Here is a 56,781-nt window from a genome sequence, read left to right as displayed (position 1 = left end):
CTGCGCGAGCAGGGCCGCGAGCGCTTCGCCGCCGTCGGCCTGCCCACGATCCGCAACGAGAGCTGGCGCTACACCAACCTGCGCGATCTGGCCAAGCTGGCCTTCCACCCGGCCGTCACCGCCGACAGCGACGCCTGCTTCGACCTGCTGCCGACCGTCCGCCCCGAGGGTCACGGCCCGCGTCTGGTCTTCGTCGACGGCCGCTTCCGCGCCGAGCTGTCCTCGACCGAGGGGCTGCCCGACGGCGTCGAGCTGCTGAGCCTCGCCACCGCGCTGACCGATCACGGCGATCTGGTCGGCGACCACATCGGCCGCCTCGCCGCCGCCGACGACCGGCCGCTGGTGGCGCTCAACAGCGCCTATCTGGCCGACGGCCCGGTCCTGCGCATCCCGCGCGGCGTCGCGCTGGATCAGCCGGTCGAGCTGGTCTTCGTCTCGGTCGGCGCCGAGGATCGGGCGACCTCCTTCCACCCGCGCACGCTGATCGTCGCCGAGGCCGGCAGCCGCGCCGTGGTGGTCGAGCATCACGTCGGCTGCGGCACCGGCACGACGCTGGCCAACCACGTCGCCGAGATCTTCGTCGGCGAGGGCGCCACGCTGCACCACTACAAGGCCCAGCGCGAGGGAGCCTCCGCCTTCCACCTGTCGCACACGGCGGCGACGGTGGCCAAGGACGGCTGCTACGACAACTTCATCCTGACGCTGGGCGGCCGGCTGTCGCGCAACGAGGTGGTCAGCACGCTGGCCGGCACCGACGCGCGGACCCACGTCAGCGGCGGCTACATGGTGCGCGGCAACCAGCACGCCGACACCACCACCCTGATCGACCACGCCCAGCCCAACGGCACCAGCCGCGAGGTCTACAAGGGCGTCATCGACGACACCGCCCGCGCCGTCTTCCAGGGCAAGATCATCGTCCGCCCGCAAGCCCAGAAGACCGACGGGCACCAGTTGAACCGCGCCCTGCTGCTGTCCGACACGGCGGAGATCGACGCAAAGCCGGAGCTGGAGATCCACGCCGACGACGTCAAGTGCAGCCACGGCTGCACCGCCGGTGAGTTGGACGACAACGCGCTCTTCTACCTGCGCGCCCGCGGCATCGACCAGGAGACCGCGCGCGGCCTGCTGATCGGCGCCTTCCTGGCCGAAGCCATGGAGGAGATCGCCGAAGAACCCATCCGCGAGGCCTTCCAGACCCTCGTCGCCGGTTGGTTGGAGGAAAAACGCTGATGCCCGAAGCCGACGCCATCCTGAGCCCAGCCTACGACGTTGCGCGCGTCCGCGAGGATTTCCCAATCCTCGCCCGCAGCGTCCACGCCCGGAAGGGAAAGCCCGGAAAGCCGCTGGTCTATCTCGACAGCGGCGCCTCGGCCCACAAGCCGCGGCAGGTGATCCAGGCGATGACCCGCTTCCTGGAGGAGGATTACTCCAACATCCACCGGGGCGTGCATTTCCTGTCGCAGACCGCCACCGATCAGTTCGAGGCGGTGCGCACCAAGGTCGCGCGCTTCATCAACGCGCCGTCGGACCGCAACATCGTCTTCACCCGCAGCTCGACCGAAGCGATCAACCTCGTGGCCGCCAGCTACGGCCGGACCTTCCTGTCGGAGGGTGACGAAATCATCCTGTCGATCATGGAGCACCACGCCAACATCGTGCCGTGGCAGCTCCTCCAGGCCGACAAGAAGATCGTCATCAAGGTGGTGCCCTGCGACGAGGACGGCGTCCTCGACCTCGACGCCTACAAGGCCCTGCTGTCCGACCGCACCAAGCTGGTGGCGATCACCCACTGCTCCAACGTGCTGGGCACGGTGACGCCGGCCAGGACCATCGCGGCGCTGGCGCACGAGCGCGGCGTGCCCGTGCTGTTCGACGGCAGCCAGGCGGTGGTGCATGGCCGGGTCGACGTGCAGGACATCGACGCCGACTTCTACGTCTTCACCGCCCACAAGCTCTACGGCCCGACGGGGCTGGGCGTCCTCTACGGCAAGTACGATATCCTCAAGCGCATGCCCCCCTACCAGGGCGGCGGCGACATGATCGAGTCGGTCAGCTTCGAGGGCACCACCTTCAAGGCGCCGCCCGCCCGCTTCGAGGCCGGCACCCCGCCGATCACCGAGGTGATCGGCTTCGGCGCCGCGCTCGACTACATCGAGGCGCTCGGCCGCGACGCCATCGCCGCGCACGAGCACGATCTGCTGCAATACGCCACCCAGCAGCTCTCGCAGATCGAGGGGCTGCGCATCATCGGCACGGCGCCGGGCAAGGGGCCGATCGTCTCCTTCGCGCTCGACGGCGTTCACCCGCACGACGTCGGCACCATCGTCGACCAGTATGGCGTCGCCGTCCGCGTCGGGCGCCACTGCGCCGAGCCGCTGGCCGAGCGGTTCGGGGTCGGCCCGACGGTCCGCGCCTCCTTCGGCCTCTACAACACCCGCGCGGAGGCCGACGCGCTGGTGGAATCGCTCCAGGCGGTCAAGGAGTTCTTCGGAGCATGATGGACGATCTGCGCGAGCTGTATCAGGAAGTGATCCTGGACCACGGCAAGAATCCCCGCAACTTCCGCCATCCCGACGATTCCAACCGCGAGGCGAAGGGCGAGAACCCGATGTGCGGCGACCGCTTCATGGTCTATCTGACCGTGAAGGATGGGGTGGTGGCGGACGTCGCCTTCCAGGGGCGCGGCTGCGCCATCTCCACCGCCAGCGCCTCGATGATGACGGAGCTGGTGCAGGGCAAGACGGCCGAGGAGGCCGAGACCCTGTTCCACACCTTCCACGAGCTCTGCACCAAGGACGAGGACGAGCAGGACGCCCATGGCGAGGTGGACGAGGAGACCATGGAGAAGCTGATGGTCATGTCGGGCGTGCGCCAATTCCCGGTGCGGGTGAAGTGCGCGACGCTGGCGTGGCACGCCATGAACGCGGCGCTGCACGGCCAGGACTCCGCGTCCAGCGACCAGTTTTGAGAGAGGGGTGACCGCGATGACCGAAAACGCCCTGAGCCGGTTGGCCAACAACAGCGAGACGTCGGCGGAAGCGGCGGCGCCAGTGGCAGCGGAGGCGGTTCCCGAGAAGGCGAACCCGCTGGCCCCGCCCCCTGGCTACGACCCGCGCGAAGAACTCATGGACCGCGTCGTGGCGGCGATCAAGACCTGCTACGACCCCGAGATCCCGGTGGACATCTGGGAACTCGGCCTGATCTACCGCGTGGACATGGATGGCCAGCGCAACGTCGAGATTGACATGACGCTGACCAGCCCCATGTGTCCGGTGGCCGGCGAGCTTCCCGAACAGGTCCGTCAGGCCGTGCTGGGCGTGGAGGACGTGAACGAGGTCAAGATCGACCTCGTCTGGGAGCCGCCATGGCACCAGGGCATGATGTCCGAGGTCGCCCGCCTGCAACTGGATATGTTCTGAGTCTTTTCAGGAGACCACCGCCATGGCCCGTTCGCTCCCCAAGGCGCTCACCATCACCGACAGCGCCGCCAACCGCGTCAAGGCGCTGATGTCGAAGGCAACCGACGACATCGTCGGCCTGCGCATCGGCGTGAAGGCGCGCGGCTGCTCCGGCCTCAGCTACGACGTCCAGTACGCCAAGGAGAAGCTGAAGTTCGACGAGGTGGTGGAGGACAAGGGCGTCACCATCCTGATCGACCCCGCCGCCGTGATGTTCCTGATCGGCAGCGAGATGGATTACGTCGACGACAAGTTCCAGACCGGCTTCGTCTTCAAGAATCCGAACGAGAAGGGCCGCTGCGGCTGCGGCGAGAGCTTCCACGTCTGAGGTTTCTGTTTAACGGCCTCGCCCCTCCCGGACAGCGTCATGCCCGGACTTGATCCGGGCACCCACGGCCGCAATCCTGCGAAGCCGTTGGAGCGTGGATGGCCGGGACAAGCCCGGCCATGACCAAGCGGGAAAGCGGCGATCATCGGAAAAGGACGTCGGCTGTTCAGTCCGCCCGCCCCTGCTGCGGGCGGATGGCGTCCTCGATCCCGGCGGCCAGCGTGCGGGCGACGCAGTCGTAGCCGGCGTCGCTCTGATGAACCCCGTCCGGCCCGATGAGTTGGCCGACGGTCATCCGCTTGCTTTCCACCAGATCCCGCATCACCGCGAAGCGTTGGAACAGACCGACATGCTCGTCGGCCGCCACATGGGCGATCTGCGCCAGCATCGCGTCGGTGCGGCCCTTGGCGAGCATCCGCGGCGCGTATTGCAGATCCATCAGCACGACGTCGAGGCCGGCGGCCTGTGCCTGCTCCACGCCGCGCCGGACGGATTTCTCGCTCAGCGCGAAATCGCCGTCGCGCAGGACGGTGTTTGCCCCGACCTGCCAGATCAGCAGGTCGGCGTTCTGGGCCAGCACGTCGTTGCCGATCCGCTCCACCGTCTGGTCGTCGGTTTCACCGTTGATCCCCTTGTTGAGGACGCTCACCTCGACCGACCCGGCCCACTGGTGCAGGTAATGGGCAAGGCGGGCCGGGTAGGCGCGGTCCGGCGCGCTCGCCCCGGCCCCGGCCGTGGAGGAGGAGCCGAGCGCCACGATCCGCACCGGAAGCCCCGAGGCGAGGCGCTCGGCCACCCGTGGCAGATAGGCGGCGAGGCTGGTCCTCGCCCTCGGCACCTGACAGGCGCTGGCCGGCGCCGCCTCGGGCTCCGCCGCCATCACCGTCCCCAATCCCCCGAAACCCCCTCCCGAAACCCCGAAAACCACCGTCAGAACCGAAAAAAACCCCCTGCGGATCAATGCGCCGCCCTCCTGGCATGGTCGATCATGGACACGATGCTTTCGGCCAGCAGTTGACCGACGCAGCGATGCACGAACTCGTAGGCGTCCTGCTTGGCCTGCACGTCCGCCTCGCCGAAATCGACTCGGCCGGTTTCCACCCAGTGGCGCATGATGTCGTAGCGCGGAAAATGGAAGACCTCCGCGTTCTGCGACAGCCACGCCATATAGGACAGGTAAGGGGCGAAATCGATCAACTGTGCCGTGTGCATGCTGTACTGCATGTCCATGATCACAAGATCGGCGCCCTGCCGCACCACGCCGTCGATTCCCTGGTTCAGCGCCCCGCCGAAGCTTTCCGGATCGAGGTTGCGCATCGCGTCCACGGTGCCGGTCTGCCAGACCACCAGCGCCGGTTGCCGCTCTCCCACCGCCCGCAGCAGGGGCTCCAGCATGGCCGGCGCCGCCGCGCCCGGCAGGTTCATGACCTCGACCTCGATCCGGCGGCCCGGCAGGCGCCGCTTCAGTTCCCCCTTCAGCCAGACCGGGTAGCCCGATGCCGGCGGCCGGGTGCTCGGCTTGACCGAGTTCACGATCAGCACCGACAACGGCAACCCGCTGTCGATCCGCTCGCGCGCCCGCGGCAGACCGGCGTCGACGGTCGTCAGCACCGAATCCGGCACCCGGCACGCCTCATCCACCAACGATTCCGCCCATACGGATCCCGCCAAGGTCTGGCTCCCGGCGCCGGCCGACATGCCCATCAGGAGGGCGGCGGCCAGCAGAGGAAGGCGTCGCCCGGCACGTCGTCTCATGCTCTCGAATTCCTCGCAGCGGGGGCCTGCTGGCGCCTCGCCCGTTCAGCCGACTGATACCACGTCAGAAGCCGGGACAGCAGCACCATCGCGGAGATCCCGAAAATGGTAACAAGGAACTGGGCGGAGAGCGAGCCGTTGACGTGCACCAGCACGGTCTGCGCGGCGAAGGACAGCAGGACGCCGACGCAGAACACATGCAGGGACTGCCGCCCGCACTCCACGACCGGCGCGGCGAGCGGCGCCCTCAGCCAGGGCGCGTCGAACGGGGTGAGGCGCAGGACGACGTAGGCCAGCGCGCAGAAATGCGCCAGCCGCAGCGGGTCGAGATCGGTCTTGCTGATGGGGTAGAGGATGTCGGTCAGCCAGTTGGGCAGCAGCCGGTGCAGGAAGGCGAACTGCCAGGACAGGGCCAGGAACAGGCTGAGCGCCAGGAACAGGATGGCGGCGACCATCACCGGACGGCGCGGCCGCAGCAGGGCAGCCCGCAGGCCGGGCAGGCGTTGCAGCACCGCGCCGGTGACGAACAGGAACTGCCAGGCGAAGGGGTTGAAGTACCAGACGCCGCCGTCCGGGTGGGTGGGCAGGTTCCATTCGCCGGCCCGTGCCGCGAGGTAGAGGAACCCCGATCCCGCCAGCACCATCAACGGCCGGCGGCGCAGGGCCGGCAGCAGGAGCGGAAGGGCCAGCATCAGCACGATGTAGAGCGGCAGCACATCGAGATTCGCCGGCCGGAACTTCAGCAGCAGCGCCTGGGTCAGCGCCGTGACGGGATCCTGGAAATAGCTGGCGATCCCCATTTCCTCGGTGAACAGCGGACTCTCGAAGACGCGCGCGGTGTAGGCGATCTGCGCCGTGAAGGCGAAGAACAGGATGATGTAGGTGACGTACAGCGTCCAGCAGCGGTGCAGCACCTGCGCCGCCGTCATCGGGAAGCCGGCGCGCTCCAGCGTCCGCCCATACACCATCGCCGCCGTGTAGCCGGAGATGAAGACGAAGATCTCCGTGGCGTCGCTCAGCCCGAAATTCCGCGGCGTCAGCCAGGAGATCTGGTTGGCCGGGATGTGGTTGACGAAGATGAACCACAAGGCCAGCCCGCGGAAGAAGTCGAGCCGCACGTCCCGGTCACCGGCGGCGTGGCCGCCGGTGCGGGCATTGGCCATGCGGGCGGTGTGCGGAAGGCTGGGTGTGTCGGTCATGTCCGTCGATCCATGCGCAGGTGCCACGCCGGGTAAACAGTTGGCGCCGGGGGGTTGGCCCGTCGCCCGCAAGTTTTCCGGATACTCCCGACTGGCGCCCGCGGGCCGGCACCATACCCCCATCCCACACCGGCGCAAAGCCGGGTGTCACCCTCATCCCCATTCCCACAGGGGACAGCCCCGATCCGCCTTGCTACAGTTCCCCGATCGGATTCCTCGCGAACGACTGAGCAGAGACAAGGCATCATGGACAAAGGCACGCCGAAGGCCATCCGGCTCCAGGATTACCGCCCGCCGGCCCATCTGATCGACACGGTCGACCTGCACGTCGATCTGGGGGAGGAGGTCACCACCGTCCGTGCCGTGCTGGCGATCCGCCGCAACCCGGCCCGCACCGACGCCGCGGGCGAAGCGCTGACGCTCGACGGCCAGCGGCTGGAGCTTGTGTCGGTGGCGCTCGACGGCCGGACGCTCGGGGCCGACGCCTACACGCTGACCCCCGACAACCTGACGATCCCCGGCACGCCGGATCGCTTCACGCTGGAGACCGTCGTCCGCATCAAGCCGCAGGAGAACACCGCGCTGGAGGGGCTGTACAAGTCCTCCGGCAACTTCTGCACCCAGTGCGAGGCGGAGGGCTTCCGCAAGATCACCTATTTCCTCGACCGCCCCGACGTGATGGCGCGCTACAGCACCACCATCACGGCCGAGAAGGCGCGCTACCCGGTCCTGCTGTCGAACGGCAACCTCGCCGAGGCCGGCGAGCACGGCGACGGCCGCCACTGGGCGCGCTGGGAGGATCCCTTCCCCAAGCCCTGCTACCTGTTCGCGCTGGTCGCCGGCTCGCTGGTCCACGCCGAGGACCGCTTCCGCACCGCGTCGGGCCGCGACGTCACGCTCCGCATCTACGTCGAGCCGGGCAACGAGGACAAGGTCGACCACGCCATGCGCTCGCTGATCAAGTCGATGCGCTGGGACGAAGAGGTCTACGGACTGGAGTACGACCTCGACATCTTCAACATCGTCGCGGTCGGCGACTTCAACATGGGGGCGATGGAAAACAAGTCGCTCAACGTCTTCAACACCAAATACATCCTGGCGAAACCGGAGACGGCGACCGACACCGATTTCCTGAACATTGAGGCGGTCGTCGCCCACGAGTATTTCCACAACTGGACCGGCAACCGCGTCACCTGCCGCGACTGGTTCCAGCTGTCGCTGAAGGAGGGTCTGACGGTCTTCCGCGACCAGGAATTCTCCTCCGACCTGAACTCCCGCGCGGTCAAGCGCATCGCCGACGTCCAGGGGCTGCGCACCGTGCAGTTCCAGGAGGACGCCGGCGCCATGGCCCACCCGGTGCGGCCCGACAGCTACGTCGAGATCAACAACTTCTACACGCCCACCGTCTACAACAAGGGTGCGGAGGTCATCCGCATGATCCACACCCTGCTGGGACCGGAAAACTACCGCAAGGGCATCGACCTCTATTTCCAGCGCCATGACGGGCAGGCGGTGACCTGCGACGACTTCGTCGCGGCGATGGCCGACGCCAGCGGGGTCGACCTCGCCCAGTTCCAGCTCTGGTACCGGCAGGCCGGCACACCGGAACTCGACGTCTCGACCGACCACGACGCGGCGGCGAAGACCTACCGGCTGACCGTGCGCCAGACCGTGCCGGCGACGCCGGGCCAGCCGGTCAAGCAGCCGATGCACATCCCGCTGGTGGTCGGCTTGCTCGGCCCCGACGGCGCCGACCTGCCGCTGCGGCTGGCCGGCGAGGAGACGGCATCCGGGACCAGCCGCATCCTGCACGTCACCCAGGAAACGCAGGTCTTCGAGTTCCAGGACGTCGCGGCCCGCCCGGTGCCGTCGCTGCTGCGCGGCTTCTCGGCCCCGGTGAAGCTGAGGGCCGACATCCCCGACGCCGACCTCACCTTCCTGATGGCCAACGACAGCGACGCCTTCAACCGTTGGGAGGCCGGGCAGATCCTCGGCACGCGCATCCTGCTGGGCCTCGTCGCCGACCGTCAGGCCGGCCGCGACCTCGTCCTGCCGGAGAGCTACGTCGCCGCTGTCGGCAAGGTTCTGGCGGACGCCGAGCGCGATCCCGCCTTCGCCGCCCAGGCGCTGGTGCTGCCGACCGAGGCCTATCTCGGCACCCAGATGGCGGTGGTCGACCCCGACGCCATCCACGCGGTGCGCGAGTTCGCCCGCAAGCGGCTGGCCGATGAACTCCGCCCGCAATGGCTGGCGCTGTACCGCCGCAATTCCAGCCAGGAGCCCTTCTCGGTCGAGGCGGCGGCCATCGGCAAGCGGGCGCTGAAGAATCTCTGCCTCGCCTACCTGATGGCGCTGGAGGACGAGGAGGCGCTCGGCCTCTGCCTCGGCCAGTATCACGGCGCCCAGGCGATGACCGACGTGATCGCCGCGCTGCAATTCCTCTCCAACGCCAAGGCCGCCGAGCGGGAGGAGACGCTGGCCGGCTTCTACGAACGCTGGAAGGGCGACGCCCTGGTGGTGGACAAGTGGTTCAGCGTGCAGGCGATGTCCCACCGTCCCGACACGCTGGAGCGGGTGACGGCTCTCCTCGGCCATCCGGCCTTCGAGATCCGCAACCCGAACAAGGTCTATGCGCTGATCGGCGGCTTCGCCAACGGCAACCCGGTCCGCTTCCACGAGGCGGGCGGCGCCGGCTACCGCTTCCTGGCCGACCAGGTCCTGCGGCTCGACCCGATGAACCCACAGGTTGCAGCCCGGTTGATGGGTCCCTTCTCCCGTCTGCGGCGCTATGACGCGGCCCGTCAGGCGCTGATGAAGGCCGAGCTGGAGCGGATCGTCGGCACGCCGGGCCTGTCGCCCGACGTCTACGAGGTGGCGAGCAAGAGCCTGGACGCCGCCGGCTGAACCCGGCCGGGGCATGGAAAAAGGGCCGGAGGCTTTCCCCTCCGGCCCTTCGTCCAGACCCGGTCCCGTGAGGGCGGGGTGTTACTTCTGCTCGGCCAGGAAGGCGATCAGGTCGGCGCGCTTGGCGTCGTCCTTCAGACCGGCGAAGGCCATCGTGCCGCCGGGGACGATCTCCTTCGGGGCCTTGATGTAGGCGTCGAGGTTTTCCGCGGTCCAGACGTAGCCGGCAGCGCCCTTTTCCTTCATCGGAGCCGAATACTTGAAGCCGTCGATGGAGGCGGCGGTGCGGCCGACCACGCCGAACAGCGACGGACCAACCTTGTTCTTGCCCTGCTCGGTGGTGTGGCAGGCCATGCAGACCTTGAACACGTCCTTGCCGGCGGCGGCGTCGGCGGCCTGCGCGGCGCCGGCGCCCATGACGACGCCGACGACCAGGGCCGCGCCCATCAGATGCTTCTTCATTCTTCGGCTTCCCTTCCGAGTGATGGCCGGCCATGCCCGGCCGACCGAAAACGCGCGGCAGCATACACATTCCGGGGTGGGGGCCAACCCCCCAACGTGCCGCCCTCCACCTAAAGAACGAGTCCCGGAACTAATGGGCGAAGGCCAGCGCGCCAACGAGAATGACAACCACGAGTATGGCCGCCCATGGCACGTAAAACCCGCCGCCGCCCGCCGCCGCGGACCCGATCACGGGCAGCGGCAGCGGCACCTCCGGGGGTGGCGCGACCGCCTGCGGCGCGGCCACGACCGGAGCGGCGGCCGGAGCGGCCGGATTCGCGGCCACCGGAGCGGCAGGCGCGTCCCCCACCGATTCGGTGGTCGCCGCCGGCCCGACGATCTGGGTGAAGCGCGTGAAGAAGTCGTCGGCCATCTTGCGCGCGGTGGCGTCGACCAGCCGCGAGCCGATCTGCGCCAGCTTGCCGCCGACCTGGGCCCGCGCGGTGTAGGACAGCCGGGTGGCCCCCTCCTCATCGGTCAGCGCCACGGTGGCGCCCCCCTTGCCGAAGCCGGCGGCCCCGCCCGACCCTTCGCCGGTGATGGTGTAGCCGTTGGGTGGATCCAGGTCGGACAGCGTTACCTTGCCGGAGAATTTCGCGCTCACCGGCCCGACCTTGGCAACCACCTTGGCGGTCAGCTCGGTGTCCGACAGCCGCACCACCTCCTCGCAGCCGGGAATGCACTGGCGCAGCACCTCCGGGTCGTTCAAGGCGGCCCACACCCGTTCGCGCGGCGCCTCGATCCGGTGGTTTCCGCTCATGTCCATGGTTCGTCGTTCCTCCAAAACCGTCTTGGGTCCGGAAGCCCGGCGCGGAAAGACCGCTGCCTGGCGTCGGGACGCGGGGTGCGGAATGGTCAAGGCCACGCTTCAAGAATAGGGTATCGCCCGCGGACGCGACAGCCCCCAATCGGCGTAGGAGCGCCCGTCTCAGCGCGGCTGCACGCAGTTCTGGACGATCGGGGCGCAGGCCGACAGGCTGACGCCGGCCGGATAGCTCACCTGCTCGACCGCGCCGCCGCGTCCCAGCACCACCGTGGCCTCGCAGCCGCTGGTGCCGCCGCCGACCGGCACGCTGAAGCCGAGTCCCAGCCCGACTCCGCTGCCGAACCCGCCGCTGCCGGCGCCGACCCCGATGCTGCTCATCGGGCTGGCGGCATAGGCCGGGCGGGCGATGTAGGTGTAGTATTCCCGGCCCTCGGCCATCGCCTGCCGCTCCGGCACGCCGGCACAGGAGAGCAGCCGGTCCTTGGGCATGCCGACCAGCTCGGTCTGGGCGCGTTGCGCCACCTCCGCCCCCGGGCCGGTGGCGCAGGCGGCGAGACAGGCAACCGACAGGCCCAGAACAATCGCGACGCGCGCAGCCATGATGCGATCTCCTCAACAAGCAAAGGACGGCCAGTGAACGGCGGCGGACAGAGGCGCCACCCGACCGGGAACCCCGCCGGCGCCCCGCTGTTCCCGTTGGCGATGACGCCACACCGTCGATTTGGTAGGAAGGTGCCCTCTTGTCGACTGCGCCCGGAACACTTCCTGTCATGACGGCCACCTCTCCGGCTACGAAGCCACCCTCTCCGCCCGGCGCCACCGTCCATTTGGCGCTTGGCGGCAACATCGGCGACCGCGCGGCCAACCTGGCCGCCGCCATCCGGCGTCTGGGCGAGGCCGTCGCCGTCGACCGGCTCTCGGCGGTCTACGAGACGGCGCCGATGTACGTCACCGACCAGCCGGCCTTCCTCAACATGGCGGTGCGCGGCGCCACCCGCCTGGCCCCCCTGGAGCTGCTGCGCTTCGTCAAGCGGATCGAGGCGGATCTCGGCCGCATCGGCGGCGGCGAGCGGTTCGGCCCCCGCCCCATCGACATCGACATCCTGTTCTACGGCGACCTCGACGGCAACCGGACGATGGCCGGGCCGGAGCTGGAGATCCCCCACCCGCGCATCGCCGAGCGCGCCTTCGTGCTGGCGCCGCTGGCCGACATCGCCGCCGACCTTCCCCATCCCACGCTCGGGCCCCCGGTCGCCGAGCTTCTGGCCGCCACGCCCGGCCGCGACACGGTTGTGCGCGTGGCCGACGCGCTGGACGCCGGGTGATCACTCCAGACCATTTGAGAAGGACGCCGACCATGACCGATGCCGACCCGCGCAGCGAGAAGCAGAAGATGCTGGCCGGCGACCTCTACCGCGCCGGCGGGGAGGAGCTGACCGCCGACGCCGTGCGCGCCGACCGCCTGATGCGCGCCTACAACGCGACCACCGCCGAGGAGACCGAACGGCGGCGCAGCCTGCTGGCCGAAATGCTGGGCGCGGTCGGCGAGGATTCGGTGCTGCGGCCGCCATTCCATTGCGATTACGGCTCCAACATCCGGATCGGCCGCGGCTGCTTCGTGAATTTCGGCTGCGTGTTCCTCGACGTCGTGGCCATCACGCTGGGCGACCATTGCCAGATCGGCCCGTCGGTGCAGATCTACACCGCCGACCACCCGCGCGACCCCGACCTGCGGCGCGCCGGCTATGAATCCGGCATTCCGGTCCACATCGGCGCCAATGTCTGGATCGGCGGCGGCAGCATCGTCCTGCCCGGCGTCCGCATCGGCGACGACGCCATCGTCGGCGCCGGCAGCGTGGTGACGCGCGACGTTCCGGCCGGAGCGACGGTCGCCGGCAACCCCGCCCGGATCCTGAAGCGCGCGCCGACGGCATGAGCGGTGGCGGCGTGAGTGGCAACGGCCGGGGCTTCCGCCTATAGTGCGCCCGCGAGGATCGCCCTAGCAGACCGCCGGAACAAGGCCGGCCGGGAGAAGCCGTTTGTCTGAGCACAGCACGGAACGGCGCGCCATCGTCCAGCCGGACGGGGCGACGCTGACCTACACCATTCTCGTGCGCGGCTTCACCGCCACGGTCCATCTGGCCGGACGGCCGGGACGGCCGACCGCGCGGATCGACCTGACCCTGACCGTCGCCCATCCCGGCGCCGGCTTTCCCGACGACATCGCCGCCGTCATGTCCTACGAGGACATCATCGAGGATCTGCGGCGCCTGTGCGCCGACGAGACGATTCCCGATCCCGGCTATCTGGCCGGCCGCGCCGCCGACCTCTGCCTCGGCCATGCCAAAGTCCAGCGGGTCCACGCCGATGTCGAGCTGCCCTCACTGTCCGCCGAGGGAGCCGTGTCCGGTGCCAGCATCACGCGTGTGCAACAAAACAGCTCCTGAACATTCCTCAATTTGTCGCAAACTTTTGCATTACCTCCCATGGCGTGACCATAGGCCGGCCCGCGGAATACAGCTTCACGGAAGGATATAGATCCGTTTGACCAAAGGACGGGTGCCAATTCCTTTTGGTCCGCGATAGGGTTGCGCGATTGTATTTTTTGCGTACAATCGAAGATCAAGGGTTTGGTGTCGCCAGCCCAGACCCCAGCCGTTCGAAACAGCGCGCAGGGATCGGCCAACCGGATCGACTGGATCGACTGATTCAAGGGAGGGAAGCATGGACCGCAGGACGACGCCGACCCTTTCGGAACTCCTTGAAGACCCCATCGTGGTCGCCGTCATGGCGCGCGATGGCATCAGCCGGGAAACCTTTCAGCAGATGCTCGAGCGCGTTCGCCGCAACCTTCGCGCCCAGCAGGAGCGGATAGCCGCCTGATCCGCGCGTGGCATGAGCCGCCGGCCGGTTGTTTCGCCGGCCCCGTTGTCGGCTTGCCTTGCCGGTCGCCCCTGTGCCGGTCGAGTCCATGACGATCCTGGTCTGTCAGTAACCCTGGTTTGCCAGTGCCCTTGGTTTGCCCTGCCTTCCAGGCAGGGCTTTCCTTGTTGCGCCTCCCCCTCTCACCCGCCAAGCACCACCCGCACCGCCTCCAGGATCTCGGCCGGCTTGAAGGGTTTGCGCAGCGTCTTCTGCGCGCCCAGCGCCTCCGCCACCGGCAGCACGTCAAGCGAGGCGCGGGCTCCGCCGCCGGAGATCGCGATGATCCTCAGGTCGGGCCGGTTCCGCCGCAACGCCATGATCGTCGCCAGCCCCTCCTGGTTCGGCATGAAGATGTCGGTGATGACCAGATCGGCGGGATTCCGCTGGAAACGGGCGATTCCCTCCTCCCCATCGCGGGCACCGGCCGCCTCGTGGCCGTTGCGGGTCAGGATGTGCAGCAGCATGCTGCGGACGACATCGTCGTCGTCGATGACAAGCACGCTGGCCATGAGCGGGGGCCTCCTCCTTCGCCTGCCGTCATCGGCGCCATGCCGGTGGCGTCACTCCGCCGGACGCGCGACGCTTTGCGGCGCCGCGCCGGCCGGCCCATCAGCCGCCTCCCCGGCCGGGAAGGGCCTCTTCCTGGCAATATAGCTGTAAACCGTCGGCACGACGAACAGAGTCAGCAGCGTCCCCAGAGTCATGCCGCCGACGATCACGGCGCCGATGGCCTGCCGGCTCTCGGCCCCCGCCCCCTGCGCGGTGGCGAGCGGCACGGCGCCCAGCACCATGGCGCCTGTGGTCATCAGGATCGGGCGCAGGCGCATCACCGCCGCATCCTCCACCGCCTTGCGGATCTCGACTCCGCCGCGCTGGAGCTGGTTGGCGAACTCGACGATCAGGATGCCGTGCTTGGTGATGAGCCCGACCAGAGTCACCAGACCGATCTGGCTGTAGACGTTCATCGTTCCGCCGCCGATCTGCAAGGCGGCCAGCGCCCCGGTCATCGACAACGGCACCGTCAGCATGATGACGAAGGGATCGACGAAGCTTTCGAACTGCGCCGCCAGCACCAGATAGATGAAGGCCAACGCCAGCACGAAGACGAAATAGAGCCCGGTCGCCGACTCCCGGAACTCGCGGCTCTGCCCGGCATAGTCGGTCTGGGCGGTGGCCGGCAGCACCCGCCGCGCCGCGCCTTGCAGATAGGTCAGCGCCTCGCCCAGCGAGGTGCCGGGGGCCAGCGTCGCGGTGATGGTGGCCGAGCGCAGCTTGTTGAAGTGGTTCAGCTCCTTGGGCGCGACCCGTTCCTCGACCGTCACCAGATTGGCGAGCGAGATCATCGGCGCGGTCCCGCCGGCCGCCGCGGCCACCGCCGGCAGGCCGCCGCGCACATAGATCGAGGCGATGTCGTCCGGGTTGCGGCGGTCGATGTTGGCGACCTGCACGACCACGTCGTACTGCTTGCCCTCCTTCTTGAAGCGCGTGACCTGCCGGCCGCCGAGCAGCGTCTCCAGCGTCCGCCCCACCGCGTCGACCTCGACCCCGAGGTCGGCCGCCTTGTCGCGGTCCAGCACGATGCGCAGCTCCGGCTTGTTCAGCTTCAGGTCGGTGTCTAGGTTGGTCAGGCCGGGGAATTTGCGGGCCTCAGCCATCAGCCCGTCGACCATCTTCTGCAACTCCTCGAAGGGCAGCGAGGTCTGGATGACGAAGTTCACCGGCTTGTCGATCGGGCTCTGGCCCAGCGACGGCGGGTTGGTGACGAAGCCGAGGATACCGGGGATGCCGAACATCTTGGGGAAGAGCTGGGCGGTGATCGCCTGCTGCTTAACCTCGCGCTGGTCCCAGTCGACCAGACGGACGAAGGCGATGCCCTGGTTGACCACCGGGAAGCCGACGACGACGAAGAACTTCTCCAGCACCGGAATCTCGCGGAACAGCGCCTCCATCCGCTGGGCGTAGGTCATCGTGTAGTCGAGCGTCGCCCCCTCCGGCGCGATGGCGATGCCGACGATGGTGCCGCGGTCCTCGACCGGCGACAGCTCCGACTTCAGCCCGCCGAACAGGACGTAGCTCGCCGCCGCTACCCCGGCGCCGATCAGCAGGATCAACGGCCGCACCCGCAACGACAGCCGCAACAGCCGGCGATAGCCGTTGGTCATGCCTTCCAGGAAGCGCTCGATCGCCCGATAGAAGAAGCCATGCTTGGTCTCGTGCTTCAGCAGCTTGGAGCACATCATCGGCGAGAGCGTCAGCGCGACGAAGCCCGAGACGATGACGGCGCCGGCCAGCGTCAGCGCGAACTCGGTGAACAGACGCCCGGTGCGGCCGGTCATGAAGCCGATCGGCGCGTAGACCGCCGCCAGCGTGATGGTCATGGCGACCACCGCGAAGCCGATCTCCTTCGATCCCTTCAGCGCCGCCCGGAAGGGGTCCATCCCCTCCTCGACGTAGCGGAAGATGTTCTCCAGCATGACGATGGCGTCGTCGACGACCAGCCCGATGGCCAGCACCATCGACAGCAGGGTCAGCGTGTTGATCGAGAAGCCGAAGGCGTACATCAGCGCGAAGCCGCCGATCAGCGACACCGGGATGGTCACCAGCGGCACCAGCGTCGCCCGCAGCGAGCGCAGGAAGAAGAAGATCACCAGCACGACCAGGACGATGGCCTCGAAGATCGTGTGGAACACCGCGTCGATCGACTTGGCGATGAAGACCGAGCTGTCGTAGCCGACATCCACCCCCATGCCGTCCGGCAGCGCGGCGCGGATGACCGGCAGCGCGTCGTTGACCGCCTTCGACACGTCGAGCGGGTTGGCGGTGGACTGCTTGACCACGCCGATGGCGACGGCCCCGCGCCCGTTGAAGCGGGCGCTGACCCGCTCGTCGAGCGCGCCGATCTCCGCCCTTCCGACGTCGCGCAACCGCACCAGATAGCCGCTGTCGTCGCGCAGGATGATCCGCTCGAACTCCTCGGGCGTGCGCAGGTCGGTTTCCGAGACGACGGTGAACTCGCGCGACACGCTCTCGACGCGGCCGGCCGGGATCTCGACGTTCTGCCTGCGCAGCGCCGCCTCGACGTCCTGCGGGGTGACGCGGTAGGCCGCCATCCGCTGCGGGTCGAGCCACAGCCGCATGGCGAAGCGCCGCTCGCCGAAGATGCGGACCTGCGCCACGCCGGGCAGGTTCTGCAAGCGGTCCTTGACGTAGCGGTCGGCGAAGTCGGTGACGTCGAGCGGCGAATGCCGGTCGGAGGAGAAGGCCAGGTAGATGATCGGCTGGGCGTCGGCCTCGACCTTGGCGATCACCGGCTCGTCGATCTCGTCGGGCAGCACGGCGCGCACGCGGGCCACCCGGTCGCGCACGTCGCTGGCGGCGGTGTCGACGTTGCGGTCCAGGCGGAAGCGCAGCGTGATCTGCGATTTCTCGGCGCGGCTGATCGAGGACATCACGTCGATGCCCTCGATGCCGGCGAGGCTGTCCTCCAGCGTCTGGGTGACCTGACTCTCGATGATCTGGGCCGAGGCGCCCTTGTAGGTCGTCTCGACGGTGACCACCGGCTCGTCGATCTTGGGGTACTCGCGCACCGACAGGCGCTGGTACGACACGATGCCGATCAGCATCAGCGCGAGGCTCATCACCGTCGCCAGAACCGGCCGGCGGACCGAGATGTCGGAGAGGACCATCGGTTCAGCTCCCGGCCGGCTTGGCGTTGACGACCACCACCGGGGCGCCGTCGCGGATCTTGATCTGCCCCGCGGTGACCACGACGTCGCCGGGTTTCAGCCCCTGGGTGATCTCGACCTCGGCGTTGCGGCGCTCGCCCAAGCCAACCCTGGTCTGCACGGCCTTGCCCTCGGCGACCTTGAAGACGAACTGCTCCTTGCCGAAGGCGACGACCGCCTGCTCGGGGATCAGCACGGCGTCGGGCACCACGGTCAGGGTCAGCGCCACGCGGGCGAACAGGCCGGGGCGCAGGCTCCCGTCCGGGTTGGCGATTCGGGCGCGCACGACCACGGCGCGGCCGTTGACGTCGACCAGCGGGTCGATGGCGTAGACCTGCCCGTCGAAGCCGCGGCCGGCAAAGGCATCCACCGAGACCTTCAGCGTCTGGCCGACCTTCACCGCCGACAGGAACATCTCCGGCACCCGGAAATCGAGCTTGAGGGTGTCGATCGCCTCGATGTTCACGATGTCGCGGCCGGCCTGCATGTAGTCGCCGACCGACACCTTGCGCAGCCCGAGCACCCCGTCGAAGGGCGCCGTCAGCACCTGCTTGTCGAGATGCGCCCTGGCGAGCTGGACCGCCGCCTCGTCGGCCTGGAGCTTGGCCGCCGCCTGCTCGCGGTTGCGCAGGGGGCCGGTGTTCTGGCGAACGAGCTGGTCGGCGCGCGACAGCTCGGCACGGGAAAAGGCGATGCTCGCCTGCGCCTGGGCCAGCGTCGCCCGCGCGATCGAATCGTCGAGGCGGACCAGCACCGTCCCCTTGGTGACCTTCTGGCCTTCCTGGAAGGCGATCTCGCTGACGCGCCCGGCGATCTCGGGCCGGATGACCACCGATTCGTTGGACAGCAGCGAGCCGACCGCCGTCACCGTGCGGGCGACGCTGCCGATCCTCACCGGCACGGCCTCCACCGGCATCGGCGGCGCGCCGCCGGGGGCCGGGCCGCCGGACTTGGCGGCGGAGGCGCCGCCCGGCGCCGGGGCCGCCCCCGTGACCAGCGCGACCAGCCCGGCCACGGTGCCGCCCCGCGTCACGAAATGCCAGTAGGCTCCGCCGCCGAGCGCGGCCAGAACGAAAAGTGCGACGACGCGGGACGGGGTGCGCATGGAGCGGGGCCTGAACGAGGGTTCGTCATCGCCAAACCCCAACAATCAGCGGTCCGGCGAACTGAACTATATCGTTCAGTTCAAATCCGGAGTCGAGAATGTTCAACGCCGCACCCCATCAGAGGGCGCCGGGCAGCCCGGCGATGTGGCCGGCGTGCATCTCCACCACCTTGCCCCCGCACAGCGTGACGGAGAGATCGGCCGGCTGTCCGGCCCCGACATGCCCATCGGGTGCCAGGGCACGCACGGCGCCGCCGTCCAGATCCAGACCGGGCGCGCAGCAGGGCGACTCGCCTGCCGGGATCACGGCGCGGATGCGGCCATCCTCGATCCGGATGTCGGCCATCCGAAAACCGGACGACGGCGCGTTCTCCAGCGCGGCGTTCTTCAGCCAGAATTTTCCATTGGCCGGAATACGGGCGAGGCAGCAGCTCGGGGCGGTCATGCGCGGTCCCAGAAGCGGTCACGGGAACGCCATCAGCCTGCCGCAAAACGGTAAAGCAATGATTGCGGCACCCGCGTCCCCGCCGTCCATCCCCACCGTCCGATCACGCACCGCCGAGAGCCAGGAACTCCTGGAAGTTGGCGCAGCGCCCGGCCCGGCGGGCCGCCTCGTAGGCCGCGTTCCGGGCGCGCTTGGCCGCCAACGCCGCCGCGAAGCGGGCGCGCAGGCCGGCGTCGGCGATGCCCATCCCGTCCCGTTCCAGCCGGTCCAGCACATGGCGGTAGCAGCGCTCGGCCCGTTCGCCGCTGTCGGCCGAGAAGGTGATGGAACCGGCCCGCTGGCGGTACTCGTAGAGCGGCGCCCGGACCAGCGGCACGGCGCCGGCCCGGTCGAGAATCCGCAGGTTGAAGACGACGTCGTCGCAGAAATCGACGTCCGCCTCCCAGGCCGGGCGGAGGTCGCGGCGCACCACCGGAAACATCGGCACCGAGGTCGCCAGGAAGCCGTCGGCGTCGAGACGGCCGACTCCGTCCCGCTCGGGGAACAGGACCGACAGCGGCGCATCGTCCTCGTCGCGCACCACGGCGACGTTGTCGAAGGCGGCGCCATGCGCCAGCGCCAGCGGCACCAGGGCGGCCAGCCGCCCCGGCCGGAAGCGGTCGTCGGCGTCGAGCGGCGCCACCAGCGGCAGGGTCGCGGCGGTCAGACCCGCGTTGCGGGCGGCGGGCGCCCCGGCGCCGACGCGGCCGGTGCCGGTGAAGACCAGCCGGGAGTCGTCGATGCCGGCGGCGCGCAGGGTCGGCCGGTAGTCGGTGCCGTCGTCGCTGACGACCACCGCCTGCCACGCCGTCCAGTCCTGGTCGAGCAGGCTGCGCACCGCGCGGGCGATGGTGTCGTGGGCGCGGTGGGCCGCGATGATCACCGAGACCCCGTTTTCAAGCGTTCCCACGGTCATTTTCCCGTCCCTTTCCATCCCTCGGGCCCGCGAGTGTGGTGAGAAGACGCACCCGCCGTCAACGCGGACGCCGTTCCCCGACACCGAATGCGGTTTTGACGCCGGGGGACGTTGAACATGGGCCCGATACGGGCTATGTGGAGACAAGGCAAGGCGCCTTGCGGCTCCGCGCAGCCCGTATCGGGCCCTATCCAGGTTTCCGGCATCTCAGGTTTTCGACACCAGGGAGAACAACATCGATGGCGCAGGTCGGATACACCCGGTTCGACGACGAACCCGAAAAGGAACCGGACGAAAAGTCGAAGGACACCGCCCAGCCGCCGTTCGCAGCCGTGCAGCAGACCCTGTTCAAGGCGCGCACCGTGCTGATCTTCGGCCAGATCGACATGAAGCTGGCACAGGCCGTCTCGGCCCAGCTCCTGGCGCTGGCGCATGAAGGCGACGACGACATCACGGTGGTGGTCAACTCCCCCGGCGGACACGTCGAGGCGGGCGACACCATCCACGACATGATCCGTTTCGTGAAGCCGCGCGTGAAGATGCTGGGCACGGGCTGGGTCGCCAGCGCCGGCTGCCACATCTTCCTGGCGGCGAACAAGGAAGACCGTTTCTGCCTTCCCAACACCCGCTTCCTGATCCACCAGCCGCTGGGCGGCACCGGCGGCCGGGCGACGGACATCGCCATCGAGGCGAAGGAAATCATCCGCATGCGCGAGCGTCTGAACAAGATCATCGCGCGTGAAACCGGGCAGTCCTTCGAGAAGGTCGCCAAGGACACCGACCGCAATTACTGGATGTTCGCCGGCGAGGCCAAGGAGTACGGCATCGTCAGCCACATCATCGACACCATGGACGAGCTAAAGTAACCGATTCGGCCTGTTGCCGGCGCAAGGGGCTTTCCTCCGGTGGAGGGAGGCCCCCTGTGTTTTGGGGGTAGAGGGGAAACCTTCACCCGCTCCGCACGTTGTTCAGGCATCCCGAACAGCAAGGAGCACTCCCTTGAAAGGCATTCTTCTCGCCGGTTGCACCGCCGCCCTTCTCGCCTCGTCGCCGGTCTTGGCCGCGTCCTCGGACCACAGCGTGACGCATCCGACGACTCCGTCGGTCGCGGCACTCGACGACAGCGTCGATCCGGCGCTGCTGAAGATGCGCGTCGACCAGTTGAAGGGGAAGGACATCCACGGCTCCGACGGCAAGGACATGGCCGAGATCGAGGACATCGTCCGCTACAACCGCCAGCTTTTCGCGGTGATCGACGTCGACCACACGGTGGACGTCAGCGACAAGGACGTCGTGCTACCGCTGAACAAACTGCGCGTCAAGGGCGATCGGTTGACCCTCGACATGACCAAGGACCAGCTACAGGGCCTCGAGAAGTGGCAGAAGGACCGCTACGAGCGCGTCAAGGAAGCCGGCCCGCTCAGCGAACTGGGCCGCTGATTCCCCGAAAGGCGCAAGGGGGAGGGCATCGCGCCCTCCCCCTTTTTCATGTCCGGAAAAACGGTGTTCAGACCGAAACGTCGAGCAACGATCCGCGCGGCATCGCGCCACCATAGCCCCGGCCATTGACCTGCGCGGCCAGAGCCCCCGCGTTGGTATCGAGCGACTGGCCACCCTGGGTGCTGGAGCGCGTGTCGCGCGTCTGTTCCGCCTTGCCGGTGGCCTGCGGGGCCGACACCGTCTGGGTCCGCACCGTCGGTGTCGTCTGCTGCGCCGCCTGCACCGCCGGGGACAACGCCATCTGCACCGTCGGCGTGATCGCCGATGGTGGCTTGAGCGTCGGCAGCGCCGGTATGGTGGGGTTGAACTGCATGCTTGAAATATGCGCCTGGAGCGCCGCCGTTTCAAGCGGTGCCCCGGCGCTGCGTCACCTCACCGCCGTGTCATCCGGCCGCCGGCTGCTGCTGGGTGATGCAGTGGCTTACTCCACTGAAAATAAGCCACTGACACGAAATGATTTTTCAGCCCACTTTGGCAGTTCGCAACGAGTTCGCAACATTGCGGGAACGCGACCAGAAGCGGAACAGTCCCTAGCACTCGTCTGCCAGCAGGATCGTCAGCACCCGCACGGTCGAGTTGGGATCAGCGGGGTCGGACGATAGGCAGGTCAACGTAGGATCATAGTAGTCGATCTTCCACATGATCCGCGTGTTTCGCACCGTCATGGACGCGCAATCATGTTCGCCACACGGGTCATTGCCCGCCGTGAAGGCGCTGAATGTCCGCACTCCGGCCAGAATAAGATTGACGTGAAGGGGATCGAGCGCCGCGATACCGGCGGTGATGACTACTCGGCCGCCTTCGAAGGTTCGGCGTAGATGGTCATTGAGGCGTGCGATTTCTGCCGCACGCCCCTTCACCTCCCCGGTCACTGCGCGGTCTTTCCGGCCTTGTCGTTCGTGGCCTGTTTCTGCAGCAGGCCACGCCGCCGCGCAACTGCCTCAGTCATTGCGTTGTCGAGTTCACCCGCTACCACCGCCCGCTTGATCTGCTCCAGCGTGGGCAGCAGGTTGTCCATCGCACCGACCGTGATCGCGGCCTTGCCAGGCTTGAGTTCGAGCGGCCTGTTGCCGTAGTGAATGTGGAGGTGGATCGTTCCTGCCTCGTCCTTCCACCACCAGGGCCGGAACCGCACCGGCACGTCGCGGCGTTCCTTCGTGCCATTGACCTCCACCCACCGGCTGACCCGGCGGATGAACACCTCTCCTTTGATCGTCGCCGTCACAGCCTCAATTTGAAGGGCCAGGGCATCGAGCAACTTGCGGCGAGCGGTGCCGACTGGACTGGTGTCGATGCGCTTCGCGGTACTCGTCAGCGTCAAGCTATCCATGATGCTCATTGATGTTCTCTATACGTTCGATTTTCGTATGGTAATGCCCCGGCAACGCCACTCAATACCAAAGGTTGAGCTAATGCCTCAAATCTCAATAATTTCGCTTCACCTGACGTGAAGAGCTCTGTGTCGTATTGAGCTAAATACACGTGCTACTCGTGTAGTAGCTCCACACTCACACAAGGAGATCATACATGGACAAGACTTATATCGATGACATCCAGCAAATCGATGCGGACTTAGCAATCCCAACCCAGCCCGGAAGCACGCCTCTGCCAGAGGAATTCATGAAAAATCTTGAGGCTCGCGTTCACCTCATCCAGCGTCGATGTGCCGCCGACATTGAGTTCGCACGCCAAGCGCGCCAGAAGCGCAACCAGTGCGGTTAATCGTCAAAGCTGCTACTGGGCTAGCACGGAGGCGGAACGCACTATGCGGCGACGTGGCATGCGGCAAAGACTACGCTGATCAATGTCGATCCACACGGTGTCTGCATAATCCCGTAGGCGGACGGCTATCGCCGAATATGGACTGTGTTCCGCCAGTGTGGCAGAGAGCCGCTCCAACCGAAGCGCAAGGCTCGTCAGCACCTGTATGCTGAGCGCGCGACCAGTAGCAAGAAGATTGCTGTAATAGCGACTGCTGGAGCCGAGCCACACACGGCTAAATTCAACCTGGGACGAGCAAAAGCTGTTAGACAAGAGGAAATTGTAGATATCGTTCAACATTCTTCACCGTTCTCTAGAGTCTGTCTGTTTGTGTCTGAATCGGAGATGGGGATTCCCGAGGGAGCGGATGTGTGATTCAACGGGTTGACTGATTTGGGAGATCAACCCTGATGGCACGTCCGTTGTCTCTGGATCTTCGTGAGCGGATTGCGGCGGCGTTGGCGAGTGGCCTGACGACCCGCGCGGTGGCGCAGCAGTTCAGCGTCTCAGTTGCGACGGCAGTGCGGATCGGTCAGAAGCAACGTGCCGGACAAGGGCTTGAGCCGGGCAAGATGGGCGGTCATCGTCCCTTCGTGCTGGGGCCGGAGGCGGTGGATTGGCTGCGCGAGCGGCTGGCTGAGAAGGGCGACCTGACGATCCGGGCGCTGACGGCGGAGTTGGCGGAACGCGGCACAGTGGTGACGCCGGACACCGTCTGGCGATGCGTGCGCCGGTTGGGCCTCAGCTTCAAAAAAAACGCTGCTGGCCAAGGAGCAGGATGGGACGAAGCTGGCTCGCTTCCGAGCGCGCTGGAAAGCCCACCAGCATAAGATCGATCCCAAGCGCCTGGTCTTCATCGACGAGACCTGGGTGAAGACCAACATGACCCGCACCCGGGGTTGGTGTGCGCAGGGCCAGCCTTACCTCGCCAAAGTTCCCCACGGCCATTGGAAGACGCTGACTTTCCTGGCAGGCCTGCGTCACGACAGGATCGTGGCTCCTCTGGTCCTGGATGGGCCGATCAACGGGACCATGTTTACGGCCTGGGTCGAGCAATTCCTGGTGCCCACCCTGGCACCGGGCGATGTCGTCGTTCTCGACAACCTGGGCAGTCACAAAGGAGCCGCGGCGCGCAACGCCATACGGAATGTCGGCGCCCATCTGCTCTTCCTGCCGCCCTACAGTCCTGATCTCAATCCCATCGAGATGATGTTCGCAAAGCTCAAAACCTTGGTCCGGAAAGCCGAGGAAAGGACGATCGAAGCCGTATGGCGGCGCATCGGAAACCTGCTGGAGCACTTCCAGCCTCACGAGTGCGCCGCATATATCCGACATGCAGGATACGATCCTACTTAAATCAGACAGACTCTAAACTTATTTCGAGTACCGCTCTGTGCGGCGCATAAATACTTATCGAAAAGCACATATCTGGACTGTATGGCGGTGAGGTTATCCGCTGTGTGGAAGGACCGGCGGGAGCCGATAGGAACACACGAAGGCCGAGAGGAGAGCAGGCCAGCCCACCAGAAGGGCACCGCAAAGTAACCCCTGTAATGGCACCAACCTACCCAGGGCGGTCGGCGGTATACGGTGGCTGGCAACGGCCCCGCAAATAGGACACCCCTGCTGAAGGCAGGGCGACAAATGACGGTGGCTCTGTGATGACACCACAACCACCACCCACGCGACGATCACCTTCCGGGTCGGCGAGTGGCACCGAAACTGGCGCGAGCCAGGGAATGAGAGGATGGCAGGAAATCGGGTTTCCGCCTGCTGTGAATGCCTCGACGGAAGGGGCGATGACGGCTTTATACGCAGAACGAACAATTCCCCCCTGTGATACCGGCAAGCACACCAATTGGTGAAACGCGGCAAGCTGGCGAAGAAGAGCGCGGCTGTAACGAAAGCGCGAAAGGCTCTCGCTGACAAACAGCGCGATCTTGCAGACGCTCAGCGTGATACCTACAAAGCAAGGTAACTGACAGAGCCCCCCACCTTCCTGATTGTGTCCAAGGTACGCCATGAGCGATATTGTTGCGAACGCACGCTAGGGGGATGCTCACGGAGCACACCCCCGCTTCATCCGATGTCGAGTGGCTCTGAATCATAGCCGCTCAGCACGACACTCGGTAGCTTCCTCTTGGCCGGTACGGGGACCTCCCCTCCTCCGGCTACCGTTATCCGGCTGGGAATTTGGTCCGCGCAGACATGATGATCCTCGACAACATCAATCAGCTCTTTGGCGACGACCTGAAGCGTACAATCCGCTCGGGCGCGCGGCTGAAGATCGCGGCGGCAACCTTCTCGATCTATGCCTACGAGTCGCTTCGCAGGGAGCTGGAGACAATCCACTCGCTGGAGTTCATCTTCACCGCGCCGACTTTCCTCGCTGAGCAGGCCACAGACCGACTCCGCAAGGAGCACCGGGAGTTTCAGATCCCCAAGGCCGAGCGGGAGCGATCACTGTACGGCAGCGCCTTCGAGCTGCAACTGAAGAACAAGCTGACCCAGCGCGCGATTGCCCGTGAGTGCGCCGACTGGATCAGGCGAAAGGCGACCTTCCGCTCCAATCGAGGGAAGGCGCCGATGCAGCAGTTCGGCCATGTAGGCAATGGGACGGAAAGTGCCGTCTACCTGCCGCTGCACGGCTTCACCGCCGTCGACCTAGGCTTTCAGAAGGGCGATGCGGTTTCCAACATCATCCACAAGATGACGGACGCGCCGACGACCGCGACCTATCTCAGCCTATTCGACCAAATCTGGCACGACAGCGACCGGTTAGAGGACGTGACCGCCGCGATTTCCGACCATATCGCCTCAGTCTATCAGGAAAACTCCCCGGAACGGATTTACTTCGTGATCTTGTACAACATTTTCAGCGAGTTCCTGGAGGATCTGAACGACGATGTGCTGCCCAACGACCTGACGGGCTACAAGAATACGCTGATCTGGCGGAAGCTATTCCCTTTCCAGCGGGATGCCGTCACCGGCATCATCAACAAGTTGGAAACCTACAACGGCTGCATCCTCGCCGACAGTGTCGGCCTCGGTAAGACGTTCTCCGCACTGGCCGTTATCAAGTATTACGAGCTGCGAAACCGCTCCGTGCTCGTCCTCTGCCCCAAGCGGCTGGCAGAGAACTGGTTGAACTACAACCGGAACCTCAAGACGAACATCTTCGGGCGCGACCGGTTCAACTACGATGTCCTGTGCCATACCGATCTCTTACGGGAAAGCGGAGAATCCTTCGGGACGCCGCTCGACCGGGTTAATTGGGGCAACTACGACCTGGTCGTGATCGACGAATCCCACAACTTCCGCAACAACGATGCCTTCAAGGAACGGGAAACCCGTTACCAACGACTGATGAACGCCGTCATCCGCGACGGGGTGAAGACGAAGGTGCTGATGCTGTCGGCAACACCGGTCAACAACCGATTCGCCGACCTGCGCAACCAGCTCGCGTTGGCCTACGAGGGTGATCCGAAGGCGTTGAACGACAAGCTGAAGACCAGTCGGGACGTGGAGGAGATTTTCCGCCGCGCCCAAACCGCCTTCAACAGTTGGGCGAAGCTGCCTCCCGAACAGCGAACCACCGCCGCCATCCTGAACGCGCTGGATTTCGACTTCTTCGAGCTGCTCGACAGCGTGACCATCGCTCGTTCCCGCCGACAGATACAGACCTTCTACGGTCTGGAGGAGGTGGGGCGCTTCCCGGAGCGGCTGAAGCCGATCTCGTTCCACTGCCCGCTGACACGCCGGCCCGACGTGTTCAGCTTCAATGAAATCTACGCTCAGCTGTCCCTGCTGAAGCTGTCGGTGTATGCCCCGATCAGCTACATCTTTCCATCACGGCTGGCCAAGTACGAAGCCCTGTACGATACCGAGGTCAAGGGCGGACGCGGCCGGTTTCGGCAGTCGGACCGCGAACGCAGCCTGCAACGGCTGATGACCGTCAATCTTCTAAAAAGACTGGAAAGCTCGGTGGAGGCATTCCGCATCACGCTGAGCCGGCTGGCCGAGCTACACACTACCACGCTAGAGCGGATCGCCGAGTGGAAGCGGACGGGCAAAGACCCGGAGCTGGAACAGGTGGTGGGCTATGATGAAGACACCTTCGATGCCGACGAAATCCTGACCGGCGGGAAGGTCAAAATCAGCCTTGCGGACATGGACGCCGCGTCGTGGGAACGCGACCTCGCCGCAGACCGTGCCATCATCGAGGCGCTGCTCGCCGAGATGGCCAAGATCACCCCCGACCATGACGCCAAGCTGCAACACCTAAAGGGGGAGATCGAGCGCAAGCTCGCCAACCCCATCAACCCCAGCAATCGGAAGCTTCTAATCTTCACGGCGTTCGCCGATACCGCAAATTACCTCTACGCCCACATCGCCCGCGACGTTCTGAACCGCCACGGCCTACACAGTGCCAAGGTGATTGGCGGGACCAGCGCCCCGCAAACTACCCTAGACACGTTCTATGATTTCCCTTCGGTCCTCACGCTGTTCTCGCCCATCTCGAAGGATAAGGCCATCGTCCTGCCGAAAGAACTGCGGGAGATCGACATCCTGATCGGCACCGACTGCATTTCTGAAGGGCAGAACCTTCAGGACTGCGACACGGTCATCAACTACGACATCCACTGGAACCCCGTCGCCATCATCCAGCGGTTCGGGCGGGTGGACCGCATCGGCTCTCGCAACAACGCGATCCAACTGGTCAATTACTGGCCCGACATCACGCTGGACGAATACATCAACCTGCGTGAGCGGGTGGAAAACCGGATGATCATTGCCGATGTGACCGCGACCGGTGACGACAATGTGCTGAGCCACGAGGCCAACGACGTCTCCTACCGCAAGGAGCAGCTCCGACGCCTTCAGGAGGAGGTGATTGAGTTGGAAGACGTCCGCGCCGGCGTTTCCATCACCGACCTCGGCCTGAACGAGTTCCGCATGGACCTGCTGAACTATGTCAAGGCCAATCCCGACCTGGAACGGGCTCCCACGGGCATGCATGCGGTGGTTCCAAGCTCGCCGACGCTGCCACCGGGTGCCCTGTTCGCTCTGCGCAACCGCAATCACGGCATCAATATCGGCCAGCAAAACCGGCTGCACCCCTATTACCTCGTCTATATCGGCGAGGATGGGCAGGTCGTTGCCAACCACATGGAAGCCAAGAAGCTGCTCGACTTGCTGCGCGCGGCCTGCAAGGGGCGTGTCGAGCCTCTGGCCGACGCCTGCGCCCTTTTCAACGCCGATACACAGGATGGCCGGAACATGGGACGCTACTCGGCCCTGCTGACGGACGCGATCCGCTCGATGATCGACCTGAAGGAGGAAAAGGACCTCGACAGTCTGTTCAGCGGCACCCGTACCTCGGCTCTGGTAGACTCCATCGCCGGGCTGGACGACTTCGAGCTGATCGCGTTCCTCGTTGTGCGGGATGCGGCATGACCCTCTTCGCCTACCCGCCCGCCACTCTCGTCAATCGCGTTCTGCCGAAGAACAAGATCTACGCCAACGGCACCGTCTCCGCCAAGCTGCGTGAAGCGTTCGTGACCGAGCTGCACCAAGTGACGTGGCGGGCCAAACTGGCGCCAGAAACCGTCCGGTTGGCCGCCACCCCAGTGGTGCCAGAAATCCAAATCTTCGAACTGGCGCTGCGTCAGGCCGACCTGAACGAGGCCATACTCCGCACCATCGACGACGCCATCCCGTTCCCGATACTCTTCGAGCTGCATTTTGGGGGAAAAGCCAGAACGCTGGCGGCCTGGAAGCGCCCGTCAGAGGCAGTCGCCGGAAAATGGGTGACGGGGACCTATCTCGCCACCCCCTGGGCGCCTGCCGACAGCCCTCGACAAGGGCTGCCGGTTGCCCTCGACATGGCTAGCCTCTATGAACGCATGCTGGATGCGCTGACGCCCCTGCCGTCCCGGCGCGGCGAAACATTGCGCGACCACATGGAGCGGTTGGAGCAGGTTCGTGGGCTGGAGGTCGAGTTGGATAAGCTGGAAAGGCGATTGGCGCAGGAACGGCAGTTCAACCGGAAGGTGGAGATCAATTCCAAACTGCGAGCGATCAAGGACGGAATTGCTCGGTTGTCGGCGCAACACGAAACGCAAGATTGAACGGGACTATGATGGAAAAGCTGAAGCTGCATACCTTGGACCTGACAAAGGCGAATTTCGACAAGCTGGCCGAGCTGTTCCCGCATTGCGTCACTGAAGCGGCGAACGAGGGCGGTAAGCTCGAACTGGTGATTGATTTCGAACTACTGCGACAGGAGCTGTCAGGGCGTGTTGCTGACGGTTCAGCCGAGCGCTATCAACTCAACTGGCCAGGGAAGCGTGAAGCTCTACTCGCTGCCAACGCCGCTATTTCTAAGACTCTGCGCCCATCCCGTGACGAAAGTGTCGATTTTGACACGACGCGCAACATTTTTATTGAAGGCGATAATCTTGAAGCTCTCAAGCTACTTCAGGAAGCCTACTTAAACAAAATAAAACTAATTTACATCGACCCCCCATACAACACAGGTAACGATTTTATTTATAGTGATGATTTCTCAGAAAGTGCATCTGATTTCATGATGCGTTCTAAACAAATTGACAGCGCTGGACAACGCTTGATCATCAACCGCGATGCCAACGGACGGTTCCATTCTGATTGGCTAAGCATGATGTACCCGCGCTTGGTAATCGCGAGGAGATTGTTGCGCGACGATGGAATTATTGTAATTTCAATAGACGAAAACGAACACGCTAATCTCAAAAAAATATGCGATGAAATTTTCGGCAGCAATAATTTCTGTGGAGAAATCGTTTGGAAAAACAGCAGCAAAAATGACCAGGATTATATTTCTATCCAGCATGAATATCTAGTTGTATATGTAAGAGATAAACAACACAACAGGGGGGAATGGAAAGAGCGCAAGCAGGGACTTGACGATATTTACAGTGCGTTTGACGGCTTCAAAAAGGCACACGGCCGCGATTGGGCAGCGATTCATAAAGCAGCCCTAGAATGGTACAAGAGCATTCCAGATTCAAATCCGATTAAAGATAGTAGTCACTATAGTTGGATGGACGATAAAGGCGTTTATTTTCCTGATAATATATCTGGACCGAATGATGGACAATACGTGTATGATATTGAACATCCGACGACTAGTAAGCTTGTGAAGCCGCCGTCACGTGGTTGGTTTTGCCCAAAAGACAAGCTAATGACTCTTATTGCTGACGATAGGGTTCATTTTGGCCCAGACGAAACCACGGTGCCATGCCTAAAGACTTATCTGGCAAACACTGAATATGTTAGCCTTACTAGCATTCGTTTTGTCGATGGAAGGGCTGCCTCTAAGAGGCTGCGTGCAATATTTGGTGAAAAGGTGTTCACAAATCCAAAAGACGAATATCTTCTTGCCGGTATTTTCAAGGCTATGGGTGTAAAAGACAGCGACATCGTGCTTGATTTCTTCGCGGGCTCCGGAACAACTGTTCATTCTGTGTTTGAATTGAATAAGGCGCAGGGTAGCCAATGCCAAGTCATTGCAGTGCAGATTGCTGAAGATCTGCAGAAAATGCTTTCTGCGGCAACTGGTGCGGCAAAGAAGGTTACGAAAAATGCCATCAACTTTCTGAAGAGTTCTGGATTGCCAGAGACTATTTCTGAGATAACAAAAGAGAGAATTCGGCGTGTTGGGAAATCTATGGCGGAATATAGCGGCTCAATGCCTGCTATTGATACAGGGATAAGAGTTTTTAAAGTTGATAGCACCAACATGATGGACGTTTACTATAAGCCAGACGACCTTCAACAAGGTGCCTTGTTTGAAAACGTGAGTAACGTCAAGCCAGATCGATGTGCGCTTGACCTGCTTTTCCAGGTAATTATCGATTGGGGTGTCGAAGTTGGGCTTCCAGTCACAAAAGAAACTATTGACGGAAAGGAGGTGTTTTTTGTTGACGGAAATGCAATGGCCGCCTGCTTCGACACCAGTGTGACGGAAGATGTAATAAAGCATATCGCCTCATACAAACCATTGCGCGCTGTCTTTCGCGATGCGGGCTTCTCGAACGATGCTGTGAAGATCAATGCTGAGCAGATCTTCAAGTTGCTGTCGCCCGCAACTGAAATGAAGGTTATATAAATGGGTAATATGAAAATTAAGTTCAAACGACAGGCTTATCAAATTGATGCAGTTGAGGCTGTTGTAGACTGTCTTGTCGGGCTACCTGCAATGAGCAGTGTGACGTATCGTGTTGATCCTGGTCGAGCTTCAGACGTAGACGGTCAAAGGCAGGCTGCCTTGGAAGTAGAGGGATTCCGCAACCCAGACGTTCTACAGCCCATGGGGCCGCTGCCGACCGCGCAGCTACTGGAGAACATCAAAGCCGTTCAGCGACGGCAAAATTTGGCCCCGTCAGTCGCGCTGGTGTCTAGCAAAGCCGCCCCGATCAATCTTGATATTGAGATGGAAACTGGGACAGGGAAGACCTATTGCTACATAAAAACAATGTTCGAGCTAAACCGACGTTACGGATTCTCGAAATTCATTGTTGTCGTTCCAAGCATTGCTATTCGCGAGGGCGTGCAAAAGACTTTCCAGATCACCGCCGACCATTTTTTGGAGGACTACGGAAAACGCGCCCGCTTCTTCACTTACAGCTCTAAGGAGCTACAAAATCTGGAAAGTTTTTCTTCTGATGCTGGGCTGAATGTGATGATTATCAACATCCAGGCGTTCAGTGCTACGGGGAAGGACGCCCTCAAAATCTATGCAGAACTCGATGACTTTCAGTCGCGCCGACCCATAGATGTTATCGCTGCCAACCGGCCCATTCTCATCCTCGACGAACCGCAGAAGATGGAAGGTGCTAAGACCCGTGATGCGCTGGCTAAGTTCCGAGCGCCAATAATCCTGCGCTATTCGGCAACTCATCGGACTGAGCACAACAGAATTTATCGGCTGGATGCCATTGATGCGTACAACCAGAAACTGGTGAAGAAAATTGCCGTGCGCGGCATTACGATGCGCGGACTGTCGGGAACCAGTGCTTACCTGTATCTCGATGCCATCGAGGTCTCAAAGAACAAACCGCCTGAGGCGCAGGTGGAGATGGAGGTGCGACACAGTACCGGCATCAAGCGGGAGCCCCGTAAACTCCGCAGTGGCGACGACCTGTTCGACAAGTCAGGTCAGCTTGGCCAGTACAAGGGGTTTGTGGTCGGGGAGATCGACGCGCTTCGCAACATCGTCAGCTTTCTGAACGGCGTGGAGGTCGAGAGCGGTGAAGCCGTGGGCGATGTTAACGAGGCCGCCTTGCGCCGCATCCAGATTCGCGAGGCTATCAAGGCCCACTTCGAGAAAGAGCGGACCCTGTTCGCGCAGGGCATCAAGGTGCTGTCTTTGTTCTTCATCGACGAGGTCGTGAAGTACCGCGATTACAGCCGCACCAATGAAAAGGGTGAATACGCCCGACTCTTCGAGCAGGAATACGAAGCCCTGAAGGCAGAATTGCTGGCGGAGTTGCCGTTGGAGGCGGAAGCGTGGCGTCACCATCTGACCCGCTTCGACGTCGCCAAAATCCACAACGGCTATTTCTCAATCGACAAGAAGGGGAAACTGATCGACCCCGCCGTCAAGGCGCGAGGCGAGGAAGCGGGACTCTCGGACGATGCGGACGCCTATGACTTGATCCTGAAGGATAAGGAGCGCCTGTTGTCGTTTGACGAACCGGTGCGCTTCATCTTCTCCCACTCCGCCCTGCGGGAAGGGTGGGATAACCCCAACGTTTTCGTCATCTGCACTCTGAAACATAGCGACAACACCATCTCGCGCCGGCAGGAAGTCGGTCGAGGCCTCCGGTTGGCCGTTAATCAATTGGGGGACCGGATGGATGACCCGGCCACCGTGCATCACGTCAACGTGCTGACCGTTGTGGCGAACGAAAGCTACAAGGACTTCGTCGCCGCCCTGCAAAAGGACATCACCGCCACCCTGTCGGCTCGGCCGCGCACCGCCGATGAAGCCTACTTCTCGGGGAGGGTGCTGAAGACTGAGAACGGAGACGTGACCGTGACGCCACAGATGGCGAAGCTGATCTGCCGCTACCTAATCAAGAACGACTACACGGACGAGCATGACCGCATCGCCGACGCCTATCATGAGGCGGTGAACGAAGGCGCACTGGCGGCGCTCCCGACGGAACTGGCACCGATGGCGGAGGCTGTCTACCAGTTGATCGGGACGCTGTTCAGCGACGCCCAACTTCCGCCGGTGGATGACGCCGGACAGGCAAAGGTGCAGAACCCCCGAAACGCGAATTTCGAGAAGCGGGAGTTTCAGGAGCTTTGGGCAAGGATCAACCGGAGAGCCACTTACTCCGTCAGCTTCGATACCGAAGAACTGGTTCGCAAGTGCATCCGTGCTCTTGATTCGGAACTGAAGGTCAGCCCGCTGCAATACCACATCATTGCCGGCGAGCAGGTGGAACAGGCGAACTATGAGGCGCTGAAAAGCGGCGAAGCCTTCCGTGTGCGAGCCTCGACCACTGAAACGCACAAGGCTTCCGTCCACTCGTCGGTCACCTACGATCTGTTAGGCAAGCTGGCGGAGGCGACCACTCTGACCCGAGCCACCATCGCGGCCATTCTGAAGGGCATCGGCGCCCCGATCTTCGCGCAGTATCGGACCAATCCAGAGGACTTCATCCAGAAGGCCGGAACCCTAATCAACGAGCAGAAGGCGACGGTCATCGTCGAACACTTGTCCTACGATCCGACAGGTGAGACGTTCAGCAGCAACATCTTTACCCAGGCAAAAGAGCCGCGCGATCTCTTGAAGGCGTTCAAGGCGGAGCGTCATGTCTTTGACTACGTCTTCACTGACTCGAAGGGGGAGCGGGCCTTCGTCGAGGAGTTGGATACGAGCAGCGAGGTGGTGGTCTACGCCAAGCTGCCGCGCGGCTTCTTCATCCCGACTCCGGTCGGCAACTACAACCCCGATTGGGCCATCGCCTTCCGCCAGGGTACGGTGAAGCACGTCTATTTTGTCGCGGAGACGAAAGGTTCGCTCTCATCTTTGGAGCTTCGCGGGATCGAGGAGAGCAAGATCGCCTGCGCCCGCAAGTTCTTCGCGAAAATCACCTCGGACCAAGTCAAGTACGACGTGGTGGACAGCTACGGCAAGCTGATGGAAGTGGTCAAATGATAGCATGAGTCGAAATTCGGATGGAGGGTGTTATGCCCTTCATCCGCTCATCCGCCCGGCGCCCCCGAAAGGGCGACCCTGGCGACGCCCAAGAAGGCTTTGAAATAGAACCTAATAAAATCAATATTTTGTGAGGTTCGCGCTGCAAGCCGCACCAATCCTCGGGTTCTTTCATGTCTTGAGCGCGGCGCATTCGGAAAACATAACATCTTGTGCGTAACAATGACGCACAGTGAGGTTTCCGATGAAGCAGGCGCGGGGTAAGCGGCTGGGGAACGCCCTTCAGGTGGTGGCCATTTCCGGTTTCATGGTCCAGGGGAGAAGGGCATCATAGTCTGTGAGGTCGCGCTCGCGCCCGATGGCTTCCAGAACACGGGTGAGCCAGAGGCGCGGGTTGTGGCCGTTGCTCTTGGCGGTCTCGATGAGGGTGTAGAACACCGTGGCGGCCTCGCCCCCGCCGTCCGAGCCGGCGAAGAGCCAGTTCTTGCGGCCCAGGGCCACGGCGCGCATGGCGCGCTCGGCGATGTTGTTGTCGATCTCCAGCCGGCCATCGGTGAGGTAGCGCGTCAGGGCCGGCCAGCGGGACAGCGCGTAACGGATCGCCTCGGCCAGGGCGGACTTGCCCGAAACCTGGCGGAGCACTTGGTCCAGATGGGTGCGCAACGCAGCGGTCTCCGGCGCCGCCTCGGCTTGGCGCGCGGCGGCACGCCGGGCCGCCGGCTGGCCGCGCACGCGCTCCTCCACGGCGTAGAGTCGGCCGATGCGCTCCAGCACCTCCTTGGCGGCGGCTCCCTTGTGGGCTTGGTGGACGTCGAAGAATTTCCGCCGCACATGCGCCCAGCAGGCCACCTCGATGATCGCCGGCGGATCACCGCCCTTGGCCTCGTAGAGGGCGTTGAAGCCGGCGTAACCGTCGGCCTGTAGAGCTCCCCTCCAGCCGGCGAGCTGGCGCTGGGGATGCTCGCCCTTGCGCTCGGGCGTGTAGCGGTAGAGCGCCGCGGGCGCCGTGGCGTCGTCACAGGCCCGGTCGTCGCGCACGTAGACCCACAGCCGCCCGGTGCGGGTCTTGCCGGCGCCAGGAGCGAGCACTGGCACCGGGGTGTCGTCGACGTGCAGCTTGCCCGCGGCCAGCACATGGGCGGCGATGCGCTCGGCCAGCGGCGTCAGCAGCGCCGCGGTGCGGCCGAGCCAGTCCGTCAGCGTCGAGCGCGGCACCTCCAGCCCTTCGCGGGCGAACCGCTCGGCTTGGCGGTTAGGCCGGCAGATGGTCGTCGTACTTCGCCAGCACGATGTCGGCGAGCAAGCTGGCTCCGGCGCTGCTCTTGGGCAATGGCACCGGCGGCGGGGGCGCTTGGCTGATGTCGCCGCAGCACCGACAGGCCATCACCGGGCGGACGTAGCGGCGCACCCGCAGCCGCGCCGGCACCATCTCCAGCACCTCCGAGACGTCCTCGCCGATCCGCCGCAAGGCGAGCCCGCAGCCCGGGCAGGCGGCATAGGGCGGCGCCAGTTCCTCGTCTTCGCGCGGCAAATGGGCGGGCAGCGGCTTGCGGATCGGGTGGCTGCGCTCGCCGGTCGGCATCGCCGCCTTCGGGGCGGGGACGGCCGCTTGCTCGGCCTGATGCTGCTCCAACTCCTCGATCTGTAGCTCAAGCTGATCGGCGGTCCGGCCCAGCCTCTCGGAACTCTGGCCGAAGCTGCGCCGGCGCAACGCGGCCAACTGGCCCTTGAGCGTGTCGATGATGCGGTCGCGCGCCGCCACCGCCTGCTCGCGCTCGGCCAACTGCGCCGACAGTTCGTCCACCAGCGCCTGAAGGGTGGCCACGTCGTCGGGGAACGGATCGCCGGCGGAATGCGGAAGCATGGCGCCAGTGTACCGGTCACCGGCCGGAGCCGGGGTGAGTCACCCCGCCGCAGGCTGTCAGGAAACCAATGTCGGCGCCGGCTCGTCGGTGCGGCGCAAGGCCCGCCAATCGATGCCCTCCAGCAGCATGGCGAGCTCGGCCGGTGACAGGCGGACCTGTTCGGTGGCTGGGCTGGGCCAGACGAAGCGGCCTTTCTCCAATCTCTTGGAGATTAGAACGAAGCCTTGGCCGTCCCACACCAGGATCTTCAGCAGGTCGCCGAATCGCGTGACATAGTGCATCCCTCCTTTCACAATCCTGGCAGCCGCATCGTCTCATCCCTTTGATAATCAACGAGGTTCTTCGGGCGTCGCGCCTTTATCTCGTTCACGCCCGTTCGTACGGCATCCGTGTCCAAGGCGGCGGCTGGGATGTGCCAAGGGGCCGAGGAGACAAGCTGTGTTGCCGGCAGGATTCCCCGTTGGATGAGGCGGTGCACGGATGGGATGGAGATGCCGAGCCGCTTCGCCGCCTTGTCGGCCGTCAGCGTCTCGGGGCGGGGCACGGTCGGGTCGAAGTCGGGAAGGCCAAGTCGCTCCCGCAACAGCCGAACCTTCACGGTCGTCCAGGTCTCCCCGTTCTCGCTCCGGCATTTCATGCGGTTCAACGTGACGGAGATCTCATGGTCCGGCCAGTGGCCGGACAGCTTGCGCACAACCTCCACCGCTCCCGGATGTCCTTTGTCTGGCCGACGCCCGGTCCTGGCCCGTGGGACGCGCAGTTCGGTGTGCCGGCCACCCACCCAATGGATCCGCAGCACCGCCTCGTGCGCCGCGTCGTCGAGGTCGATCACCACCTCCTCCACGAGCAGCCGGGTCAGGCGTTGCCGGGTTCGCGCGTCAGCCGTCGGCGCATTCCAGGCCGCCGACAGATCGTGGGCCAGCCCCAGAAGAGCCGCCCTGTCCACCGTTGGGCGCGCCACGGAACGCGCCTCGGTCTCGGCGATCCGGCGTTCGATCTGTGCCACCCGTTCCAGAGCCGTGTTCCACCGCGCTTCCAGTTCTCTCACGACATGGCGCTTTTCCGGCTCCACGAGGTCATATCGACGAGCCGCCAGCGAAGCGTCATAGCGGGCCGCCTCCAGTTCGCGCTCCAGCGCCGCCCGCTCTTCCGCCCCCGCCGCGGCCGCCTGGTCAGCGGCCAGCAGGGCCGCTTCCACCGCACGGGCGGAGACGGCTTCCAGCATTTGGGCCACGACCGCCCGGTCAACGCGGATACCGCCGATGCCGACGCATAGACCGACACCGACATGGGCGTCGTCGCCCCGGCACTGGTAGCGGTGCGCATGTCCAGACTGCATGCCGTAGAACACCCGCATCTTGCGGCCGCAGCGCCCGCACCGAACCAGCCCGGTCAGCAGTGCCCGGCCGCCCCGGCCGGCCTTGCGGGCGGCGCGCTTTTGCATGTGGGCGTTCTCCTCCAGCATGCGCTGATGTTCCTCGAACTCGGCCCAGGTGATGTAACCCTCGTGGTTGTCGCGCAGCAGGGTATTCCACTCGGTGCGCTCCCGTTTATGCCCGCTCGTTTTGCGGGCCCGGCCCTCGACAACCCGCGTCCGGTTGCCCCGCCGGCCGAACACGTAGGCGCCGGCATAGATCGGGTTCTGCAAGACCTGGATCACCGTGTGGTAGGCCGGCGGCTGCCAGAGGATCTTGCAGGCGGTGAGATTACGCCGCACGACAGGGAGCGACAGTTCGGTGGCGCGCGCCCAGAGAAACACTTGGCGGGCGCTGCCCAGTTCGCGGAACTTGCTGAACAACATGCGGATGGCGCCGGCAACGCGCTCGTCAGGATCGATTTCGATCCGTCCGGCCTCGTTCCAGCAGTAGCCGGGCGGCAGTGTGAACCGCAATTCGCCTCTGCGGGCCTTGCCATCCCGGGCTTCGATACCGCGTTGGCGCAGCAGGCTGAGTTCGTATTCCGACATCGTTCCCTTCAGGCCGAGCAGAAGGCGGTCATTCAGCAACCTTGGATCATAGACACCGTCGGGATCGACGACCAGCGCCCCGGCCAGGGCACAGAGGTCAATGAGGTGGTGCCAATCCCGGCCATTGCGGGCCAGCCGCGAAGCCTCGATGCAATAGACCGCACCGACGGTACCGGCGCAGACTGCCGCTACCAGCTTCTGGAATCCGGGGCGGGATTCGAGGCCGGACCCGGAGCGGCCAAGGTCCTCGTCGATGATAATGACATCGACAAACCCCGCCGTGCGTGCGGCGTCGGCCAAGGCATACTGCCGCCGGCGGCCTTCCGTATGATTGATCAGCTGGCCGGGTGTGGACTGGCGGACATAGATCGCGGCACCGCGGCCAAGGTGATCAGCGGTGATCTTGGGGCTCATGGCCGCCCTCCCTTTTCTCCGTGCCCAGCCGGGCTCCGACGGCTTCCAGAAGGAGGTCCGCCAGAACCTGCACGACCTCGTCCGGAACCACGAAACCCGGGAGCGGAACCGTGAGGGCAAGCGAGAGCTGGGGTGTCGGCCGCGGTCGTCTGGTCATCGGCAACCTCCTCCGTGGGTGAGTTGTCCGATGCTGCGCGATCACTGGCCGAGCGCCGTAAATCCGAGAGAACTGCCGCCAATGCGCCAAGGGCCGTGACCGTGGCCTGCGGCGCCCCCAAGGCCGCCATATCAAGGCAGTACGCCGCGTCGCACATCCAGGCCGGCAATTCCCGCGCCGTTCCGGGGCGCTCTTCGAGCCACAAGACAGGGTGGCCACCGCGTACTGTCCGGTTCATGACCCGCAGCGTCTTCCCGTACAGCGGGTGCCACGGGTACTCAACCCGCGCCGACTCGAAACTGTATGCTGAATGACGCTCAGTCCCCGCGCCGGCCCCGGAACACGAACAACTGGCCCGAGAACGGATCCTTGCACAGGTGCTGCTGGACGACGGCGGCCAAGCCGTCAAAGCCCTTGCGCATGTCGACCGGCCGCGCCGCCAGCTAGAGTCTGTCTGTTTGTGTCTGAATCGGAGATGGGGATTCCCGAGGGAGCGGATGTGTGATTCAACGGGTTGACTGATTTGGGAGATCAACCCTGATGGCACGTCCGTTGTCTCTGGATCTTCGTGAGCGGATTGCGGCGGCGTTGGCGAGTGGCCTGACGACCCGCGCGGTGGCGCAGCAGTTCAGCGTCTCAGTTGCGACGGCAGTGCGGATCGGTCAGAAGCAACGTGCCGGACAAGGGCTTGAGCCGGGCAAGATGGGCGGTCATCGTCCCTTCGTGCTGGGGCCGGAGGCGGTGGATTGGCTGCGCGAGCGGCTGGCTGAGAAGGGCGACCTGACGATCCGGGCGCTGACGGCGGAGTTGGTGGAACGCGGCACAGTGGTGACGCCGGACACCGTCTGGCGATGCGTGCGCCGGTTGGGCCTCAGCTTCAAAAAAAACGCTGCTGGCCAAGGAGCAGGATGGGACGAAGCTGGCTCGCTTCCGAGCGCGCTGGAAAGCCCACCAGCATAAGATCGATCCCAAGCGCCTGGTCTTCATCGACGAGACCTGGGTGAAGACCAACATGATCCGCACCCGGGGTTGGTGTGCGCAGGGCCAGCCTTACCTCGCCAAAGTTCCCCACGGCCATTGGAAGACGCTGACTTTCCTGGCAGGCCTGCGTCACGACAGGATCGTGGCTCCTCTGGTCCTGGATGGGCCGATCAACGGGACCATGTTTACGGCCTGGGTCGAGCAATTCCTGGTGCCCACCCTGGCACCGGGCGATGTCGTCGTTCTCGACAACCTGGGCAGTCACAAAGGAGCCGCGGCGCGCAACGCCATACGGAATGTCGGCGCCCATCTGCTCTTCCTGCCGCCCTACAGTCCTGAGCTCAATCCCATCGAGATGATGTTCGCAAAGCTCAAAACCTTGGTCCGGAAAGCCGAGGAAAGGACGATCGAAGCCGTATGGCGGCGCATCGGAAACCTGCTGGAGCACTTCCAGCCTCACGAGTGCGCCGCATATATCCGACATGCAGGATACGATTCTACTTAAATCAGACAGACTCTAGACCCGCACGCCCGGCGGCACGCTGATCATCGCCGCCCCGTAAGCGCGGCGATCAGCGCCGTCAACGCCGGCGTCGGGTAGTCCGCCCCGATCTCCAGTCGCGTCCCGTCGGCAAACCGAACCAGCGCGCGAGGCACAGGCGCCGATGGCGGGGACGACGGCCCCGCTTCGCAAGCCGAGGCCTTGTCGATGCTCACAGGGATCAGCAGCGGGGCGTCATCAGGCGGCAGCCGATCAGCCATCCCGCCGACCAGATGGCGGCGCCACGTGTACAGGCAGCTTTCCGCCACCCCATGCCGGCGGGCGACATGGGCGACGATTGCCCCCGGTTCCAGCGTCTCGGCCACCAACCGCGCCTTCTCCGCTTCGCTCCACCGCCGGCGCCGCTCCTTGCCGGTGATAATCTCGACCCTCTGCATCAAGCGAGCCTCCTTCTGGACTCCAATGGAGCCTCCGTAGACCCGCTCTTCACCTACTTCCTCACACCCAACAAGCCGGCGTTCGGCAGACGCTTACGGCGCGGGTGCTGACCGAGCAGGAACAGAAGCGGCTCCTGGCCGTGATCGCCCAGGGCCGACACGCTGCCCGCAATCGGATGGCGGTTATGCTGTCCCACCTCGCGGGTCTACGAGTTGGAGAGATCGCGGCACTGACCTGGGGGAACGTACTGGACGGAAACGGCGCCGTGCGCGAGCAGATCAGGTTGGATGCGGAGATTACTAAGGGCGGTCACGCCCGCGTAATGTTCGTAAACGACCGGCTGCGGAAGGAGATCGAACGTTACCGACGCACTCTGGGCGACGCTGTGAAAGCCGAAAGGCCCCTGCTGGTCACCCAGAAGCGGACGGCGTTCAGCCCCAACACCCTCTGCCAACTGATGGGGCAGCTATACCGGCAAGCTGGCCTTGATGGCGCAACTTCCCACAGCGGGCGACGCTGGTTTATCAGCAAGCTCGCCCACGGCGGTATAAGCCCAAAAGTTATCATGGCGCTGGCAGGCCACAAACATCTATCCACAACTCAACGCTACATTGAGGTTAATGACGAATTGATGCGAGCAGCCGTTCGCAATATAGAGGTATGAACCCATCTGCCGGATTCATGCAATTCCCATGCTGTCCAGGAAAGCTTCTTCTTGGGCGAGGCTTCCATTGACATGTTCTCTAACCCCCAACAGAAATCTCAGATCCCATGGATCAAGATCAACACCGCTGGTTTGAATCTTATACACCTTCCTATAAACTTCGCTCAACCAGTAGCTAATCGCACATAGAGCAGCATTATCAGGATATTTTTTCGCCCACTCTGAAACACTATCGCCTGCAACATTCCTCTGCAAAGCAATACTTCCATTCGAAGAAATTTGCTCAAAGACATTTTGTGTCTCTGGATATAGTGCAACCAAGTTAGCCTCCATATCCGGATCGGACTTCCACTGGAAAAATTTCTCTCCGAGCCAGTCCTCCAGGTAATTACTAAACTGATTCTTCTTATTAATTGCTTTCAGAATGATATATAGCTTAGGATTGTAGGAAATCGATATTACAGTCTCCGATTTTTTCCGTCGAATTCTTATTGCTATGATTCCTCTCACCTTAAGCTCTATTTCTCGCGGCGCACTACTGCATTCACAACGCGCAATCCGGCGAGCCGTTGTACGGCTATAACCTATATCACGCCGACTAATCATACTCCGGCGCAGTAAACAAAAGGTTACAGAGTAAGGAGATTTTACAGATAGGATCTCTAAAGACATTCAGGATTCGACTACAGCGTTCCCAGAATGCATCGATAGATAGCCCCCTCATTGTCCACAGCTTTTAATGGTGCGCTCCCAGTATTCTGATATATTGGATACTCTCCCACCCTGAGAAACAGTCAAAAGAGCCGCTTTGTCAATGTTTGCAATGTGCCCATAGTGCTCCATGACTACCTGAACACTCGTTCGCATATTCCGGGCAAGGTCTTCAATCGGCACCCCACGATCAAGAGCTTCAGTCGCCGCTGTGTGGCGCAGGCTATAGAGGGACCGAGGCGTGCAGTCGCCATCAATCCAAAGATCATACCTCTTCAAGCAGTTCCAAAAGCTCTGTTCAAGCAGGGGCATTTCCTCCTTTTTGTAGGCGAACACGAGGTCGTCTGGTTCCGTATGCGGGCAGATATTGCGCCATTCGATCAGCAGCGGCCCGGCGTCATGTTGGACCACCACCCAGCGCGGCTCGACCTTGCCGCGTAGGAAGAACTGCACATACCAGTGGCTGTCCTTGTCACTCCAGGTCGCCTTGACGTCCCGCCAGCGCAGCAGCGGCATGTCGTTTGTCCGCATGCCGCTGTAGTAGACCAGTTTCACAGCGTAGTAGAGCACCGTGCGAACCAATCGGTCGCGATCGTTCCTCGCTTCGTTCTGCCAGAGCTTCAGGATCGCGAAGAGGGTTTTCATCTCCTGCGGCGTGAAGGCAGCGCGCCGGTTCACCTTGGTTTTGGCGAGGGCTTTCGGCTTCTTCAATCGGGGCACTACGCCACGCTTCAGGTGCCCCTTGATCTCCGCCCATTCGATGATCTGGTTGATGGAGTTCAGTTCGGCGCCGATGGTAACCTTGCTGGGTTGGACGCTGCGCTTAGCGTTGGTGAGCCGCCATGTCCAATAGCGCTCCGCCTCAGCATGGTCGATGCTGCTTAAAGGCCGACCTTTAAAGTAGGATTTTAAGTATCGCTTGATCGCTCCCTTGGCTACTCGGAGCACGCTGGCCTTATATGCGCCCTTTTTGACCAGCTCTTCCTTTTCCGCCAACCACAAATCGCATGCCTTCTCTATGCGCATCTCGAAGACGGGTAGATTGTCTTCAACGCGCACCTGAAGTCGCATCCATCGCTTGCGCGCCTCGACGACAGCGGTGTGGATGTCGGTGGTCTTGAGGCTTTGCCGGACGTAGCGGCGGGTGCCGGGCACGTAGGCGCGCATCTGCCAGAACGGGCTCTTGCTGTCGCGCTAGATCAAGAGCCCGTCTTCAATCTCCATGCGCTCCGCCAGCGTGGCCGCTTCGGCTTCCGACATCGATACCTCGAAAGTTCGCAACTACTTCGCAACAATGCGCGCCACTTCCGAGCGAAATCAAGACCTCGCAACAAGTTCGCAACAGGACATTTCAGCCTTGCTTCTGAAAATATCCTTTGATTTCAATATGTTATAGAGGAGCGGGCTGCTGTTGCGTAATGCAGTGGATGCCGCCGCCGCCGCGCACGATGTCCAGCGCGGCGATCTGGGTCACCTCCCGGTCCGGAAACGCCTTGCGCACCGTGCGGTAGGCCTCGTCGTCGGCCGGATCCTCGAAGGCCGGCATGACGATGCCGCCGTTGGCGATGTAGAGGTTTGTGTAGGACAGCGTCAGTCGGACGCCGTTGGCGTCGCGCCGGGCCGGCTGCCGCACGGTGATGACCTCCAGCTCGCGGCCCCTGGCGTCACGGGCGCGCTTCAGCCGGTCGAGGTTGTCCTGGAAGGCCTTGAAGTTCGCGTCGCCCGGATCGTCGGTGGTGATCGCCATCACCACGCCCGGCCGCACGAACAGCGCGATCTCGTCGATGTGCCCGTCGGTCTCGTCGTCCTGGTAGCCCTCGCCGAGCCAGATCACCGAGGTCACGCCGAGATGGTCCATCAGATGGCGCTCGATCTCGGCCTTGCTCAGGCCCGGGTTGCGGTTGGGGTTCAGCAGGCACTGCTCGGTGGTCAGCAGCGTTCCCTCCCCGTCCACATGGAAGGAGCCGCCCTCCATCACCAGCGGAGCGGCGAAGCGTGGCAGCTTCAGATGCTCCAGCATCAGGCGGCCGACCTCGCGGTCCTTGGCGCAGTCGTCGTAATTGCCGCCCCAGGCGTTGAAGCCCCAATGGACGCCGCCCAAGCCGCCCTTGCCGTCGATCACGAAGCTCGGGCCGGTGTCGCGGATCCAGGAATCGCTGATCGGCAGCGGCAGGATCTGGATGCCCGGACCGCAGGCCAGCGAGGCGTCGGTGACGTTCGCCGGATCGCAGACCATCGTCACCGGCTCGAAGCGGGAGATGGCTTGCGCGACCTCGGCGTAGGCGTCGCAGGCGGCGTCGAAACCGCCCTCGGGCCAAGTTTCCGGCCGGCAGGGCCACGCCATCCAGCAGCCGCTGTGGCGCGCCCATTCCCCCGGCATGTGCAAGCCCTGGGCGGTCGGTGTGATCATCCGTCGTTCCCCTGCCCCGATGAAAACCGGTAAATCCAACATGGAGACGTGAAAACGTCCCGCCTCACCCTAACCATGGGAGGAGGATTTTGGCAACGCCGCCAAAAAAGCGAAGGCCGCAGCGAATTCGAGGGGTGGAAGAACGGCGCGTCGAAGGACGCGACAACGACCATCAGCGGCCGTCGAGGCCGTGAATTATCGGCCGGAGGGCGGGCGCAGGGCGCGGCGGGCCGTGACGGTCCGCGAAGACGAATAGCCGGTGGTGACGGGACTGAAAAAACCAAGTCTCAGAAGGGGGAACCACAGGAGTGCGCGCATGGCACAACCTCTTTCGCTGTTGACGACAGCGTCACATTAGCAAAAGTGGCAGGCAAAAGCCATCCGCGGCGTCGCAGATCTGCAACGCGCGGATGGACAGGGGAGGCGAAGCCGAAACACCCGAACGGATCACCCCGTCTGGAGCGCCATCTGCTCGTCCCGCTTGCGCTGGCGGTCCTGCCGGGCCATGACGACGCTGGCGACGAGGATGCCCAGGGCGACGACCAGAACCATCAGGGTGGCGAGCGCGTTGATCTGCGGGCTGATGCCGAACTTGACGCTGGAGAAGATGACCATCGGCAGCGTCGTCGATCCCGGCCCTGAAACGAAGCTCGCCACCACCACGTCGTCGAGCGACAGGGTGAAGGCCAGCAGCCAGCCGGCGACCAGCGCCGGAGCGATGATCGGCAGGGTGATGACGAAGAAGACCTTGGCCGGTCGGGCGCCCAGATCCATCGCCGCCTCCTCTAGGCTGCCGTCCATGCCGGCCAGCCGCGACTGCACCACCACCGCGACGTAGGACGCCGTGAAGGTGGTGTGGGCGATGGTGATGGTGGTGACGCCGCGCCCGTCGGGCCAGCCGATCAGTTGCTCCAGCGCGACGAACAGCAGCAGCAGCGACAGGCCGGTGATGACCTCCGGCATGACCAGCGGCGCCGTGATCATGCCGCCGAACAGGGTGCGGCCCCGGAACCGTCCGAAGCGGGTCAGCGCCATGCCGGCGCAGGTGCCCAGCACGACCGCCAGGGTCGCCGACACCGCCGCCACCTGGAGCGACAGGGCGGCGGCCGACAGCAGCGCCTCGTTGTTCAGCAGTTCCCCGTACCATTTGGTCGAGAAGCCGCCCCACACCGTCACCAGCCGCGACTCGTTGAAGGAGTAGATCACCAGCAGGGCGATGGGCACATAGAGGAAGGCGTAGCCGAACCACAGCGCCCAGGCCAGAAAACCGAACCGTTTCATCACCGCCCCTCCGCCTCGCGGCCCTGGACATGCTGGAAGATCATGATCGGCACCACCAGCACCAGCAGCAGCGCGATCGCCACCGCCGACGCCACCGGCCAGTCGCGGTTGGCGAAGAACTCGTTCCACAGCACGCGGCCGATCATCAGCGTGTCGGGGCCGCCCAGCAGTTCCGGCGTCACGAACTCGCCGACCGCCGGAATGAAGACCAGCAGCGAGCCGGCGACGATGCCGGGCAGCGACAGCGGCAGCGTTACCTTGAGGAACGCCTTGAAGGGCCGGCAGCCGAGGTCGGCCGCCGCCTCCAGCAGGGTCGGGTCCATCTTCTCCAGCGTGGAGTAAAGCGGCAGCACCATGAAGGGCAGGTAGCAGTAGGTCATGCCGATGTAGACCGCCCAGTCCGAATAGAGGATCTCCACCGGGCCGCTGGTCAGGCTGGTCCATTCCAGAAAATTGCTGATGACGCCGTTGCCCTTGAGGATGCCGATCCAGGCGTAGATGCGGATCAGGAAGCTGGTCCAGAAGGGCAGGATCACCAGCATCATCAGCGGCCCGCGCCGGGCCGGCGGCGCCTTGGCGATGGCGTAGGCCATGGGGTAGCCGATGGCGAGGCACATCAGCGTGGTGACCAGCGCGATCTTGACCGAGTTCAGATAGGCCAGGATGTAGAGGTCGTCGCCGGTCAGCCGCAGATAGTTGGTCAGGTTCAGCAGGATCTGAAGCTTGTTCGTCCCGGCGTCCTCGTCGGTCAGCCATTCGACCAGCGGCGCGTAGGGCGGCTGGGCGATGATCGATTCCGAGAAGCTGATGCCGAAGACGATGAGGAAGGGCACCAGGAAGAACAGCATCAGCCACAGGAAGGGAATGGCGACGACCACGCCGCGCCCCCACAGCCCGATCCGGCCGAGGACCGCCGCCAGGACGGAGACGGCGCCCCTCATTGCGCCAGCACCACGCCGGCGAAGGGCCGCCAGCTCAGATAAACCTCGTCCTCCCAGGTGATCGGCATCTCGGTGCGCCGGGTGACATTGGGGGCGGTCACACGCACCGTCTTGCCGGTGGGAAGCTCGACCAGATAGATCGACACGTCGCCGAGATAGGCGATCTCGCGCACCACGCCCTTGGCGGCGTTGCGGCCGGCGGCGCCATCGGCGCTGGACGGCGGCTCCTTGGACAGGGCGATCTTCTCCGGCCGGATGGCGACCGCCACCGGCGAGCCGGCCGGGGCCGGGGTGGCGTGGCTGATGTGCAACTCGCAGCCGGCCTCCTCCGAGGCGACCAGCACATGATCGCCGCTCGCCTCGACGACACGGCCCTCGAACATGTTGATCGAGCCGATGAACTCGGCGACGAAGCGGCTGTGCGGGTATTCGTAGATCTCGGTCGGCGTGCCCACCTGCGCGATGACGCCGTGGTTCATCACGGCGATGCGCGAGGACATGGTCATCGCCTCCTCCTGGTCGTGGGTCACGACGATGAATGTGACGCCGAGCTTCTCCTGGATGTTGACCAGCTCGAACTGGGTCTTCTCGCGCAGCTTCTTGTCGAGCGCGCCCAGCGGCTCGTCGAGCAGCAGCAGCTTCGGCCGCTTGACCAGCGAGCGGGCCAGCGCCACGCGCTGCCGCTGGCCGCCGGAAAGCTGGTGCGGGCGCCGCTTGCCGAAAGCCGAGAGCTGGACCATCCCCAGCATCTCCGCCACCCGGTCGCGGATCTCGGCCTTCGGCACATTGTCCTGTTTCAGGCCGAAGGCGACGTTCTGCTCGACCGTCATGTGCGGGAACAGGGCGTAGGACTGGAACATCATGTTGACCGGCCGCTCGTAGGGCGGGATGCCGGCCATGTCGACGCCGTCGATGAAGATCCTGCCCTCGGTCGGCTGCTCGAACCCCGCCAGCATGCGCAGCAGCGTGGTTTTGCCCGAGCCCGAGCCGCCCAGCAGGGCGAAGAACTCGTTCCGGTAGATCGACAGGCTGACCTCATCCACCGCGACGAAATCGCCGAAGGTCTTGGTGACCTTCTCGATCCGGACATAGGGCGCCTGCCCGGCGTCCTGCCAGGGCTCCAGGCGGGTGGGCTTGCGAATCGGCTGACCGGCCATCCGGGGTCCTTCAATCAGGGCAGGGCGGGGCTCGACGGAGCCCCTTCAAGGCAACGCCCCGGCCGTTCCCCGTTGCGGAGGATCGGCCGGGGCGCAACAGCGCGTCATGCGGGTCGGCTTACTTGCCGGTCTTGACCTTGGTCCACACGCGGGTGCGGGCGCGGTCGGTCGATTGCTTGATCGACTTCAGGGAGAACAGCTTGATGGCGCTGTCGGTCGGCAGGAAGATGCCGGGGTTGCCCTTGATGTCGTCGGCGACGGTGGCCAGCGAGCCCGGAACCGCGTTGGCGTAGCGCACCGTGTTGGAGATGTTGGCGGTGTTCGCCGGGTCCAGCACGAAGTTGATGAACTGGTAGGCGCCCTCCTTGTTCGGCGCGTCGGCCGGCACCGCCAGCGTGTCCCACCAGACCTGCACGCCCTCCTTCGGGGTGACGTACTCGACCTTGGCGCTCTTGGCCTCCTCGGCGCGGGCGGCGCCCTGGATGGCGTCGCCGTTGTAGGCCATGACGACGCAGGCGTCGCCGCCCGCCAGGATGTTGATGTTCTGGCCGGTGACGAACTGCTTGATGTAGGGGCGGACCGCCATCAGCGTCTTCTCGACCTTCTCCAGATCCTCCTTCTTCTCGGAATTCGGATCGAGGCCGAGGTAGTTCAGCACCGACGGAATGACGTCGATGGCCGAATCCATCACGGTGATGCCGCAGGCGGCGACCTTCTTGGCGACCTCCGGCTTGAAGATCAGGTCCCAGCTGTCGAGCGGGACGTCGGGGGCGACCGCCTTGATCTTCTCCGGGATGATGGCGATGCCGACCGTGCCGCCGAGATAGGGCACGGCGAACTTGTTGCCGGGGTCGGAGTTCTCCAGCAGCTTGAGGACCTTCGGGTCGAGGTTCTTGATGTTGGGGATCTTCGACTTGTCGAGCGGGCCGACGACCTTGGCCTGGATCAGGCGCGACAGGGTGGGCTCGGCGGTGGGGACGATCACGTCGTAGCCCGACTTGCCGACCAGGACCTTCTGCTCCAGCAACTCCAGGCTGTCGTAGAGGTCGACCTTCGTCTCGGCTCCCGTAGCCTTCGAGAAGTCGGCGAGCGTCGTCTCACCCAGATAATCGTTCCAGATGTAGATGTTGACCGGCTTCTTGGCCTGGGCCAGCGCCGGACCGGCGATGGCGACCGCCGCGACCGCACCGAGGAGGCTGAGAGCGAGTTTTTTCATTGAGAAGCCCCGACCTGTTCGTTGTCATTCAGGGTGGCGTCGCGTGTCCCCACGGCGTACCCAACGCGGGCGTTATTGCACCCACGCATGGGTGCGTTGTCAATGGTTTGGGTGGAGGTTCGCGACGCATCCGCAGCAAAGACCGCGCTCAGACGTTCAGCAGCAGATTCTCCCGCTCCCACGAGCTGATGACCCGGTTGTAGGCCTTGTACTCGGCCTCCTTCACGCAGGTGACCGCGTCGATGAAACGCTCGCCCAGAATCTCCTTCAACGGCTTGCAGGCGTTGAACTTGCTGAGCGCCTCGCTCTGATGGCGCGGCAGGGTGAAGGCAAGCCGGTAGGCCGACCCCTTGATCGGGTCGTTCGGCTCCATGTTCTGGGTCATGCCGATGTAGCCGCAGGCGAGCGACGCGGCGATGGCCAGATAGGGATTGGCGTCCGCCCCGGCGACGCGGTTCTCCACCCGGCGGCCGTCGGGCGGCGAGACCGGAACGCGCAGGCCGGTGGTGCGGTTGTCGCGCCCCCAATGCACGTTGATCGGCGCGTCGGAGTTCGGCACCAGCCGGCGGTAGGAGTTCACGTTCGGCGCCAGCAGCGGCATCGCGTAGGGCAGGTATTTCTGCAAGCCCGCGATGTGCGCCATGAACAGCGCGCTGTCCGACCCGTCGGGCTCGGCGAACAGGTTGCGCCCGGTCACCGAATCGACCACCGACTGGTGGATGTGCATGGCGCTGCCCGGCTCGCCCTGCATCGGCTTGGCCATGAAGGTGGCGTAGATCTGGTGGCGGATCGCCGCCTCGCGCGCCGTGCGCTTGAACAGGAAGGCCTGGTCGGCCAGCTCCAGCGGGTCGCCGTGGTTGAAGTTGATCTCGATCTGCGCCGCCCCGGCCTCGTGGGTCAGGGTGTCGATGTCGATGTCCTGCGCCTCGCAGAAATCGTAGACGGCCTCGAAGACCGGGTCGAACTCGTTCACGGCGTCGATGCCGAAGGCCTGCCGGCCGCTCTCCATCCGGCCGTTGCGGCCGATCGGCGGGACCAGCGGGTAGTCGGGATCCTTGTTCACCTGGACCAGGAAGAATTCCAGCTCCGGCGCCACGATCGGCTTCCAGCCCCGCTCCTCGTACAGCGCGAGGATGCGCTTGAGGACATGGCGGGGGGAGACGTCGACCGGGCGGCCGTCGGCGTAGACGCAGTCGGTGATGACCTGGGCGGTCGGTTCCTCGTACCAGGGCACGAAGCGGATCGTGCGCTCGTCAGGGATCATGTAGATGTCGGAATTCTCGTCCGACGTGATGTCCTCGTCGTCGGGAAATTCGCCGGTGACGGTCTGGACGAAGATCGCCTCGGGCAGGCGCAGGCCACGGTCGCGCAGGATGCGGATGAACTTCTCGGCGGGGACGATCTTCCCCCGGGCGATTCCCGACATGTCGGGCACAAGACATTCGACTTCGGTAATGCGGTTCTTTTTGATGAAGTCTTCCATAAAACCCATGAGATTGGCGGACCGCGCCGGGCGAAGGGCAGTCCCCTCCGTTCTGTGATCGACAGCGACACTATGACGCCGTTTCGGGAATCCGCGCCAGAGGGTTCCGATGACGGTTTCGTGGAACCTGTCCGTTTTCGCGAAGTCCCCCAAAGCACCCCATTGACCGGGCCGGGGCGGCGCGCCTAACTGCCGCCATGCCGAAAGCCTCCTACCTGAAGAGCTGGTACGCCGCCAGCGCCCACCCCCACCCCGCCCACCCGGCGCTGGAGGGCGAACTGCGCTGCGACGTCTGCGTCGTCGGCGGCGGCTACACCGGGCTGACCACCGCGCTGGAGCTGGCCGAGCGCGGCTTCGACGTGGTGCTGCTGGAGGCCCACGGCTGCGGCTGGGGCGCGTCGGGGCGCAACGGCGGCCAGATCATCACCGGCTACAACAAGCCGATGGCGACCATCGAGCGCTGGGTCGGCGCCGAGGACGCCCGCCGCCTGTGGGACTTCGGCGAGGAGGCCAAGGCCCAGCTCGCCGAACGGGTCGGGCGCCACGCCATCGCCTGCGACCTGACCTGGGGCTTCGCCTACGCCGCGCTGAAGCCGCGCCACATGGACGACGTGACGGCGATGGAGCGCGAGATGCGCGACCGCTACGGCTACGGCCGGGTGCGGCGCCTCGACCGCGAGGGGATCCGCGAACAGGTCGGCACCGACGCCTATGTCGGCGGCCTGCTCGACGAGGGCAGCGGGCATCTCCACCCGCTGAACTACGCGCTGGGGCTGGCGCGCGCCGCCGCCGCCGCCGGGGTGCGGATCTTCGAGAACAGCGCCGTCACCGCCATCGACAGCGGCGCCGAGCCCTGGGCGCGCACCGACAAGGGCCTCGTGCGGGCCAGGCACATGGTGCTGGCCGGCAACGCCTATCTCGGCGGGGTGGCGCCGCCGCTGGCCGGCACCGTCATGCCGGTGGCGACCTACCTGATCGCCACCGAGGCGCTGGGGGCGGAGCGCGCGGCCGCGCTGATCCCGACCAACATCGCCGTCTCCGACATGAACTTCTCGCTGAACTATTTCCGCCGCTCGGCCGACCACCGGCTGCTGTTCGGCGGCGGGGTCAGCTATTCGGGGATGGACGCGCCGGGACTGCGCCACGCCATGCGCAACAAGATGCTGGCGGTCTTCCCGGCCCTGCACGACGCGAAGGTCGAGTATTTCTGGGGCGGTCAGGTCGCCATCACGATGAACCGCATGCCGCATCTCGGCCGGCTGTCGCCGACGGTGCTGTTCGCCCACGGCTATTCCGGCCACGGCGTGGCGCTTGCCGGCATGGCCGGCCGGGTGATGGCCGAGGCGATCCGCGGCACCGCCGAACGCTTCGACGTCTTCACCCGCATCCCCAACATCCCCTTCCCCGGCGGGCGGCGCTTCCGCACCCCGGCCCTGGTCCTCGCAATGCTCTGGTTCCGCCTGCGCGATCTGCTGTAGGGTTGCCCGGTGCGGCGACCGGCCCGGCGGCGGGCGGCGACCGCGACACTCTCCGCGCCGCCGTGTTTCCCGTTGGGAAACGTCATTCCAGAGACGATGCCAGCAGGGACGATGACCGACGTGTCCAGCGACGACGACCAGAACAGCCCCGAACCGGCCGTCTCCGACGGGGAGATCAACGCCGAGGCGACGGCCAAGGCGACCGACGAGGACCGGCTGGTCCAGCCGATGCGGGACACCCATTTCGATTTCCAGCACAAGGTGTTCAGCCTGCCGGGCGCCTTCTTCTGCGCCGACCCGACCAGCAAGGACCCGGTGCTGAACATCACGCTGGGCGATCTCAAGGCGGCGCTGGCCTTCCCGACCATCCAGGAATCCTTCCAGATCGAGGAGGGCAGCCACGACGACCGGCTGCTGGAGGTGGTCGAGCAGGGCCTCGCCTACGTCAAGCAGATCCGCCCCGGCGAGCAGATTCCGGGAGAGCTGCTGGACGGCCGCGCCTCCTGGTCGGTCGAGGAGCGCCACCGCAAGCTGGCCAAGGGCCGGCTGATGATGCAGGTCGCCTCGTCGGTGAAGGGCAACGAGATCATCGTCTCGGACGCCGACCAGCTCGAACAGCTGCTCGACGACCCCCAGACCCAGGCCCGCATGAAGGCCGCGATCGAGCGCATCGCCGCAAGGCTCAAGATCACCGAGAAGGCCGAGGAGATCGTCGGCGGCCGCATCGACGATCTGGCGCAGGAGCTGTCCTACATCGAGGCGCTGCGCGACCGCTTCAAGCACATCGGCAAGATCGAGACCAAGCTCGGCAAGCTGACGACGGTCTACCGGACCGACCGCACCTTTTGCAGCGAGGTCAACCGGATGCAGGGGCTGATCCGCAAGCCGCTGCGCGAATACGACATGATCTTCGACCAGGCCGACGCCCAGACCGGCGACATCGTCGGCGCCCTGAAGGACTTCCACGCCACGGTGCAGTTCATCCGCAAGATCCGCGACGATCTGCGGGCCAAGCTCCTGGAATGGGAGGATCTGCTGAACGGCTGGGACCACATCGCGATGGAGCGGTCCAGCCAGATGGAGCAGTTGCAGAAGCAGACCTACCGCTTCCTCGCCAGCCGCTTCATCGAAACGACGGTGTGGAAGCGGGGCTGAGGCCAGCTCGCCCTACTCCACGCCGGATAAGGCGTAGAATTCCCGGTCGACCCGCCGGCGCTCGGCCACGACATAGTCGTAAAGCGGCTGGCAGGCGCTGACGATCCGCTCGCTGCCCGGATCGATGGAGACGTTGTTCAGGTATTGGAAGAGGATGATGTCGGTCGCCCGGTCGTGATCGGGGTCGGCCGGCCCGGCATCCTTCTCCGGGGCGCCGGCCTTGCGGACCGCCTGCGGAAAGATTCCGGCGAAGCTGAACCCCAGCCTTTCGAGCCGGTCCGCCATCGCGGGCGTCGCGGGGTCCCCCAGGGGGAGTTGCAGGAGCACGGTCGCCACCCCGTCCTGGCAGAAACGGCGCAGGAAGGCGGCGACCGACGGAATCAGATCCTGCCCATAGGCCTGAACGTCGATCAGGACATGCCCCCAGGCGAGCAGGCCGCTCTCGACGAGCAGATCCGACGCCGGCGGAAGGGAGGCCGGTTCCGGCGGCACCGCGTCGGCGATGGTCACCGGCTCGTCGAAGGCGGCGAAGATCGACCGCAGCATGGCGCGATGCCGCTCCGGGCAATGGAGCAGGCGCGGCTCGCCGGTCCGGTTCCGGCAGTAGAGCGCGATCTCCGACTGGCGGACGGCGGCCTTTCCCCCGGCGCTCGCCCCGGCCTCCTTCCCGCTGCCCGCCGTGAGGTCCCACTCCGGGCTGACGCTTGCCAGATGCACCTGGATCGGCACGCCGCCGAACCGCAGGGCGCCGCGCTGGGAGACGGTGTGCGCCGTCACCGCGTTGACGAGCACGCCCAGGCAGCCGCGGGCGACCGCCGTGTCGTAGCCGAGTTGCAGGATCCGGCCGAGCAGCACCGGGTTGCCGCGCGCCGCCGGCACGATCACCAGATCCGTGAATTCCGGAACCAGCGGGTTCCCCGACAGATCCAGGCACGCATGGCCGACAACCTCGCCGTCGCCACCGACCGCGACGATGCCGACCATCAGCCCGTCACGGTTGAGCCGCGCCAACTCCACCGGATCGTACAGATGGTCGTCCGGCTTGCTGTAGCCGTAGGCGAGCCACGCGCAGCGGGCGACACCGGGAGCGTCCGCGGGGGTGAAGAGGCGCACGTCAGCCTCCACTCTGCCCGCTCCACGCGCGGCCGGCACGGCCGCCGCCTCGACGGCCGGCTCGGGAACGGGCACCGGCGACGGCGGCAGGCGGAAGCGCAGGTCGAAGACCTTGCCATCCCGCCCGAGATTCCGCAGGACCGCCTCGTCGCAGCAGCGCCACGCCAGATGCAGGCCGAGCCCCCGCAGCTGGGGGTCCTCCACGGAGAAGGGCGTGATCTCCGACGGATCGTAGGGAAGCCCCCAATCCTGGACGCGGACCGTCAGCACCGCGCCCTCGACCGAGGCCGTGACCCGCAACGAACCGGACACGCCGGACGGATAGGCGTGGCGGACGGCGTTGACCACCACCTCCTCGACGGCCAGCTCGAGCCGCATCCGCTTTTCCGGCGCAAGCCGAAGCTGGTCGGCCGCGCGCAGGCAGGCGGCCTGCGCGATGGCGACGCTGCCATCGGCGTTGGGAAGATCCAACTGGAACAACACGCGCATTCAGACCCTCTGCCGACCGACCCTTTGCGGACTTTCGCCCGTCCACAATAGCGGATTGCCGGCCCGGCATCGACCCGTCTTCCGGCACGGCACGGCGGACGGCCCCCTCCGGACGGTCAGAACCGCGCCGAGGCGCTGAGCAGGAACGAGCGGCCCGGCTGGTGCAGCGGCGTGACGGTGCCGAACTCCTGCCCGTAGGTGGCGCGGTCGGCGTAGGAGGCGTCGAAGAGATTCCGCACGTCGGCGCGCAGGGTCAGGTTGGAGAACTGCGGCAGCCGGTGCTCGACGAACAGGTTGACCACCTCGTAGCCCTTCAGGGACTGCTGCCCGGCCTGGACCTTGGTGAGGTCCAACACGAACTCCGCGTCGGCGCCGAAGGTCAGGTTCCAGCTCCGCACCGTGTGGGCGCCGCCGACGGTGACGACCCGGCCCATCGGCGTCGCCAGATAGGTGCCGGTGTCGGAGTCGGCGGGCTGCCCGTCGATGGTCACGTCGATGTCGGCGTATTTCGCGCGGACGAACCCGTCGTCCCAGGCATAGCCGGCCCCGATCTCGTAGCCCTTGGACTTCACGTCATGGGCCAGCGTCGCGCTGCCCACGGCGTAGCGCGCGGCGCGCGCCTCGTCGAGCTTGGTCTGGAACAGGCGGCCCTCGACCGTGAAGCCCTGGTAGCGGGCCTCCAGCCCGGCGGTCACGTTGTCGGCGGTCACCGGCTCCGGCCCGCCGGCGCCGTAGCGCCAGGCCGGGTTCAGGATGAAGTTCTCGGCCAGCGGGATGCCGGCCCAGCTGTGGGAGTAGCCGGCCTTGGCGGTCAGATGCCGCGGGATCAGGTCGAACTCGCCGGAGAGGTTGTGGCTGACCCCGCTGTTGGTCCATTCCTGGTCGGTCGTGCCCTCGAAGACCTGCCGGTCGCCGCGCAGTCCGAAGGACAGGCGCAGCCGCTCGAACGGCGTCAGCCGCGCCTGGGCGTAAAGGCCGGCGTTGCTGGCGCGCTCGCGCGCCGACATGGTCCGGTCCTCGTAACTGCCGCGGTCGAAATAGAAGTCGGTGCCCGCCGTCAGCGTGCCGATCCCGAAGGTGAAGACGTTCTCGGCCTTGCCGTTGAAGGAACTGGTGCCGCCCTCCCCCGGATAGCTGCCCGGCACGGTGCTGGGCGCCACCGGGCGCAGGTAGATCGGCGTCTTCACGTCGGTGCGGCCGTAGGCCAGCACGACCTTCGGATTCCACAGGTCGGTCGGCTGGGTGGTGGAGTAGGTCAGGACGACGTTCTGCCGGTCCATCTGGTAGTCGCGCACGCGCGGCTCCCAGGCCGGGCGGCCGGAGATGAAGCCGACGTTGGCGCGGAAGGGGCGCGGGGCGTCATCGTGGATGCGCTCGTAGCTGATTTGCAGGCGGTTGCCGTCCGTCGTCTCGAAGCCGCCCTTGAACAGGCCGCTGAGCATGTCGATCTCGGTGCCGTCCACCTTGCGGCCGCTGCCGTCCTTGAACTTGCCGCCCTTGCCGTAGGTCAGGTAGGCGAGGCCGTCGAAGCCGCCCTGGCGGCCGTAGCCAGACAAGCCGGTGGTCAGGCCGGATCCGTTGGTGTTGAAGCTGGACTTCACATAGGCGCCCACCCCGTCGCCGCTCAGGAAGTCGCGGGCGTCCTTCATCTCGTAGGCGATGGAGCCGGCCAGCGCGCCCGGCCCGGCGTCGGCCGGGGCCACGCCGGCGTCGACCCGCGCGACCTTCAGGAAGGCCGGGTCGATCAGGGTGGTGCCGTTGTGGTGGAAGACCTTGTTGTTCTGGCGGCTGCCGTCGATGGTGACGGCAAGGTTGGTT

General features: G+C 64.8%; 51 protein-coding genes and 1 pseudogene (2 of these 52 running past the window's edge). 22 read left to right on the top strand and 30 right to left on the bottom strand.

From position 1 onward, the window contains the following. The 5 genes in view from sufD to JN22_RS09970 are tightly spaced (at most 22 nt apart) and all read left to right on the top strand, a layout consistent with a single transcriptional unit that may run on beyond the window. Positions 1–1,230: the 3' portion of a Fe-S cluster assembly protein SufD gene (gene sufD / locus JN22_RS09990; protein WP_085553794.1), read on the top strand. Its footprint begins 126 nt before the window's first position; the window shows 1,230 of its 1,356 coding nt (coding positions 127–1,356); its start codon lies off the left edge, out of view; the stop codon is at positions 1,228–1,230. Then, positions 1,230–2,498, top strand: a complete 1,269-nt coding sequence (locus tag JN22_RS09985) for a cysteine desulfurase (protein ID WP_085553793.1) — start codon at positions 1,230–1,232, stop codon at positions 2,496–2,498. Before sufD ends, JN22_RS09985 begins: the two co-directional genes overlap by 1 nt. Continuing rightward, positions 2,495–2,968, top strand: coding sequence for a Fe-S cluster assembly sulfur transfer protein SufU (gene sufU / locus JN22_RS09980; protein WP_085553792.1), 474 nt, complete (start codon positions 2,495–2,497; stop codon positions 2,966–2,968). The genes JN22_RS09985 and sufU overlap by 4 nt, the downstream gene beginning before the upstream one ends. A 16-nt stretch (positions 2,969–2,984) precedes the next feature. Further along, on the top strand, positions 2,985–3,419 hold the full coding sequence (locus JN22_RS09975; protein ID WP_085553791.1) for an iron-sulfur cluster assembly protein: 435 nt from the start codon (positions 2,985–2,987) through the stop codon (positions 3,417–3,419). Positions 3,420–3,441: 22 nt separating this feature from the next. Continuing rightward, on the top strand, positions 3,442–3,786 hold the full coding sequence (locus tag JN22_RS09970; RefSeq protein WP_085553790.1) for a HesB/IscA family protein: 345 nt from the start codon (positions 3,442–3,444) through the stop codon (positions 3,784–3,786). 166 nt (positions 3,787–3,952) lie between these two features. Here the strand turns inward: JN22_RS09970 and JN22_RS09965 are convergent, their stop codons facing one another. The 3 genes from JN22_RS09965 to JN22_RS09955 all read right to left on the bottom strand — a co-directional run bounded on the left by JN22_RS09965 (position 3,953) and on the right by JN22_RS09955 (position 6,740). Next, positions 3,953–4,666, bottom strand: a complete 714-nt coding sequence (locus JN22_RS09965; RefSeq protein ID WP_085553789.1) for an SGNH/GDSL hydrolase family protein — start codon at positions 4,664–4,666, stop codon at positions 3,953–3,955. A gap of 77 nt (positions 4,667–4,743) precedes the next feature. Beyond that, positions 4,744–5,541 (bottom strand): SGNH/GDSL hydrolase family protein, encoded by a 798-nt coding sequence (locus tag JN22_RS09960; protein ID WP_143268253.1) that lies wholly within the window; start codon positions 5,539–5,541, stop codon positions 4,744–4,746. Further along, on the bottom strand, positions 5,538–6,740 hold the full coding sequence (locus JN22_RS09955; RefSeq protein WP_223677653.1) for an OpgC family protein: 1,203 nt from the start codon (positions 6,738–6,740) through the stop codon (positions 5,538–5,540). The genes JN22_RS09960 and JN22_RS09955 overlap by 4 nt, the downstream gene beginning before the upstream one ends. Positions 6,741–6,986: 246 nt before the next feature. Here JN22_RS09955 and pepN point away from each other — a divergent pair, with 246 nt between their 5' ends. Beyond that, a complete protein-coding gene (gene pepN, locus JN22_RS09950) occupies positions 6,987–9,644 on the top strand; it encodes an aminopeptidase N (RefSeq protein WP_085553787.1) in 2,658 nt (885 codons plus the stop codon). Between the two features lie 81 nt (positions 9,645–9,725). On the opposite strand, the gene JN22_RS09945 is transcribed toward pepN, so the two are convergent. The 3 genes from JN22_RS09945 to JN22_RS09935 form a co-directional block, all read right to left on the bottom strand. Then, positions 9,726–10,106 carry a c-type cytochrome gene (locus JN22_RS09945; protein ID WP_085553786.1) on the bottom strand — a complete coding sequence of 127 codons (381 nt, stop codon included), beginning with the start codon at positions 10,104–10,106 and terminating at the stop codon, positions 9,726–9,728. A 130-nt stretch (positions 10,107–10,236) separates the two neighbouring features. Continuing rightward, positions 10,237–10,911, bottom strand: coding sequence for an SRPBCC family protein (locus tag JN22_RS09940; RefSeq protein WP_085553785.1), 675 nt, complete (start codon positions 10,909–10,911; stop codon positions 10,237–10,239). A gap of 162 nt (positions 10,912–11,073) precedes the next feature. Further along, entirely contained in the window at positions 11,074–11,511 is a 438-nt protein-coding gene (locus JN22_RS09935) for a hypothetical protein (protein ID WP_085553784.1), read from the bottom strand. A 170-nt stretch (positions 11,512–11,681) separates the two neighbouring features. Between JN22_RS09935 and folK the strand changes: the two genes are divergently transcribed. The 4 genes from folK (at position 11,682) to JN22_RS09915 (ending at position 13,794) form a co-directional block, all read left to right on the top strand. Then, entirely contained in the window at positions 11,682–12,236 is a 555-nt protein-coding gene (folK, locus tag JN22_RS09930) for a 2-amino-4-hydroxy-6-hydroxymethyldihydropteridine diphosphokinase (RefSeq protein WP_085553783.1), read from the top strand. 32 nt (positions 12,237–12,268) lie between these two features. After that, positions 12,269–12,847: a sugar O-acetyltransferase gene (locus tag JN22_RS09925; protein ID WP_085553782.1), complete on the top strand. Its 579-nt coding sequence runs from the start codon at positions 12,269–12,271 to the stop codon at positions 12,845–12,847. 103 nt (positions 12,848–12,950) lie between these two features. Beyond that, a complete protein-coding gene (locus JN22_RS09920; RefSeq protein ID WP_085553781.1) occupies positions 12,951–13,358 on the top strand; it encodes a tunnelling fold family protein in 408 nt (135 codons plus the stop codon). A 277-nt stretch (positions 13,359–13,635) separates the two neighbouring features. Continuing rightward, the gene (locus JN22_RS09915) at positions 13,636–13,794 is read left to right on the top strand and encodes a hypothetical protein (RefSeq protein WP_179166111.1); all 159 of its coding nucleotides are present in this window, start codon (positions 13,636–13,638) and stop codon (positions 13,792–13,794) included. A 182-nt stretch (positions 13,795–13,976) separates the two neighbouring features. On the opposite strand, the gene JN22_RS09910 is transcribed toward JN22_RS09915, so the two are convergent. The 5 genes from JN22_RS09910 to JN22_RS09890 all read right to left on the bottom strand — a co-directional run bounded on the left by JN22_RS09910 (position 13,977) and on the right by JN22_RS09890 (position 20,060). Further along, positions 13,977–14,345, bottom strand: coding sequence for a response regulator transcription factor (locus JN22_RS09910; protein WP_085553780.1), 369 nt, complete (start codon positions 14,343–14,345; stop codon positions 13,977–13,979). 51 nt (positions 14,346–14,396) lie between these two features. Further along, positions 14,397–17,522, bottom strand: a complete 3,126-nt coding sequence (locus tag JN22_RS09905; protein WP_085553779.1) for an efflux RND transporter permease subunit — start codon at positions 17,520–17,522, stop codon at positions 14,397–14,399. A 4-nt stretch (positions 17,523–17,526) separates the two neighbouring features. Further along, positions 17,527–18,666, bottom strand: a complete 1,140-nt coding sequence (locus tag JN22_RS09900) for an efflux RND transporter periplasmic adaptor subunit (RefSeq protein WP_085553778.1) — start codon at positions 18,664–18,666, stop codon at positions 17,527–17,529. Positions 18,667–18,784: 118 nt separating this feature from the next. Next, entirely contained in the window at positions 18,785–19,111 is a 327-nt protein-coding gene (locus tag JN22_RS09895) for a hypothetical protein (RefSeq protein ID WP_085553777.1), read from the bottom strand. Positions 19,112–19,214: 103 nt separating this feature from the next. Beyond that, a complete protein-coding gene (locus JN22_RS09890; protein ID WP_396021910.1) occupies positions 19,215–20,060 on the bottom strand; it encodes a glycosyltransferase family 2 protein in 846 nt (281 codons plus the stop codon). Positions 20,061–20,305: 245 nt separating this feature from the next. Here JN22_RS09890 and JN22_RS09885 point away from each other — a divergent pair, with 245 nt between their 5' ends. After that, complete coding sequence (locus JN22_RS09885; RefSeq protein ID WP_085553775.1) at positions 20,306–20,932, top strand: ATP-dependent Clp protease proteolytic subunit; 627 nt, start codon at positions 20,306–20,308, stop codon at positions 20,930–20,932. 133 nt (positions 20,933–21,065) lie between these two features. Continuing rightward, complete coding sequence (locus tag JN22_RS09880) at positions 21,066–21,506, top strand: PRC-barrel domain-containing protein (RefSeq protein ID WP_085553774.1); 441 nt, start codon at positions 21,066–21,068, stop codon at positions 21,504–21,506. Between the two features lie 67 nt (positions 21,507–21,573). Here JN22_RS09880 and JN22_RS09875 read toward each other — a convergent pair whose 3' ends face one another. From JN22_RS09875 to JN22_RS09865, 3 genes are all read right to left on the bottom strand, one after another. Next, positions 21,574–21,879, bottom strand: coding sequence for a hypothetical protein (locus JN22_RS09875; protein WP_085553773.1), 306 nt, complete (start codon positions 21,877–21,879; stop codon positions 21,574–21,576). A 217-nt stretch (positions 21,880–22,096) separates the two neighbouring features. Next, positions 22,097–22,438 (bottom strand): DUF3768 domain-containing protein, encoded by a 342-nt coding sequence (locus JN22_RS09870; RefSeq protein ID WP_085553772.1) that lies wholly within the window; start codon positions 22,436–22,438, stop codon positions 22,097–22,099. Then, entirely contained in the window at positions 22,435–22,905 is a 471-nt protein-coding gene (locus tag JN22_RS09865) for a DUF6641 family protein (protein ID WP_085553771.1), read from the bottom strand. The genes JN22_RS09870 and JN22_RS09865 overlap by 4 nt, the downstream gene beginning before the upstream one ends. 188 nt (positions 22,906–23,093) lie before the next feature. Between JN22_RS09865 and JN22_RS09860 the strand changes: the two genes are divergently transcribed. Next, complete coding sequence (locus tag JN22_RS09860) at positions 23,094–23,288, top strand: hypothetical protein (protein WP_085553770.1); 195 nt, start codon at positions 23,094–23,096, stop codon at positions 23,286–23,288. 12 nt (positions 23,289–23,300) lie between these two features. Here JN22_RS09860 and JN22_RS35360 read toward each other — a convergent pair whose 3' ends face one another. Then, positions 23,301–23,627 carry a DUF6626 family protein gene (locus JN22_RS35360; RefSeq protein WP_396021909.1) on the bottom strand — a complete coding sequence of 109 codons (327 nt, stop codon included), beginning with the start codon at positions 23,625–23,627 and terminating at the stop codon, positions 23,301–23,303. A gap of 110 nt (positions 23,628–23,737) precedes the next feature. On the opposite strand from JN22_RS35360, the gene JN22_RS09855 reads away from it, so the two are divergent. From JN22_RS09855 to JN22_RS09835, 5 genes are all read left to right on the top strand, one after another. Next, positions 23,738–24,683 (top strand): IS630 family transposase gene (locus tag JN22_RS09855; protein WP_143268068.1). Its coding sequence is split into 2 segments (ribosomal slippage): positions 23,738–24,076 and positions 24,078–24,683, totalling 945 coding nucleotides; the frame shifts between segments, so codons are not numbered across the junction. A gap of 852 nt (positions 24,684–25,535) precedes the next feature. Then, entirely contained in the window at positions 25,536–28,784 is a 3,249-nt protein-coding gene (locus tag JN22_RS09850; protein WP_085553769.1) for a helicase-related protein, read from the top strand. Beyond that, the gene (locus JN22_RS09845) at positions 28,781–29,458 is read left to right on the top strand and encodes a DUF4391 domain-containing protein (protein WP_085553768.1); all 678 of its coding nucleotides are present in this window, start codon (positions 28,781–28,783) and stop codon (positions 29,456–29,458) included. Before JN22_RS09850 ends, JN22_RS09845 begins: the two co-directional genes overlap by 4 nt. Positions 29,459–29,466: 8 nt before the next feature. Then, positions 29,467–31,479: a site-specific DNA-methyltransferase gene (locus JN22_RS09840; protein WP_211099627.1), complete on the top strand. Its 2,013-nt coding sequence runs from the start codon at positions 29,467–29,469 to the stop codon at positions 31,477–31,479. Then, positions 31,480–34,542, top strand: coding sequence for a type III restriction-modification system endonuclease (locus JN22_RS09835; RefSeq protein WP_211099626.1), 3,063 nt, complete (start codon positions 31,480–31,482; stop codon positions 34,540–34,542). It abuts the gene before it with no gap. Between the two features lie 282 nt (positions 34,543–34,824). Here JN22_RS09835 and tnpC read toward each other — a convergent pair. From tnpC to tnpB (JN22_RS09815), 4 genes and pseudogenes are all read right to left on the bottom strand, one after another. After that, positions 34,825–36,406 (bottom strand): annotated as a pseudogene (gene tnpC / locus JN22_RS09830) (IS66 family transposase). 57 nt (positions 36,407–36,463) lie between these two features. Next, on the bottom strand, positions 36,464–36,688 hold the full coding sequence (tnpB, locus tag JN22_RS09825; RefSeq protein WP_085553767.1) for an IS66 family insertion sequence element accessory protein TnpB: 225 nt from the start codon (positions 36,686–36,688) through the stop codon (positions 36,464–36,466). 8 nt (positions 36,689–36,696) lie between these two features. After that, complete coding sequence (locus tag JN22_RS09820; RefSeq protein WP_085553766.1) at positions 36,697–38,787, bottom strand: recombinase family protein; 2,091 nt, start codon at positions 38,785–38,787, stop codon at positions 36,697–36,699. 474 nt (positions 38,788–39,261) lie between these two features. Next, positions 39,262–39,366 carry an IS66 family insertion sequence element accessory protein TnpB gene (gene tnpB, locus JN22_RS09815; RefSeq protein ID WP_085553765.1) on the bottom strand — a complete coding sequence of 35 codons (105 nt, stop codon included), beginning with the start codon at positions 39,364–39,366 and terminating at the stop codon, positions 39,262–39,264. A gap of 118 nt (positions 39,367–39,484) precedes the next feature. Here tnpB (JN22_RS09815) and JN22_RS09810 point away from each other — a divergent pair. Continuing rightward, positions 39,485–40,430, top strand: a protein-coding gene (locus JN22_RS09810) for an IS630 family transposase (protein WP_143268252.1) whose coding sequence is annotated in 2 segments (ribosomal slippage) — positions 39,485–39,823 and positions 39,825–40,430 — 945 coding nt in all. Because the reading frame shifts where the segments join, the coding sequence is not laid out codon by codon here. Between the two features lie 41 nt (positions 40,431–40,471). Here JN22_RS09810 and tnpA read toward each other — a convergent pair. Next, positions 40,472–40,864: an IS66-like element accessory protein TnpA gene (gene tnpA / locus JN22_RS09805; RefSeq protein WP_085553764.1), complete on the bottom strand. Its 393-nt coding sequence runs from the start codon at positions 40,862–40,864 to the stop codon at positions 40,472–40,474. A gap of 104 nt (positions 40,865–40,968) precedes the next feature. Here tnpA and JN22_RS09800 point away from each other — a divergent pair, with 104 nt between their 5' ends. Beyond that, the gene (locus JN22_RS09800) at positions 40,969–41,529 is read left to right on the top strand and encodes a tyrosine-type recombinase/integrase (RefSeq protein WP_085553763.1); all 561 of its coding nucleotides are present in this window, start codon (positions 40,969–40,971) and stop codon (positions 41,527–41,529) included. Between the two features lie 15 nt (positions 41,530–41,544). Here JN22_RS09800 and JN22_RS09795 read toward each other — a convergent pair whose 3' ends face one another. From JN22_RS09795 to JN22_RS09760, 8 genes are all read right to left on the bottom strand, one after another. After that, the gene (locus JN22_RS09795) at positions 41,545–42,201 is read right to left on the bottom strand and encodes a hypothetical protein (RefSeq protein ID WP_143268251.1); all 657 of its coding nucleotides are present in this window, start codon (positions 42,199–42,201) and stop codon (positions 41,545–41,547) included. 48 nt (positions 42,202–42,249) lie between these two features. Next, a complete protein-coding gene (locus JN22_RS09790; protein WP_085553762.1) occupies positions 42,250–43,407 on the bottom strand; it encodes a tyrosine-type recombinase/integrase in 1,158 nt (385 codons plus the stop codon). Positions 43,408–43,630: 223 nt separating this feature from the next. Further along, entirely contained in the window at positions 43,631–44,650 is a 1,020-nt protein-coding gene (locus JN22_RS09785; RefSeq protein ID WP_085553761.1) for an agmatine deiminase family protein, read from the bottom strand. A gap of 447 nt (positions 44,651–45,097) precedes the next feature. Then, positions 45,098–45,931: an ABC transporter permease subunit gene (locus JN22_RS09780; protein WP_085553760.1), complete on the bottom strand. Its 834-nt coding sequence runs from the start codon at positions 45,929–45,931 to the stop codon at positions 45,098–45,100. After that, positions 45,931–46,872, bottom strand: coding sequence for an ABC transporter permease subunit (locus JN22_RS09775; RefSeq protein ID WP_085553759.1), 942 nt, complete (start codon positions 46,870–46,872; stop codon positions 45,931–45,933). Before JN22_RS09775 ends, JN22_RS09780 begins: the two co-directional genes overlap by 1 nt. Then, entirely contained in the window at positions 46,869–48,029 is a 1,161-nt protein-coding gene (locus JN22_RS09770) for an ABC transporter ATP-binding protein (protein ID WP_085553758.1), read from the bottom strand. Before JN22_RS09770 ends, JN22_RS09775 begins: the two co-directional genes overlap by 4 nt. Positions 48,030–48,147: 118 nt before the next feature. Further along, the gene (locus tag JN22_RS09765) at positions 48,148–49,245 is read right to left on the bottom strand and encodes an extracellular solute-binding protein (protein ID WP_085553757.1); all 1,098 of its coding nucleotides are present in this window, start codon (positions 49,243–49,245) and stop codon (positions 48,148–48,150) included. A 148-nt stretch (positions 49,246–49,393) separates the two neighbouring features. Beyond that, positions 49,394–50,737 carry a glutamine synthetase family protein gene (locus tag JN22_RS09760; RefSeq protein WP_085553756.1) on the bottom strand — a complete coding sequence of 448 codons (1,344 nt, stop codon included), beginning with the start codon at positions 50,735–50,737 and terminating at the stop codon, positions 49,394–49,396. 188 nt (positions 50,738–50,925) lie between these two features. Here JN22_RS09760 and JN22_RS09755 point away from each other — a divergent pair, with 188 nt between their 5' ends. After that, a complete protein-coding gene (locus JN22_RS09755; RefSeq protein WP_085553755.1) occupies positions 50,926–52,206 on the top strand; it encodes an NAD(P)/FAD-dependent oxidoreductase in 1,281 nt (426 codons plus the stop codon). A 111-nt stretch (positions 52,207–52,317) separates the two neighbouring features. Then, complete coding sequence (locus JN22_RS09750) at positions 52,318–53,361, top strand: hypothetical protein (protein WP_085553754.1); 1,044 nt, start codon at positions 52,318–52,320, stop codon at positions 53,359–53,361. A 12-nt stretch (positions 53,362–53,373) separates the two neighbouring features. Here the strand turns inward: JN22_RS09750 and JN22_RS09745 are convergent, their stop codons facing one another. Together JN22_RS09745 and JN22_RS09740 are read right to left on the bottom strand one after the other, a co-directional pair. Then, on the bottom strand, positions 53,374–54,963 hold the full coding sequence (locus tag JN22_RS09745; protein WP_085553753.1) for an ATP-binding protein: 1,590 nt from the start codon (positions 54,961–54,963) through the stop codon (positions 53,374–53,376). A gap of 116 nt (positions 54,964–55,079) precedes the next feature. Continuing rightward, a protein-coding gene (locus JN22_RS09740) for a TonB-dependent receptor (RefSeq protein ID WP_085553752.1) crosses the window boundary here: on the bottom strand, positions 55,080–56,781 show its 3' portion. The gene runs 647 nt beyond the window's last position; the window shows 1,702 of its 2,349 coding nt (coding positions 648–2,349); its start codon lies off the right edge, out of view — the gene reads right to left on this strand; it ends in the stop codon at positions 55,080–55,082.

The organism is Azospirillum agricola, from assembly GCF_020005195.1.
Classification (GTDB): domain Bacteria; phylum Pseudomonadota; class Alphaproteobacteria; order Azospirillales; family Azospirillaceae; genus Azospirillum; species Azospirillum agricola.
Note: the sequence above shows the minus strand (reverse complement) of the source record. Positions and strands in the feature narration are given on the sequence as shown.

Excerpts from the sequence above, each read along its gene's own strand:
- JN22_RS09905 (WP_085553779.1), bottom strand. The coding sequence starts at position 17,522 with ATGGTCCTCTCCGACATCTCGGTCCGCCGGCCGGTTCTGGCGACGGTG.
- sufU (WP_085553792.1), top strand. The coding sequence starts at position 2,495 with ATGATGGACGATCTGCGCGAGCTGTATCAGGAAGTGATCCTGGACCAC.
- JN22_RS09955 (WP_223677653.1), bottom strand. The coding sequence starts at position 6,740 with ATGACCGACACACCCAGCCTTCCGCACACCGCCCGCATGGCCAATGCC.
- JN22_RS09785 (WP_085553761.1), bottom strand. The coding sequence starts at position 44,650 with ATGATCACACCGACCGCCCAGGGCTTGCACATGCCGGGGGAATGGGCG.
- JN22_RS09985 (WP_085553793.1), top strand. The coding sequence starts at position 1,230 with ATGCCCGAAGCCGACGCCATCCTGAGCCCAGCCTACGACGTTGCGCGC.
- JN22_RS09865 (WP_085553771.1), bottom strand. The coding sequence starts at position 22,905 with ATGAGCATCATGGATAGCTTGACGCTGACGAGTACCGCGAAGCGCATC.
- tnpA (WP_085553764.1), bottom strand. The coding sequence starts at position 40,864 with ATGCAGAGGGTCGAGATTATCACCGGCAAGGAGCGGCGCCGGCGGTGG.
- JN22_RS09915 (WP_179166111.1), top strand. The coding sequence starts at position 13,636 with ATGGACCGCAGGACGACGCCGACCCTTTCGGAACTCCTTGAAGACCCC.
- JN22_RS09845 (WP_085553768.1), top strand. The coding sequence starts at position 28,781 with ATGACCCTCTTCGCCTACCCGCCCGCCACTCTCGTCAATCGCGTTCTG.
- JN22_RS09970 (WP_085553790.1), top strand. The coding sequence starts at position 3,442 with ATGGCCCGTTCGCTCCCCAAGGCGCTCACCATCACCGACAGCGCCGCC.
- folK (WP_085553783.1), top strand. The coding sequence starts at position 11,682 with ATGACGGCCACCTCTCCGGCTACGAAGCCACCCTCTCCGCCCGGCGCC.
- JN22_RS09935 (WP_085553784.1), bottom strand. The coding sequence starts at position 11,511 with ATGGCTGCGCGCGTCGCGATTGTTCTGGGCCTGTCGGTTGCCTGTCTC.
- JN22_RS09750 (WP_085553754.1), top strand. The coding sequence starts at position 52,318 with ATGACCGACGTGTCCAGCGACGACGACCAGAACAGCCCCGAACCGGCC.
- JN22_RS09965 (WP_085553789.1), bottom strand. The coding sequence starts at position 4,666 with ATGGCGGCGGAGCCCGAGGCGGCGCCGGCCAGCGCCTGTCAGGTGCCG.
- JN22_RS09910 (WP_085553780.1), bottom strand. The coding sequence starts at position 14,345 with ATGGCCAGCGTGCTTGTCATCGACGACGACGATGTCGTCCGCAGCATG.
- tnpB (WP_085553767.1), bottom strand. The coding sequence starts at position 36,688 with ATGCACTATGTCACGCGATTCGGCGACCTGCTGAAGATCCTGGTGTGG.
- JN22_RS09770 (WP_085553758.1), bottom strand. The coding sequence starts at position 48,029 with ATGGCCGGTCAGCCGATTCGCAAGCCCACCCGCCTGGAGCCCTGGCAG.
- JN22_RS09795 (WP_143268251.1), bottom strand. The coding sequence starts at position 42,201 with ATGTCTTTAGAGATCCTATCTGTAAAATCTCCTTACTCTGTAACCTTT.
- tnpB (WP_085553765.1), bottom strand. The coding sequence starts at position 39,366 with ATGCGCAAGGGCTTTGACGGCTTGGCCGCCGTCGTCCAGCAGCACCTG.
- JN22_RS09745 (WP_085553753.1), bottom strand. The coding sequence starts at position 54,963 with ATGCGCGTGTTGTTCCAGTTGGATCTTCCCAACGCCGATGGCAGCGTC.
- JN22_RS09900 (WP_085553778.1), bottom strand. The coding sequence starts at position 18,666 with ATGCGCACCCCGTCCCGCGTCGTCGCACTTTTCGTTCTGGCCGCGCTC.
- JN22_RS09755 (WP_085553755.1), top strand. The coding sequence starts at position 50,926 with ATGCCGAAAGCCTCCTACCTGAAGAGCTGGTACGCCGCCAGCGCCCAC.
- JN22_RS09925 (WP_085553782.1), top strand. The coding sequence starts at position 12,269 with ATGACCGATGCCGACCCGCGCAGCGAGAAGCAGAAGATGCTGGCCGGC.
- JN22_RS09850 (WP_085553769.1), top strand. The coding sequence starts at position 25,536 with ATGATGATCCTCGACAACATCAATCAGCTCTTTGGCGACGACCTGAAG.
- JN22_RS09885 (WP_085553775.1), top strand. The coding sequence starts at position 20,306 with ATGGCGCAGGTCGGATACACCCGGTTCGACGACGAACCCGAAAAGGAA.
- JN22_RS09895 (WP_085553777.1), bottom strand. The coding sequence starts at position 19,111 with ATGACCGCCCCGAGCTGCTGCCTCGCCCGTATTCCGGCCAATGGAAAA.
- JN22_RS09840 (WP_211099627.1), top strand. The coding sequence starts at position 29,467 with ATGATGGAAAAGCTGAAGCTGCATACCTTGGACCTGACAAAGGCGAAT.
- JN22_RS09875 (WP_085553773.1), bottom strand. The coding sequence starts at position 21,879 with ATGCAGTTCAACCCCACCATACCGGCGCTGCCGACGCTCAAGCCACCA.
- JN22_RS09765 (WP_085553757.1), bottom strand. The coding sequence starts at position 49,245 with ATGAAAAAACTCGCTCTCAGCCTCCTCGGTGCGGTCGCGGCGGTCGCC.
- pepN (WP_085553787.1), top strand. The coding sequence starts at position 6,987 with ATGGACAAAGGCACGCCGAAGGCCATCCGGCTCCAGGATTACCGCCCG.
- JN22_RS35360 (WP_396021909.1), bottom strand. The coding sequence starts at position 23,627 with ATGTTGAACGATATCTACAATTTCCTCTTGTCTAACAGCTTTTGCTCG.
- JN22_RS09775 (WP_085553759.1), bottom strand. The coding sequence starts at position 46,872 with ATGAGGGGCGCCGTCTCCGTCCTGGCGGCGGTCCTCGGCCGGATCGGG.
- JN22_RS09835 (WP_211099626.1), top strand. The coding sequence starts at position 31,480 with ATGGGTAATATGAAAATTAAGTTCAAACGACAGGCTTATCAAATTGAT.
- JN22_RS09975 (WP_085553791.1), top strand. The coding sequence starts at position 2,985 with ATGACCGAAAACGCCCTGAGCCGGTTGGCCAACAACAGCGAGACGTCG.
- JN22_RS09760 (WP_085553756.1), bottom strand. The coding sequence starts at position 50,737 with ATGGGTTTTATGGAAGACTTCATCAAAAAGAACCGCATTACCGAAGTC.
- JN22_RS09780 (WP_085553760.1), bottom strand. The coding sequence starts at position 45,931 with ATGAAACGGTTCGGTTTTCTGGCCTGGGCGCTGTGGTTCGGCTACGCC.
- JN22_RS09940 (WP_085553785.1), bottom strand. The coding sequence starts at position 10,911 with ATGGACATGAGCGGAAACCACCGGATCGAGGCGCCGCGCGAACGGGTG.
- JN22_RS09790 (WP_085553762.1), bottom strand. The coding sequence starts at position 43,407 with ATGCGCGCCTACGTGCCCGGCACCCGCCGCTACGTCCGGCAAAGCCTC.
- JN22_RS09820 (WP_085553766.1), bottom strand. The coding sequence starts at position 38,787 with ATGAGCCCCAAGATCACCGCTGATCACCTTGGCCGCGGTGCCGCGATC.
- JN22_RS09945 (WP_085553786.1), bottom strand. The coding sequence starts at position 10,106 with ATGAAGAAGCATCTGATGGGCGCGGCCCTGGTCGTCGGCGTCGTCATG.
- JN22_RS09860 (WP_085553770.1), top strand. The coding sequence starts at position 23,094 with ATGGACAAGACTTATATCGATGACATCCAGCAAATCGATGCGGACTTA.
- JN22_RS09960 (WP_143268253.1), bottom strand. The coding sequence starts at position 5,541 with ATGAGACGACGTGCCGGGCGACGCCTTCCTCTGCTGGCCGCCGCCCTC.